Raw genomic sequence first — 57,379 nt, 5'->3', positions numbered from 1 at the left:
AAGGTAGCGGCGAACCGCAAGAATGCCGCTTTCACCAGAAGTCAGCATCAACGCGAGTGGCGAAACGCCACCGAATACGGGAGTCTGGTGAGGATCACGCAACCAGACCGCCTCAGCCTTCTCATCTGCGAAGAGAACTCCAAGACCTTGGTGCACTCCAAGAATCGCCGAAATTCTCAAAAGGGTGCGGACGCTGAGTGCAAAATCCTCGTAGTAACGAGCCCGTTTGCACCAGCTTCGGTATGCTGCCCTCGCTGGATTGCCGAGCAGTACCCGCCGTTGCTCGTCGGGTAGACCCCATCGATCAGCGATCGCCCCGAAAGTGCGAATGCCAGGCGCGCTCAGCCGGCGCCGGTTCGTCCGACTGTAGCGATCACGGTTGCGCTCCTTAGGAGAGGGATCTGGCAACGAGTTCAACAAGACCTCTGTCATCCTCCATTTCCCGTCAGGCTGACCTTCGATACCCTATATCAAGCACGCCCGGCCGCCAACGTAGAAGGTTGGATAGCGACGGGTTGGGCCTGTTCCGAATCATACTCCGCAACTCCAGAGCGAGCTAAGGCCCGCCGCGGGGAGGGAGGCTTGGGCTTCGGACGTCAATGGGCGCGCGCGGTGTGCAGAACTGATCGCCAGTGCGTTGCAGTTCGATTGGTGCGAGGAAATGATGCGCCGGGTGCGGATGTCGGCGCGGCTGGCGATTTCCCTTCGGACTGAGATACCCGGTGATCAGCGCAACAACGCGCAAACGCACGCGCGGGAGCCTGTTCTATGGACGCGTGGCCTTGCGGAAGTCGAAGAATGACGTCCACCCATTACCGCGCCAGAATATCGTGAAATGGCCGCAGTCGAGTTCTCCCTCACAGATTGCAAGCTGGTGGGTGAAAATGCCGGGGAGGGCGGTTGTCGCACCGAGACGTGCGAGAGGGTTCAGGCGGCCGACTGCCTCGATTGCGCCACGGAGGCTATCGGTGATCCAGGCCATGAGAGGAGGGTATGCGGCGAGTGATTTGAACGTTACCGTTGCTGGCACCACTTAACTTTTTAATATAATGGGGAAATTCCGTGCCACAGACAATCGTGGTGAAGCTTGAGCCTTTAGTGGCTCCAGCGCCCGAACTTACAACCAACCCGATATTATTAGCAGCGATAGTCACCTTCGCCGGCGTGTTGTTAACCGTCGTCGTCGGTACCATCGCCAATTTCATTCTGGCAAGGCAGCGCAATGCACTTGAGAAGAGTGTGGCTGAAAAGAAAATGGAGATCGACCTTCGTATTGCGAGAGATAAGCTGGCGCAGGAGCTCGACGCAAAGAACGAGGCGAGAGCTAGTAGTATGCGATTGCGCAGAATTGATTCCCAGAGATCAATTCTATTGGAGTTGCAAGATTCAGTCGCCTCTATGGTGAGGGCGATGAAAGACGAAGAGAATGGCCATGGCGATCCTCGCGATTACTGGGAGCAAAATGCCCGATTTACGATTATCATAACTCGGGTGCATGACAACGAGATCCGCAAGGCGGCGCTTTATGTTCGGCGTGAATTCGAAGAGGTATCGAAGGCAAGCGGCGATGAGGCGAAGCGTCTGAACGATATAGCGTCTCAATCCCTAGGTCGCTTTCTCGCCGACGTCGGCGATGAACTAAGGAAGTTGGAAGCCGCTGAGGACAAAGAGGTTGAGGCCTAAAGCAGCGCACCCATGTCATAGCGCTTCGCCTCCACTGGCGCGAACGCCATGATGAAGGCATCCGCGAGGTTCGGCGACAGCTGTGCGCCGCCCTCGCGGTTCGCCTTGGCGAGATCCTTCTTGCTCTCGACCTTCACCAGGCCCGCGTTTTCGAAGTCGCGCTTGGGCGTGCATAGCTCGTCGATGAGCTGGGACAGGTTTAGCATGTCGCTGTCGATGAACAGCAGGTCGGCCTGGTCGACGCTCATTCCCTTCTTCACCGCGTTGAACGTGTTCCGTGCCCGGTCGGCCACGTGCCATCATGGCTGCGCCTTGGCATTGGCGAACATGCCCCGGCGTCCCAGGTGGGTGCGAGCGGGAGTAGACCTCCTTCGGCCGGATCACGCCGTCGCCGGCATTGAAGCCGGTGTGCTTCACCGTCTCGCCGGGCTTGTTCAGCTCGTTGAGCTTGGCGCCGACGCCGGCACCCACACCGATCCTATCATAGACCAGATCGGCATTGTTCTCGACACAGGTGGCCCGGGTGCGGGTGGCCGACTTCAGAAGCTCGTCCTCGCCTGCCTTCCACTGATCCGAGGAGGCAGTCAGAGGGCCGCGCGCCGTGATGGTAGCGTTCTTGTCCTTGCCGCTGTCGGCCACGTCGAGGCCGAAGCGGTTACGGCCGGTGGGCGTGATGCCCAGTTCCTTGTGCGCGTCGACGCAGGCCATGCTCCAGGAGCGCTTTATGGCCGCGTTGTTGTCGTCGTCCTTCGGCACGGCGAGGGTAGATGTGGTTGAACTCTTCCTCGTCGCAAAGCCGGCAGCGTCCCGAGACTTCGACGAGGCGCGGCCGCCGTAAAGCACGCGGTTGCGGATCGGTTCGCCGTTGTCATTGTAGGGGCGGGGCCAGAAGTCGCGCAGGCAGTCGTTGAGCGTGGGGCTGTCGTTATGAAAAATGGCGGTTGCGATCTGGCTTGGCGCGCTCATTCCAAAGAACTCCCTTCTATAATTCGAAGAGATCAATACTAGGAGGCATTGTGTCCGTTCCAATCAGCAGCGAAGTGCAGGCTCTTACGAAAACCAAGGGTGGATATGATGTCACATTTGAGGTGAGGTCAGGCCACTTTTCTTTCACTACAATCTACAAGACGCGCAGTTCTGACCCCAATGAAGCTATTGAGGATGCTCGAGTGGGGCTTTACAACCTCGGGGTTGGGCTTGCTAATGCATTCCAGAGTTCAGGTAGTCTTTCGTAGATGAAGCACAAAAGCTCACTCGTAATTATTAACCAGATTTATTCAGGCTGCGTTGCAACGCCTTAGGTCAACGATAATTCATTGTTGTAGTGAGGGAATATCCTTGTTTGTCCTAAAAATCTTAGCTGGCATTGCAGCTATCGTTGCCCTGTACTGGCTGATTAAATTCATCCAGCGGACTGTAGCCGCTCGGTATGATGGGTACCTACCGTTCACGAAATCGACATTCGCTGCATTCTGTGCGGGCGCTTTGATGATTGCGTTCGGCTACCGTTGGTATGTTGAGGCAGCGCACAAGCACGGAGACATTTTAAATGGGATCATACTTGCTGCTCTAGGTGTTGCGTTGATGGGTTGGATTATATTGCGCAACATCCGTAACACTAGCTTTCCTGCAGGAATTGGGATCACCGTTGCTCAAATTCCGATATTCGTGATATTTGCTTATTTTGGGATATTTATTGTCGTTATTGTATTTGCGCTTTTAGTGGTTTTTCCCGCGATCCTGCGCTCAGCAAATCCAATGACGGTAAGGATCGTGGACTAGTGAATTAATATTTGAGGGGCGGCTTGAACTGCTCAGTTCGGTGCACCTGATGCTGAGGCGCTTCATCTCCACTAAGGCAGACGCCGGTGTGCCGCCCCTACGTTTCTCCCTTGGTGCGGGAGAGCGCGACTGCAACTCACGCCCGTGGCGAAAGTTGGCAGCTGATCCAAAGCGCTCCGAACGAACGGCGATCACAGCCGACTACGTGCTGCAGGGCATCCGGGAAGTGGCCGAGCGATGCATGCAGCGCGCCGCCGTGATGGTCGGGCGCGGCGGGCATGTCAAACAAGGCGGCGACCTTGCCTCGAAGTCCTCCACCAGTGCACCGGTGCCATAGATGTCGGGTTGCACTCCCGCCACGAAACCTTCGTCGGAATCCTTGGATTGCCATTCTGGCGCAACCAAACCGCAATCGCCTCGAACTGCTCGGCTGGATGGAGCGGGCCATGACCAGCGAGATGGCGGCAAGTGAGTTGCAGGCGCGTGCGTTCGGCGGCCAGAGCGTCGGCTTCATTCATAGTTGGCCCATTGCCTCCCACGAAGGCCCGCCGCAGGCTATCGCTGACGTCGGCCAAGTCGGGGTGTCCGGATTGGCTCGTCTCGCGATGCCTGGACGGCTGCCACTTGAGGCTGTCCGTGTGATCGTCCGGTTCTGTTGGCGAAGCTGCCGTTGACAGCCCTGCGGCTAAACGGCCGTAAAGTCCCACAACGCGGCGTTTGGCGCCCAGCAAAACCAACACATCTCAGACGTTCAGCCGGCGATTTCCATTCCCAGGAGCAGATCGTCAACTTCTCCATTTGGGATGCTTAGGATCCGGACCCAAGGGGCGAACCGCTGGCTCTACACCTGTGCTGGTCGGCCGCCAGCGCTAGCCGTTAACGGACAACACCGCCTGACTCAGCACAGCACCAATTTGTTTCCAGTTCTCTCTAGAATGAGGGCCGTTTCGGGCTTGCATACCGGGGTGGGCAGTCTTGAAAATTGATATCCCATGATCGGCCCATTTTTGCCCTGCCCTTTGAGCTTTAGCCCCGCACAGCACCGCCGCCCGTACATTTGGCAATAATTTAAGCAATTCATTCAAATGAGCGGCACCTCGCCGCTCTTCGGCGGCCGTTATTTTCATGGTTCCGTTCCAAGTTGGTACTATATTCCAGTGAACAAATAAATTACGCGCCAACCCATTATTATTCATGTGTTCCCATAAGTGCTTCGCAGTTGGGTCTCGATTATGCGGGGAAATTAACCTGCTGCCCGCCCCCGCCACGAAACTCGGCTTTTCGAGAAGTACCAACACTCTGGCGTCAGTTCCGCCACCGGCTGGATCGAAGTCAGGGACGTCATCCTCCGGATAGATATGACGTAAATGCTCGACGTACTCAGTGAGCTGCAACATATGAGGCTCACGTAAAAGAGACCGTCGAAATGCACTCTGTACGCTGTCGTTGGCATAGGGTTCGTCGACAATCATTTTGTTCTCCTTTGCGGAGTTCGCTCTCGGGGCCGCCCACGCACCCCAAATGACTCTGGCCTGACGGCATTCTAGATCATACCGATTGTATGGAGCCATTTCTCGGCCAAGTCGGTCCAATGCGTGATCGGTTCGGCGCTTTGGCGAAGGCCGAACGCGTGGCCGCCCGTCGCATAGATGTGCATGTCCGCCGGCACGTTTGCCGCTTTCAGCGCCAGGAAATAGGATATCGAATTTCGAACATCGTCCACAGGGTCGTTTTCCGCTTGGACGATGAAAGTCGGCGGTGCGTCGGCTCGGACGGGATCGAAGTCGAACAGCTTCACGGCGTCTTGGCCCGTTCCTCCCTGGCCGGACCAGAGATGGCCAGGATAGATCGGCATCGCGAAATCGGGGCGTACGCTCAAATCATCGGCAGCATCGACGCGAGGATAACTGCGCCCTGTCGTGTTACTAATGGCGGTGACCAGATGCCCACCGGCCGAAAATCCGACGACGCCGATCTTGTGCGGGTCGATTCCAAGGCTGGACGCCCGCTGACGGAGTACACCCATGGCACGCTCTGCATCCTGTAACGGAAGGAACGGTGTGGGCATTTTGTGGGAATACTGACCTTCGCGATCAACGGGATGCCAGTTCTGTGGCACGCGATATTTCAGCAAGACGCAGGTCATGCCGATGCGCGTTGCCCAGTCGCAAACCTCGCTACCCTCCAGGTCGATGGCCAGCGCCTCGTAACCTCCGCCAGGGAACACCATCAACGCTGCGCCCGAATTGTGTCCTTTCGGTCGGTAGATCGTCATGGTTGGCTGGGTGACGTCGATTACCGCTTGATAGGGCCTCCCGCCCACCAGCTTGTGCCCATACCATACGCTTTCCGGCTCTTTGGCATCGGGTTGCGTGAGGGGTGTACCTGCAGGCCATAGAGGTATCTGCTCTCCGTCAGCGCCAGGTTTCCAGGGCCCGGAATATACCCGGCTGCCCGGTTCCTGTCCGTTGGCGCTACCCGAAACGGCGACAGAGGCTGCGAATGCCAGCGCGGTGAGCGATAAGGTAATTCCTTTCATGGTAGCACTTCTCCAGTGGGCCGGTTTCAGCCAGCCATCCTTTGTTGCAACGTTCAGGCGGCGGCCGGGAGAGGCACAGTATCGTGTTGACGTAGGCCGGAAAATTCATTGCGAGAGAACCTGAACTCCCTCCATTTCCTGCCGCCCGCATCCATCTTGGGCTACGGCTATAGCAATCGCCAAAGCATCGTTTCTCGACAGAACCATGAATTTAATTAATGTCTTGGCGATGGACAGAGGGCAGCTTCCGCTGAATCAATTGCGCGCATTCGAGGCAGCGGCGCGCCACCTCAATTTCACTCGCGCAGGCCTTGAACTTTGCGTTAGCCAAGGTGCTGTCAGTCATCAGGTCGCTCTGCTCGAAGTGCGGTTAGGGGTCAGCTTGTTCCGACGGTTGCCACGGGGTCTAGCCTTCACCGACGAAGGGCAGGCACTCGTTCCGGTATTGGCGCAGTCTTTCGATGCGATCGGCGCAACACTCGATCGATATGCTGATGGCAGATTGCGCGAAGTGCTCACCCTTGGCGTGGTTGGCACATTTGCCGCAGGCTGGTTGTTGCCGCGGATTGGCCGTTTTGCCAGCGAACACCCAGATGTCGACCTTCGCATCATGACCAACAACAACCGCGTCGACCTCGCTGGCGAAGGGCTCGATCTTGCGATTCGCTTCGGTGATGGGGCATGGCACGGCACACATGCCGACCTCATCATGTCGGCACCGCTCACTCCCCTTTGTACCCCGGAGATCGCGGCGCGGTTATATGACCCGGCTGCACTTACCGGAGAGCCGCTGCTTAGATCCTATCGCGCTGACGAATGGCCGAACTGGTTCGCTGCTGCGGCGGTTACGCCACCTTCATTGCGCGGTCCGGTTTTCGATAGTTCAGTGCTGATGGTGCAAGCTGCCGAATTCGGACTTGGCATTGCGCTGGCGCCGCCAGCGATGTTTCAGACTTCCTTAGCCGCCGAGCGACTTGTTCAACCGTTCGTCGCCACCACAATAGATACCGGCAAATACTGGCTGACGCGGCTTCTATCGCGAACGGAAACCTCGGCCATGCGGACCTTTCGCAAATGGCTCGCGAACGAAGTAGCGGGCGAAATCGTCGCCTCGCGCTAATTCGAACCAAGTTCAGCATTCAACTCGGCAATCTGGATACTCGTAAGCGTCCGGCCACATAGTCTCGTGGCCGTTCCCTAGATGACAGGGCCGCCGTTGGTACTGCCTGAGCCAAAGCTCTCCCAATGGTTTTGATGGAATCGAAATATCTGGATGTCTGAGCGGCTACGGCTGGCGCTTTTCCAGCGTACATACGTCGTTACGAAAGCAATATCCCTGTTGAACCGAGGAGTATGCAAGGTGCGGATCTCACGACAGGAAGCATCGGCGTGAGCATCGTCCAAAACCCTGAAGCCTTGGCGTACTGCTTGGTCAGGCATTTCTAAAGAATTGGCATGGAGGGGTTTTGCTTTGCCCCATGCTAAGGCGGCTTGATCGTAGCGTGGATCACCTGCGTAGGAAAGTTTGCCATCCCCAAGCGACAGCGCGGATGGCCAGACCTCGCCTTTTTCCGTTTCCGGAACGATTTTTGCCGTCAAGCACGTGCCGTTAAGCGCGACAGTGTCGGAAAGGGCACGTTCGAGGACTGCTTTCTCGGCGGCCGTTGGACCAACGGGTGCATCCTGCAGCCCGCAGGCGCAGATTGGGTAGGCAAGCAGTAGGGCCGTGAACCGGTATTTCCTTTCTGGCATGGTGGAATGAATATCACGCTAAACCAGAGAGGCGATACTCAATTGCTCCCTGGATCAGTGCAGCGTTGATCCGCCATCTTCCAGTTCCAAGGTAGCAGTTCGTCGATCCGATTGATCGGATGCCCCTTGCCGATGCGATCAAGTACGTCGGCTAGCCATTCCTGCGGGTTGACGCCGTTAAGCTTGGCCGTCTCCAGCAACGAATACATGGCCGCGGCACGTTCACCACCACAGTCAGCACCTGCAAAAAGCCAATTTTTGCGGCCGAGGCAGATGCCCCGGAGGGCATTCTCCGCCGGATTATTGTCGATCTCCAGCCTGCCGTCGTCGGTGTAGGCGAGCAGTTGGGGCTTCAGCTTGACCGCATAACGCAGCGCCTCGGCCAGCGGTGATCGGGCCGATGCCTTGGACAGCACATCGTCGGCCCAGGCGAAGAAATCCAGCGCCTTGAGTTTCGAGAGCTTGCGAGCCTTGCGACGGAAATCCGCCGGTTCGCACACGATCTGCCGTTCGACGTCGTAAAGCTCGCCGATCATCTGCAGCCCCCGGAGCGCGACCGAGTTCGGGGCCGCCTTGTAGACATCGTTCAGCTTGCGCCGGGCATGGGCCCAGCAGGCAACGGGCGTGATCGGCGCAGGCTGGCGGTCACTTGCGTACAGGCGCTCGAAGCCAGCATAGGCATCGGCTTGCAGGAAGCCCGCAAAGGTCTTGAGATGCTCGCGCGGTCGCTCGCCCTTGCGATCGGGGCTGTAGCGGAACAGAGCTGCCGGCTTGTCCATATGGCTCCATCGTCGGTTGTCGCGCAGATACACCCATAGCCGCCCGGTTGCCGTCTTCCCGGTCCCCGGCGCCAGGACGGGAACGGGCGTATCGTCGGCGTGGAGCTTCACGCTGGCGATGACGTGATCGGCGATCCGATCGACCAGCGGTTGCAGCAGCCAGCTTGCCTGGCCCATCCAGTCGGCCATCGTCGAGCGGCTGATCTCCACGCCCTCGCGCGCGTAGATCTGCGACTGGCGATACAGGGGCAAGTGATCGGCGAACTTGGAGACGATGACGTGGGCCAGCAGGCCGGGCCCCGCACGGCCGCGCGGCACGGGCAGCGCCGGGGCGGGTGCCTGGCTGATCGCATCGCAGCGGTTGCAGGAAAGCTTGGGCCGGACGTGACGGACGACGCGAAAGCGGCCGGGGACATATTCCAGCACTCCGGTCACATCCTCCCCGAGCTTGCCCATCGCGCCCCCACAGGCGGAACAGCCGTCGGCATCCGGCGCTGCGTGCATAACCTCGTCGCGAGGGAGATGGTCGGGCAGCGGAGCACGGCGAGGCTTGCGAGGGGTAACCTTGGCCGGGGCATCATCGGGCACATGGCCTTCGATCACACACTCGGCATGGGCATGCTCGGCCTCGAGATCCTCCAGTGTCAGTTCGAGCTGATCGGCCTGAAGGGCAAGGCGCTCCGAAGACTGACCGAACTTCATGCGCCGCAGGCGGGCCAGTTGGACCTTGAACTTCTCGATCTGCAGCGCGGTCAGCTTAATCGAGTTCTGGGCAGCCTGAAGCTTCTCGCGGGTCTCGTCATGGGCCGCCCGTTCAGCTTCCAGCGCCCGCTCCGAAACCGCCAGACGTGCACGCATCGCCTCGGCAAAAGCGCGCAGTTCTGCGGGGTCGGTAGGGAGTTCGAGATCGTCGGAAGACACGCTTCCCGGTAGCAGAATCCGCCCTTCTACCCAAGCAGAAAGCCCGAAAATGCGGCGATTATCGCGTCAAATCTGCATCAGCAGGCGGGGCGGATCGGGGGCGACGGTACGCCGCCAATCCATCGCTTCGATCAGCAACGCGAACTGCGCCGGGGTCAGCACGACACCGCCCTCAATGAGCGGCGGCCAGACGAAACGGCTGCGTTCCAGGCGCTTGGCGAACAGACAAAGTCCGGTGCCATCCCAATGCAACGCCTTCAGGTAGTTGCCGCTCTTGCTGCGAAACAAGAAGACATGCCCGCCGTAGGGCTCGACCGCGAACAAGGGACGCACCAGCGCGGCAAGCCCGTCGAACCCAAGCCGCATGCTGACCGGTTTGCTCGCCAGATAGACCTTCGTTCCTGGCGCTAGCGAGATCACGAGATATCCCGGAATGCACGCAGCACGCGGGCCAGCGCCTTCTCGTTCACGTAGCTGTCCACCGACAGGCGAACGCCGCTGGGCAGGTCTATGTCTATTGCGCCGGGGCGGGCACCGGGATGCGGACGGATCAGTTCTTCCGGCACTGACGGCATCGGCGACGAAACACCTCGCGGCGCCTTCTGGGGCTCCGGCACCGCCGGCGCAGCTACAGGCTCCGCCGTTATGATCGCGCCGTAGGAGATGAACTCGAGCGCCTCACTGGCGATGGCCGCTGCCTGACGGCGCGCCGACCGCCAGTTGTAGATCAGGCTCTCGGCAATCTGATGACGCTCAGCGACCTGACGGACCGATACGCCATCTGCATCCGCCTCGGCGAGGATCGCCGCCTTCTCGGCATCCGAAAACTTTCTGCGCCGCTCGGTGCGCGCGATGATCTCCACCCGATCCTTCACTTGGCCTCCTTCTGGAGTCCAGAAAGAGACTCCTTAGCGGAGGTCCATCAGCGCCAAGCCGAAATGCCGCAACACGTCGGAGGCCGTACGCTTACGGATACTCCGCTCGCGATTTAGGCGGTACGTTGGCAAGTCCGCGGCGGATGGCAGTGAAGCGCTGCGACGGTTGTCGGTATGATTGAAATCCCATACGCTCAGGTCTTATGAACTCGATCTACCGCGACGCGACTGAAGCTGACTTGCCTGCTATCGTCGTCCTGCTTGCCGATGACGACCTCGGCATTTCGAGAGAAAATCCAACCTTGCCGCTCGTGCAATCGTACATGGATGCATTCCGGGCGATCTCGGCAACGCCGTATCAACGGCTACTCGTCGCTATCGACGACGGGCTCGTCGTTGGTACGATGCAATTCTTGCTGATCCCCGCCATCTCCCGCCAGGGAAGCTGGCGGGGGCAGATAGAAGCTGTCCGCATTGCCAAGCACTTGCGTGGGAAAGGTTATGGGGAAGCCTTCGTCCGCTGGGCAGTCGCCCAATGCCGCGCGAAAGGATGTGTGTCCGTGCAACTGACGTCCGATAATGCGCGAATGCACGCTCACCGATTCTGGCGAAGGGTCGGATTCCAGCCAACCCATGTGGGGTTTTAAATGAGCCTCTAGCGACAAGTAGTTGACCGATCGGTTCTGACCAGACTCGTCCGTTCAGGACCGGGCATCGAAAACCGCTCTGTCGGCTCCCGCCAATAGCCGTCGTTGACCGCCGCAACTAGAAACTACAGCTTCGTCCCAGAGCCGGCCCTTGCGTTGCACCAACCTGAGGCGTTGGGAACCGCAGGTCTAGGGCATGACCTCCCGTCATCGGAACTACTGACATAGGCGTGTAGCCGACCTACTGCCTCTGGCTGGCCGACACTGTTCATTCAGATTTCAACAGATAGCAACTGGAACACGAAGGTCGCTGAACGTGCTGGCCGTGGCGATGAACACGACCATGGCTCCGATGTGCTGGGCTTCGATCAATCTCTTGGTCTTCCCTATGTAGTCATGATTTTCTCGTAGAGTTCGTCGGCAGAGAAAGCCGTACAAAACGGTGCACCGGTTGCGCCTACGGCCGCCCAGGTCAGACTGAGCGCCCCGATGTTATTCCACCATGCCGAAGGCCCTTCAATCCAGACCTTGGCTGACACGGGCATGGAGGTCGGGGCCAACACGGCTGAAACCCAGCAACCGCGCCGCCGCGCGAATGAGTTCAGCATCCTCGCCGCCGGGGTTGTCTTCCCGAGCAATCCGGATGGCCGCCCGCACTTCCATCACAGATATGGCATCAGCTTTGAATGTGGCCCCACTCTCGGTAGAACGATCGCGCACGGGCGGCTCTGCTGCCTGCGCTGCGGTGAACCAGAAATCCTCACGATCGTTATCGATCCCTGCACTTTGGCGTTTCGCGGCCACCAAAGCCTGGCGCGTCGCGGCGACGATGCGCCGCCCCGAACTCTTCTTCCCAAAGGCAGCAGCGACGCGGCGTGAGATCTCGTCGACATGGACCGGGCCTTCAATGGCGATCACGTCGAGTATCATGGGCACCAGCAGTGATGGCGGCGCTTCATGCGGTTCGATGCTGCTAGCGGCCCAAGGTCGCGCACGTACGTAGGGTGGCATCACCCGGTCGACGACGGCAGGCAATTCAATGCGCTCGGGTTTCTCTGTCTGCGAGACTTGCGCGATCGGGACGTTCGCGCCCGACGTGACAAGCGGTCCGAGATCTTGCTCTTTGGCTGCCTCAAGCGCTGCGCGAAGGCGTTCGACCTGACGGCTCCGATCATAAAACCAGTCGGTGCTCCAGATGCGGTGGAATCTCCATCCCAGATGTTCCAGCACATCCTGACGAAGGCGATCGCGTTCGCGTGCCCAAAGCGCCGAATGGTAAGTGGCGCCGTCGCATTCGACTGCTAGCAGATAGCTGCCCGGTCGATCGGGGTGACGTACGCCGATATCGATGCGGAAACCCGCCGAACCCACTTGCGGATCGGCCAGGTATCCCAAGCTGCGGATCACATCCGCGACATCCTCTTCGAAGGGCGTGTCCGGCAGTTCGCCGGTTAGCGAGGGCTGTTCGATGGCACCCGATTTCGCGTACTCAAGAAAGCGCTTGAGAATGCGCGGCCCGGGCTGGCTGGCACGACTGACGTCGAGTTGGCTAGGATCGAAAGAAGCGAACACCTCGCACCGCAGGCGTGCCCGCGTAAACAGGACGTTCAAGCGGCGTTCGCCGCCTTCTCCGTTAATCGGGCCGAAGCTCGCGCCGGACATGACACCGCCGGGCACGGTCGGCCCATAACCGACGGTGACGAGAATTACGTCGCGTTCGTCGCCTTGGACGTTCTCGATATTTTTGACGAACAGATCTTCGGAGCGACCTTCGCGAAGGAAGGAATTGAGCGCGCTATCATCCCGGCGGGCCTGTTCCAGGAGTTCGGTGATAGTGTTCTTCTGCGCATGGCTGAACGTGACAATGCCGAGCGATAGATCGGGCGTCTTGTGCGCATGTTCCGCCACCCGCGCGACCAGGGCCTGGCCTTCGAGGCGGTTGTCGCGGCGCCCACCGCGATCATAGGCGCCGGCAACCTGGGTAAAGATTAAGCCGTAAGCGGGATCCCGCTCAAGAGGGGAGGGAGGCAAGACGAGGCCACCATCATAGAATTCAGCGTTCGACACGCGCATCAAAGAGGGGTCACGCGAGCGGTAGTGCCATTGCAACATACGTCCTGGCAGCCCGCGCGCCTCGCACAGGGTCAGGATGCTCTCCGACGAGCCCAGTGCCGCTGCGCCGCCGAGAAGGTCTTCGGTCGGCTCGGCTTCACCTTCATCATCCAAATCGTCAGCATCGCCGTCGCCATCGGCTAAAAGGCGGTCGAAGAACGAAGATGGCGGAAGCTGTTTCTTGTCCCCAACCACCACGATCTGGCGCGCGCGGGCGATGGCGCCGAGCGCATCTTCGGGACGCACCTGGCTCGCTTCGTCGATTACCAGTAGGTCAAACGACACCACGCCCGGAGTTAGGAATTGTGCCACTGAAATCGGGCTCATCAGCAGCACCGGCTTGATCCGCTGGATCGCGGCCGGGGCGGTGCGGAAGAGCTTGCGCAGCGCCATATGCTGCTGCTTTTTGCCGATCTCACCGCGCAACACCTTCATCTCGCCCTGAGCCCCCTGTGGGAGCTGGGCGAGATGATCCGCAAGGATGGAAACGACGCTGTCCTTGAGGCGCGCGCGTTCCAGTTGAATAAAGTCTTCGACCAACGCATGACGGTCGAGGGTCGCCACCTCTTTCAACGATGGATTGGTCGCCAAGGCGGCATTCCAAAGCTGTTCGGCGCGGGCGAATTTCAACTCGATCGTTGCCATGCTGGCGTCGAGTTCGCCTGTCGCCATGCGCTCCGCGAGGCTGGCCATGCCGCGTTCGTCGAGTGCTTGGCGAGCTTGGCAAAGCGCCGCCCACTCGCCGTACCGCGCCGTTGCATTGGCCATGGTGTCGAACACGCCGCCCACAACCGACAGGTCGGCGTCGGGGTGGGACACTCCAAATCGGCGCTCGTCGATTTTCAAACTGCGCACGATCGTTGCTGTACGATCGCCGGCGCCGGTGGATTGAGCATTGAGGTTCGCAAGGTACCGGGCGCGCGACGGCACATCAGCGGCCATCGCCACGATCCGATCGGGAGTCGGGGGTGATAGCGCCGTTGGCGACGCGCGAACACCATTCGACGACCCGTGCGGCATGGGCAAAGTCGGTTCTCTCGCCCCGCCAGTCTTCCCCGAGCGCGGAGGTGAGCCACGCTTCGTCTTGGGCCCATTGCCGGCGCAGCGTTTGGACTTCTGCCAATTGGTCGACAAGCGCGAGGCGTTCAACAGCATTGGAGGGCAGGGGGCCGCGCACGATTCCGGCCAGCGCCCGCGATGCGCCGCGATAGGCTCCGCCCCAGCGCGCAAAGAATGACGCGGCGCCCGCCGCGAGCGGGCCGCGAAGAGCCGAGATCTCGGCGTCGAACGCGGAATCGACGAACACGGAAGCAGCGTCATCGTGAGCCCGGCGCCACGTTTCGCCCAAGCCGACGCCTTCGCGCAACCGGCTGTGATCGGTGATCGTCAGGACGCGAGAAGCGAGCACTGCATCTGCCGCCTCGAAGCCCTCGAGCCGTGCCAGAAGATCGCATACGGGTTTCACGGCGCCAAGACTGCGCGGTGTTTCGAGGCCGGCTGCAGACATCGGCTCATCAAGCACGGCACGCAGGGCGTTCGCTGTATCCGCCGCAGCCGCAAGGTCCTGGGCGAGGCGGCTTACTGCGACCGGTTGCAGGTCGATTGCGCCGACCCCGTCGAAGGGATGGAGCGCCTGCGGTCCTGCAGTCGCCAGCAGCGCGCCGTACCGAGCGATGAGTTCGCATACAGCCGTTTCGTCTTCGCGAGACATGGCCACAACGGCACCGGCATCGAGCGTCGGCATCGCCGCGCCCATTCCCAGGTAGCGAGCCTGTCGACCAAGCACACTGAACGGTGTTTCGCCGCTGCTACCGATGAGAGCATGAAGAGCGTCAGCCAGGTCATTCAGGCGGTCACGTGCGCCGCGCAGGGCTTCGGGTGCAGAAGGAATGGCGGGCACTGCCTGGCCGGCGGCTAGCGTGCGGCCGAGTTCGGCGTGTACGGCCCGCTTGTTGGCGGTTTTGGAATGGAGTTCAAGGATGAGGTCACGCAGACCGACCTTCACCAATCGGTCATGCACCACCGATAGCGCCGCCATCTTTTCAGCGACAAACAGGACAGTTTTGCCCTCTTTGGCTGCGGCCGCGATGATGTTGGTGATGGTCTGGCTTTTGCCGGTACCGGGCGGGCCCTGGACGACAAGGTTTCGGCCAACCCGCACCTCCTCGATGACTTTGGCTTGGCTGGCATCGGCATCGACGACGTGGAACAGTTTGTCGGGCGGAAGCACGGCGTCAAGCCGATCCTCGGGCCCGAACAACGGGGTTTCTTGCGCGAAACCTTCGTGCAGCAGCCCTTGGGTCAGTTCATGCGATTCAAGCGCATTTTCGGGCCAAGCCTCAAGTGCCAGATCACGATACATGAGTAGTTTGGAAAACGAGAAGAAGCCGAGTTGGATCGCGTCGCGGTCCACTTTCCAACCCGTTCGCTCAGCAATAATTGTCTCGACCTGGGCGTGGTAATCGCTTGGCTGCCAGCCACCCTCGTCAGCTTCGAGTTCCGGCAGGCGGATGCCGAAATCATCGAGCCAGCGTTGCTGGAGCGGAAGGTTGGTCATCATGTCCTCGGGCCGGAGCCTGAGGTCGTAGGTCGATCGACGCTGATCGCGGACGAGTTCGACCGGCAAAAGCACGAGGGGAGCTTCGCGTGTGACTCCGGAGTCTTTATCTTCGAACCAGGTCGCAAATCCGAGCGCGAGATAGAGGATGTTGATCCCCTGCTCCTCTTCAGCGGTCTTGGCTTCGCGCGCGATCTTGAGAAGCTTTTTGGCGAGCCCATCGGGACCGAGCCGCGTTTCCAGCTGATTGTCGGTGTAGCGCCCCTCGCCGATGCTTTCGCCCGCCTCGTCTCCGAGATCAATCTCCCCCTCTGAAAGCTTATCGTGACCGAGAGCGCGGAAACGCATGGCGCGGCCGCCCGACAGGATCTCATGCACATCGTCAGATCGCTCATTGACAATGTTCAGGACATTGCCGCGCGAGTTCGAGCGATTGACGTGAACCAGACGATTGCGTGTACCTGTCTCGACCAGGCGCTTGCGCGTGTCATCGAAGAGGCGCTGGATCGAACGGCTGCGGATAGAGTTGGCGTTGGCTTGAAGATCAGCGGTCAGATCGGTCATCGGTTACCAGGTTAGGGAAAGCTGAGAGAGCCAAATATTGGCCCGGGATTGTTAATTTGAGATTATCCTTAAAGGCTCGGCACCTTGGGCGAAACTCGTCAATGACTCAATCCGTTTCGCTGCGTTTGCGATGAACATTTGGCTAACGCGCCTCTGATCGACGCTCTTGATAGCGGTAGCGTGCTCGCGACATGAGTTGCGGGCATCGCAAGGGGCACTACCTGACCCGCTCCAACACCGGGATCGCCAATATGGCTGCCATCGCCGGGAAGGCGGGCATCGAGGCGCTCGAACCGATCTACGTGACGCGCTGTTATCTCACCCGTCATGGGCGCGGCCCCATGCCGGACGAACGGGATATTGCTCCCTACTTCAAGGTCGATGATGCCACTAACCGTAACCATCCGATGAAGGCCGCCGCACAGCACTGACTAGATGATAATGGATCGCTGGTTGGGCTGCCACTTCCAGGGCAGCAACTCGTCGAGTCGGCGGGCCGGATGCTCGGCAATGCGAGCGAGCACATCGGCGAGCCAGGCCTGCGGATCGACATCGTTCAGCCGGGCGGTCTGGGTCAGGGTGTAGAGGATTGCTGCGCGCTGGCCGCCGCGATCGGATCCGCAGAACAGCCAGGCCTTCCGTCCGAGCGGCACGCAGCGCAGGGCACGTTCGGCGGCATTGTTGGTCAGGCAGACCTGGCCGTCCTCAAGGAAGCGAGTGAAGGCATTCCAGCGCCGGAGCATGTAGTTGATGGCCTTGGCGAGGTCATGGTTGCGCGAGAGCTTGGTGAGTTGGGTAGTCAGCCAGGCATGCAGCTCAGCCATCAGAGCTGCGCTCAGCTCGCGGCGCACGGCGAGGCGCTCGTCGGCATCCTTGCCATTGATGCCGCGCTCGATATCGAACAGAGCATCGATCCGCTGCACGGCCTCGATCGCGATCGGGTAGATCATGCCGGCATGCTTGCCGCGGCTCTTCTTGCGGGCCGCACTGGCAACGTCGGCCAGTTCGAAGAACTTGCGCCGCGCGTGGGCAAAGCAGCCGGCCTCCAGCACGGGCGCAGGCATGCGTCCGGGAGCATAGAGCTCGCCGTAACCACCATAGGCATCGGCCTGCAGGATCCCTGACCACGACGATAGATGCGCTCTTGGATGATCTCCGCGCCGATCGCGCGAGTAGTGGAACAGCGCTGCGGGCGGATCGGCGCCGGCGAACGGTCGGTCATCGCGCACGTAGACCCAGAATCTGGCCGTATCGGTCTTCACCTTGGCCATGACGGGCACGGTCGTATCGTCGCCATGCAATCGCTCGGCGGCGAGGACGTGCGCCTCGATGAGGCGATAGAGCGGCATCAGCGCAAAGGCGGCGGCACCGACCTGGTCGGCAAGCGTCGAGGTGCTCAGCGGCACGCCTTCGCGGGCGAAGCGCTCGGCCTGGCGGTTGAGGGGCTGGTGCTGGACGTACTTCTCGAACAGCAGCATGGCGAGGAAGCTGTGGCCAGCCCAGCCACGCGGCACGACGTGGAAGGGCGCCGGCGGCTGTGTGATCGTCTCGCAGTCCCGGCAGGAGAACTTCTCGCGCACGGTCTGGACGACCTTCCAGGCGCGCGGGATTACCTCGAGCGTCTCGGTGACGTCCTCGCCCAGCTTGGACAGCCTGCTGCCGCCACAGGCCGGGCAAGAGCACGGCGCCGGCACGATGACCCGCTCGCGCGGCAGGTGTTCGGGAAACGGCTTCCTGGCCGGCCGCTTGCGTTCGAAGGCGGTGACGGTAGCGGTCTTCTCGGCCGCAACCTCGGCAGCAAGATCGTCCTCGGCGGCGTCGGCTTCGAGATCTTCGAGCTGCAGTTCCATCTGGTCGAGCAGGCGGCGGGTGCGCTCGGCGCTGGCACCGTACTGCTCGCGTCTGAGCTTGGCGATCTGCAGCTTGAGGTGCGCGATCACCGCCTCGGTGGCGCTCTCCCGGGCATGGGCATTGGCGAGCTTGGCTTCGGCCTCATCGGCCCGCTGGGTCGCACTCGCCAGCAGCGCCTTGAGCGCTTCAATATCGTCAGGAAGGGGCGAAACGACGGCTTCCATGACCGCGATGGAATCACAGAAACCCGGCCAAATGAAGCGCAAAATGCTCCGCTGGAGAAGAAAACGACGCCCCTATCCAGCGCTCTGCGGACGCCAGGAATACTGCGGGTTCCGCCAGTCGATCCCGTCGAGCAGGCAGGCGAGTTGCGAAGCTGTCAGCGACACCATCCCGTCCTTCGCCGATGGCCAGACAAAGCGTCCCTTCTCGAGCCGCTTGGCGTAGAGCGACATACCGATCCCGTCGTGCCAGATCAGCTTCACCAGAGATCCGGCCCGCCCGCGGAACACGAACAGATCGCCGCCATGGGGATCGCGCTTGAGGCCCTGTTGGACCAGCAAAGCGAGTCCCTGCATCCCCTTGCGCATATCCGTGTGCCCCATCGCGATCCACACACGGGCGCCTGAGGGGATCATCGCAATGCCTTCAACGCCGAGGCCACCAGCGCCGGCGAAGCCGAGGCAAAAATGCTGATCCGCTTGCCGCGCGCCAGGTCGATGACGATCGCGGGCTGCAGGCCGGAAGGAGCGACGTCGATATCTTCGATCATCACGGCCGCGGCGAAACCGGGAGCCGCCAAATCGTCCGGTTCGGGCTCGGAGTGAGCATCGCGCAGCTTACGCCGCCACGTGTAGACCAGCGCGGTCGGCACATCACGTCGCCGTGCGACCTCGGCGACGCAGGCCCCGGGCGCGAAGGCCTCGCTCAGGATCTTCAGCCGTTCCTCGTCGCTCCAACGGCGACGCCGCTCAGGCCCGGAAAACACTGTCATCTGACCCATCGACCGCTCCTAAGTAAGCGATGTTCTCAGCCCACGGCGGTCCATGGCATGAGTTCGCTCACGGCGTTTGCAGGATGACCTTCAGCGAGCTTCGTGAGCGTCTCGGCCAGCCAAGTATGCGGGTTGATGCCGGAGATCTTGCAGTTTTCGATCAGCGTGGCGATGACCGCCCAGTTGTCGCCGCCCTCGTCAGAGCCTGCGAAGAGCGCGTTCTTGCGATTGAGGGCCAGCGGACGGATCGATCGCTCGACGGTGTTGGAATCCATCTCGACGCGGCCGTCGTCGAGGAACAGTGACAGCCCGGGCCAGCGGGTGAGTGCGTAGCGGATGGCGTCGGCGAGCTTGCTTTTGGCGCTGATCTGCCGAAGTCGTGCCTCGAGATAGATGTGCAGATCATCCACGATGATCCGGGCCTGTTCGGCGCGCACTGCGCGGCGGTGCTCTGCCGGGGTGCTGCGAACCTCGTCCTCGATCGCGTAGAGCATGGCGATCCGGCGCAGCGCCTCGGTCGCGACCGGTGAGTTGTCGGCCAACTCGTAGAATTTACGCCTCACGTGTGCCCAGCAGAAAGCCAGACTCACCTGCTGCCGGCGCTTGGCGAGGGCGGCATAGCCGCCAAAGCCATCGACCTGCAGGATGCCGGCGAAGTTGCCTAGATGCGCCTCCGCCCGCTCACCCTTGCGGTCGGCTGCATAGACGTAGGCGACCATGGGCGGAGTATCACCGCCCCATGGTCGATCGTCGCGGGCATAGGCCCAGAGCTGGCCGGTCTTGGTCCGGCCTCGCCCGGGATCAAGCACCGGTGCGGTCGTTTCGTCAGCAAACAGCCGCTCGGATCGTCGTAATCGCTCCAGGATATGATCGCGCAAGGGGCGCAAATACCAAGCCGCCCGGCCCACCCAGTCCGCCAAGGTCGAGCGGTCGAGCTGGATGCCCTGACGGGCGTAGATCTGCGCCTGACGGTAAAGCGGCAGGTGATCGGCGTACTTGGCGACCAGCACCTGCGCGATCAGCGCTTCGGTGGGGATGCCACCCTCGACGATGCGCCCCGGCGCCGGCGCCTGGACGACCGCACTCTCGCATGAGCGGCAGCCGTAGCGCGGCCGGCGGGTGACCAGTACGCGGAAGGTGGTCGGCACGACGTCGAGACGCTCGGCTACGTCCTCACCGATCTGATGGAGCGCGCCACGGCAGCACGGGCACGCCTTATCCTCGATGTCGACGACCTGTTCGATCCGCTCCAGGTGGGCAGGTAGCGAGCCCCGGTTGGCCTTGCGCGGCCGATCTGCGGAAGCCCTATTTGCCTTGTCTATGGCATGCTCGGCCTCGGCCAGAGCTGTCTCAACCTCCTCAAGGGCAAGCTCGAACTGATCGGGATCGAGTTGCTCGGAACGGCGGCCGAACCGGTGCCGCTGCAGGGCCTCGATGATCGCCTTCAGGCGCTCGACCTCGGCTTGGAAAAGCTTGAGCGCATCAAGCTCGCGGGCTTGTTCAAGGACGAGCGCGCGGAGCGCTTCGACGTCACTGGGAAGGTCCGCTTCCATGAGCATGGAGGCAGTGAATCAGGAGCAGAACCCCGCGTCAACCGGCAATCTGCGGTGCAATCGGGCGGCGTCCACCGTGCACCCGGCGCCAGTCCAGACCCTCAAGCAAGGCACCCAGTTGGGCTGCAGTCAGGCGCATCACGCCATCCTGGATCGCTGGCCACTTGAACCCGCCGGACTCCAGCCTCTTGGCCATCAGGCACAGTCCCGTGCCGTCCCACCATACCAGCTTGATCCGGTCACTGCGCTTGGCCCGGAACACGTAGATTACGCCCGAATACGGGTCACCTCCATACTCGGCGCCGACCAGCGCAGCCAGCGCGTCCGGGCCTTTACGGAAATCCACCGGACGCGTTGCTACCATCACCCTGGTGCCCGGGCCGATCCCGAGCATCACGCGGCAGTCTCTTGCAGAGCTTGAATGATGGCCACGACCAGGTCGGTCCGGGCTGCCCGTCCGACCCGGATCACAGCTCCACCAACTTCGACCTCAATGCCATCGTGCGAGCTCGGCTGCGACGTCCCACCCACGACCGGCACAAACATGGGCTCGTCGCGTGGAGGAAGCTTGGCGGCCTCCATGGCGTAACGCAGCTCCCTGCGCCATGTGTACAGTAGCGCCGTGCTGACCTCCCGCTCTCGAGCAAAGGCCGCGACGTTATCGCAGCGCTTCATCTCCGAGACCAACGCGAGCTTCTGTTCCAGCGTCCAGACGCGGCGGCGACCTGCCATGCCCGCGAGAACCTCAATCCGCCGGACAGGCTTCAGAGGCACTCCAATGTCGGTGTCCAATGCGGTCGTAAGGCGGGGCTCGTCCATCCCCCCAGTTCAACTACAGCGCCCGCAACAGGCAAGGTGGAGCCGGGACACCGCTTACGCTCCTAAGCGCACTCTTAAGAGCGCACTTAAGACCGGTCCCTTACCTCATCGACAAGGCGCGAGCCACCGGATGGGTACGATATGCCGATGGCAAGCGCGCCAGCAGCCTTTCCGAGGGCGACTTTCGGGCGGCCGAATCCGGATTTGTCTTCTCGTTCTATCGCTACCAAGTGCCCGCCGGGATCCAGCACAACGACAGTGAGCGGGTTGAGCCCCATTTCGCGCCCCTTTGCGCGGGCTCCGGCGATCACTTGGCGGGCTTGTGCTAGTTCAATCATCACTTTCTTTTTGAATGTCCGAGCACGAAGTCGCCGCGAGCTCAACCGACGAGATGCGAAGAGATCAGTGTTGCAGTTGTGATCGCCTGGACGGAGTGCCGCAACATCGATGAGCGGCTTCCAGCATACGTGTGTTGTTTATCGCCGTGCCTCAATCAACTGCGCGGTGTCACTTCTCAATTCGAGCGTGGCTTGGAGGACAAAGGGAAGCTTTAGCCGACCTCTGAACTGGTGTTTTGCGACAGTCCTGTCAGCGGAAATCTAGTGCTACGCATGACGGGAGGCTGGCAGTAGGTTCGCAGCAGTAAAGTCGCTTTCCGATTGGCGGCTGGATGGCCGGTTCCGACCTAATTGTCGCCATTCCGTTCTGTCTGCTTGAATGTCGGATTCGATCGAAACCGGCCGGTTGAGGGGATGCAAGCAGAAATGTGCATCTCGCGAAGTATAGCGCCACCAAGGCAAGAAGGATAAGCTGGTCAAAGCGAACCATATCCTCCTCAACCATTCTATAATGGCATGATCTGATTGTCCGCGATCAGCGTCTTACCGAATTTGCGTTGGTGAGGCCCTCGGCGCATTTTGGATCCAAACCATGTTAGTGAATTCCTCTACTCGAACGGCGGTTAGCGCATTGGTGTCGGCAACGTCTGTCGTCGCCGTTTCGGACGGAATTACCAGCAAGTCGGCTGCCGTGACATCCGGTCCGGTCGAGGGAGCAAAATCCAGCGGTTTCGGCAGCCTTCTCGCGCCCACAACCGCAGGAAATCTTCTCAACTTAATTACTGAAATGCCTTCGAGCGATAACAGCGCGAAGTCACTCACACCCCGACAATGGCTCGCTCACTCCATGACGCTTGCAGCCAACAGTCCGGAAGAACTTCCGCAGGCTCGCCAGCCCAACTATTACTCCCAGGCAGATTTGGACACGATTAAGGCGGTGACAGGGTATAACCTTGTTGTCATGAATGGGGCGACCGCAGTGGTGGATGATCAAGGGAATCTACCTTCACCAGACATCGCGAAGAAGGTCTCGCTTTTGGCTGCCACGATCGAAGGCAATCGTGCGGCAGGCGCTTTCACCGGTGAGGTGACGCTTGCTTACCTAGATGATGTGTTCGCCCAGTTCACAGCAGCGAAGGAACCGTTGCCATCCGAGTGGCTCGACAATGCCCTCCACTATCTGCAAGGGACGAATGGCCCATCAAACGCTGCGTGACGCCGGAACCGCAAGACCGGCTCCAGCTCCTGTTGCAGCTTCATTGAGTACACCAGAGCCACCGACCGCCTCCGACCCAACGTCGGACGCTGTCCAATGGGTATTTCGATGTCTGCTCGTGGTTAGAGCAGACGACCGCGCTGTCCTTGGGGTTAGTTTTGGGAACTGTTTCACGAAGCAGTGAACTCAATCATCACCCGCCGCCCTGAAAACATGGGCCATGAAGATAGCCAAGCGTCGAGGCCTTCAAAAGGCCCACCTCGCGGTTGCGCGCCACCTCGCGGTAATCATGCACGCCATGTTGCGTGACGGCACTTTTTTCCCGGTACGAGTGAGTTAGACGGCGAAGCATAAAAGCGATCTGAGGGCGGTGCCCCGCGAAGGAACGCAGGGACGAACGATCTGCGAAAGTGCTCGGATGGGTCAACAAGCCCGCATCGATTCAATGCAACGCTCGCCTCTATGAGACCCGTACAGCACAGCCAGACTTCGCTTGGAAAGTGGGGGCAGATCCCCGAAACCCTCAAGGGATCACACCGCCTCGCTCTGCAATTACGGATCCTGGGCCCAGCCTCGAGCGGGGCTACCATCACCTCCGATAGAGCGATGCCATTCGGGTCACGATCCGGGGTGCCTGTCTGAATTCTATAATAACGTGATCGACATCACGCCAATGCGCCGGGCAGCCGCTTAGGGCAGCGGCATTCTTGAATGAACCCATCTGCTTACGGGCGCATTCTTCAGGGGGAAATAGTGACCATAACGTCCAATACCTACCGCTTCCAACGCGGCAGTCAGGCGCTGTGCAGCCGCGCCGCACTTTCAGTTGCACTTTGCACTGCTGGAATTCTGCTGGTTAGCGCCGAAGCTGCGGCCCAGGTCGTTCCGGACGCCGGCAGCATCCAGCGCGAGCTGAGGCAGGGCCTGCCGGGTGGTGTCTCTCAGCCCGTCGCATCGCCGATTGCGACCTCCCGCTCAACGGACAGCGTCCCTGGGGAAGCCGTGCACGTCGTCAGCTTCAAAATCGAAGGGGCCACGCTGCTCCCGCCCGGCGAGCTCACGGCCGCAACGCAGGCTTATGCTGGACGTGACCTGACGATGCAGGACCTCAAGTCGGCCGCCCAGGCGGTTGCCGACGCGTACCGGCGTCGTGGCTTCTTTGCGCGCACGGTGCTGCCCCCGCAGGACGTCACGTCCGGTACGGTCATCATTCGCGTCCTCGAAGGGCGTTTCGGGCAGATACTGCTCAACGACCGGGCGAACCGGGCCAACGGTTCGTTCGTTGAACAGATCGTCGGCAGTCGCCTAACCGGCGGAGCGCCCTATTCGGCGCAATCGCTCGAACGAGGGCTGCTGATTGCCAACGATCTCCCCGGGGTTCGCGCCGACGGCATACTCAAGGCGGGAAGTGCCTCCGGCACCAGCGACCTCGCGCTGACGGTTACCGATACGGCGCTCATCTCCGCCACCGCCACCGCCGACAATGGCGGCGTCGATTCCACGGGCATCTACCGCGGCATCGCGTCGATCACCGTCAACAACGTTACCGGCAGGGGTGACCAGATCACGCTGGTCGGGCTCGGTTCGAAGCACCTGGGTTATGGCCAGCTCGGCTGGAGCATGCCCATCGGCAGCGGTGGCTGGCGGACCGGCATTTACGCAAGCTACATGCGCTACACGCTTGGCGGCGACTTTGCCGATCTCGACGGCCGCGGCAACGCCGATACACAGGGCGTCGAGGTCACCTATCCGATCATCCGCAGCAGCGCAGGCAACCTGCAGTTCCGCGCCGCTTACGAGCATGGGCACTATCACGACGATCTGCTGGGCGAGGCCGCGCACCGCAAGCAGCTGAACCGCGTTTCGCTGTCGCTGCGCGGCGACAGCATCGACAATCTTGTCGGGGGTGGGCGCACCCGCATGGGCCTGACGATGACCATGGGGTCGCTCGACCTTGGCGGGCTGGACAGCGACAAGGAGCTCGACAGCCTAACCACGCGCGCCAATGGCGGATATGGTAAGCTCGAGGCGGACTTGACCCGCGACCAGCGGATCACCGGGCCGATGTTCCTGCGCCTTCGCGCGACTGGCCAGTGGGCGATGAACAATCTCGATTCCTCCGAGCAGATTGCCCTTGGTGGCCCTTATGCGATCCGCGCCTTCCCGGTGAATGAGGCCATGGGTGATCGCGGCGCGATCGCCAATGTCGAACTGCATTGGCCGGTCGGAGGCGCGCTCAAGGGACTCGACCTCTATGGCTTCGTCGACGGCGGCGTGATCCAGCTTCACGCGCGAACCTGGGCCGGCTGGAACGACCCCGGCGCCGACAACGTCTACACCCTTGCCGGCGCGGGCGCGGGCGTTTCCTACGCCCTGCCTTATGGGTTGTCGGTTTCCGCTATCGTCGCGGCGCCGATCACCGACAACCCCGGCGGGGCCGACGGGCACCACAATCAGGACGGCAGTAGGCGCAACGCGCGCGGCTGGCTCAACCTTTCCAAGACCTTTTGATCGGATCGACCTCGATGACCAAGATCAACCGCCGCATCGCCGTGAAGACCGGCGCCTCGCTCCTCAGCCTTGCTCTTGCTACCCCCGCGCTTGCCAGTCCGGCCGCGACGACGCTGCCTACCGGCGGCGCTGTCGTCTCTGGACAGATTGCGATTGCAACGAACGGCAGCGCCATGACCGTAACTCAGGCCAGTGAGCGCGGCATCATCAACTGGCAGAGCTTCGACATCGGCAAGAACGCCTCGGCCGCCTTCGTCCAGCCCGATGCCAGCGCCGTCACGCTAAACCGTGTGTTGTCCTCCGCCGGGTCGACGATTGCCGGCCGTCTCACCTCGAACGGCAAGGTTTACGTCGTCAATCCTAATGGCGTGCTGTTCACCTCGACCGCGCAGGTCGACGTTGGCGGCATTGTCGCCGCGGCCGGTACGATCTCGGATGCCGACTTCCTGGCCGGCACCGACCGGTTTACGCTCGCCACGGGCGGCTCGGTGATCAATAAGGGCCTGATCACGACGCATGACGGCGGCCAGGTCGTGCTGGTCGGCGGGACGGTCTCGAACCTCGGTTCGATCAGTGCGCCCAAGGGCGACGTCGTGCTGGCTTCGGGGGCAAGTGTGCTTCTCGACGGCGGTGCCGACGGCCACCTGCAGGTGGAGGTCGACGGTGCGACGACCCGGGCGTTGGTCGAGAACGGTGGGCTGATCGCCGCCAACGGCGGAAAGGTGCTGCTCACCGCACAAGGGGCGAGTGCGGCGGTCTCCTCGGTCGTCTCGAACACCGGGACCATCGAAGCGCAGACTCTTGCCAATCGTTCAGGCCAGATCCTGCTGCTTGCGGGCATGGATGGGGGCATCGTCAACGCCGGGGGAACGCTCGACGCCTCGGCGCCCGATGGCGGCGATGGCGGTTTCATCGAAACGTCCGCCGCCGGCGTCGCGGTGGCCGACGACCTGAAGGTCTCGACGTTTGCTGCATCGGGCCTCACAGGTACCTGGCTGATTGACCCCACCGACTACGAGATCTCGTCGACACAGAATACCGCGAGCAACTTCAACAACGCGACCCTGTCCGCCAACCTCGAAACCACCAATGTCACGGTCTCCACTCCGCTCAGCGGCATGTTGACCGTGAAGGACGCGATCAGCTGGTCGGCCAATACCACGCTGAGCCTCGTCTCGAGCGGTGGGCTGTCGATCAAGGCGCCGATCACCGCGACGGGGACTTCGGCCGGGCTTTCGCTCACAAGCAGTTCGGGCGCGATCAGCATTGCGCGTAACATCACGCTTTCGGGCGCCAACGCCGCGCTGACGCTCACGGCGTCGGGCGCCGGCTATGCGCTTCTGGACGGCGCCCGCCTGTCGCTTCCCGGCGCTTCGGCATCGCTCACCGTAGATGGGCAGGCCTATTCGCTGATCCATGACCTCGCCCAATTGCAGTCCGTTGCCGGATCGGGCTTCTACGCGATCGCGAACGACGTCGACGCATCGGATGTCCTCTTCACTCCCATTTCCAGCCTGAGCGGGACGCTTGCCGGACTTGGGCACGACATCGACGGATTGACCATCAGCAGACCGGGTTTTTCCTTCGTCGGTATGATTGGCACGCTGACCGGCACCGTTCGCGACCTGACCTTGTCAAACGTATCGGTCCAGGGCGGCGGCCTTGTTGGAGCGCTGGTCGGCTATGCGGTCGGCGCCAGCATTTCGAATGTGCACGCTACCGGTACGGTAATAGGCACCGGCTCGATCGTTGGCGGATTGGCCGGCGCGACGATCAACGGCTCGGTCCGCAATTCCTCTTCGGCCGCCACGGTTACGGGCGCTGCCTATGTTGGCGGCCTGATCGGCGAGAACGACTATGGGGCGATTTCCGATTCCTACGCCACGGGTAACGTAACGGCCTCGCAATCAGGGGGCGGGCTCATCGGATGGCTTAGCACCGGCAGCTTGACCAATGTCTACGCGAGCGGCGCGGTCGTCTCTACGACCGAAGGCGGCGGGCTTGTCGGTCACCTGCTCGGATCGACCACGGCTTCCGGCGCGTATTGGGATATCGGGAGCACGGGGCAGGCCACTAGCGCGGCCGGAACCGGCATCGCGAATGCCGGTGCCTACACCGCGTCGACCTACAGTGGCTTCGATTTCACCGATACCTGGGTCATGCTCGACGGAACACGGCCGATGCTGCGCAGTGAGGCTTCGAGCGTCATCTACACACCGCATGCCCTCCAGCTCATGGCGCTCAACCTTTCGGGCAGCTATGTCCTAGGTGCCGATATCGACTTGAGCACGCTTTCTACGAACAACACCTACGGTTATCGCAGCGATGTCTGGGGAAGTGAAGGCTTCGACCCGGTCGGCGACGACACGGCCGCCTTTACGGGGACGTTCGAGGGTCAGAACCATAGGGTTACAGGTCTGACCATCGCGAGGGGCAGCGATTACGGCATCGGCCTGTTCGGCTACACATCGGACGCGACGATCGGCAATGTGGCACTGGATGGCGGGAGCATCGCAGGCAGCGTGAGCGTCGGTTCGCTGGTCGGCAATGCAACCGGCGGCAGCATCACCAACGTAACCTCCTCGGCGTCCGTCACGGGGGACTTGACTTACGGCGCCAATGTCGGCGGCTTGATCGGCATTGCTGATGGCACCGCCATCTCCCGTGTGTCGGCCTCGGGCGACGTGATCAGCACCGGTGTGGCTATTGGCGGCTTGATCGGCAGCCTCTCGTCGGGAACGATCACAGAATCCTACGCCACCGGCGACGTCCTCGGCAGCCTGACGCAGAGCCTGTCTGCAGGCATCGGCGGCTTTATCGGGATCAACTACGGCACGATCACGCAGTCCTACGCCACCGGAAACGTGACCTCGAGCAATTCTAATCTCGGCGGCTTCGTGGGCTCGAACGTGGGGGCGATTTCCAACGCCTACGCGACCGGAGACGTCAACGGCATTAACCAGTCGAACACCGTTGGAGGCTTTGTTGGCTACAATAGCTATAGTGGCACCGTCGCCAACGCGTTCTCGTCGGGGTTTGTGAGCGGCGCTACGTTCGTGGGCGGGTTCCTCGGATGGAACCCAGCAAATGGCGCGATCACCGGATCGTTTTTCAACACTGAGACCAGCGGACAGCTTTCGGGCGCAGGTGGCGGATATGGGGGCGCCGTCGGTCTCACCTCTGCCGAGATGATGTCCCTGTCGAGCTATTCGAGTGCGGCCTGGAGTATCGACGACGAAGGCGGAACAGGCGCCGTCTGGCGTATCTACGATGGCAGCACGACCCCGTTGCTGCGAACGTTCCTGACCCAGTTGACCGTCACCCGCGCATCGGACACGAAAACGTACGACGGTCTGGCCTATGCGGGAGGCAACAGCGTAACCTACGCTGGCTTCATCGACGGAGACACCGCGGCGAACCTCAGTGGTTCCCTTACGTACGGCAGTACAACTGGCTTCACCAATGCCGGGACCTACACGCTCACCACCGACGGTCTCTATTCGGCCAAGTACGATATTGTCAGCGTTGATGGCACGCTTACCGTGAACAAGGCGGCGCTGACCGTCACCGCCAACGATGCCACCAAGACCTACGATGGTCTGGTTTATAACGGCAGTGCCGGGTTGACCTACAACGGCTTCGTGAACAACGAAACGGCGTCGATCTTGGGCGGTTCGCTTAGCTATGCCAGTGGGACGGATGCCGGCAGCTATGCGATCACGGCCTCGGGCCTCACCTCGGGCAACTACGCGATCTCCTACGATGCGGGCTTATTGACGGTGAACAAGGCAGCGCTGACGGTCGTCGCCAACGATGCCAGCAAGACCTACGACGGCCTTGCCTACGCTGGCGGCGGCGGTGTCACTTACACCGGCCTTGTCAATGGCGAGGACGCCAGCGTGCTTGGCGGAACCCTTGTCTATGGCGGCTCGTCGCAGGGCGCGACCAATGCCGGCAGCTATGCGATCACGGCCTCGGGCCTCACCTCGGGCAACTACGCGATCTCTTACGATGCGGGCGCGCTGACAGTGAACAAGGCAGCGCTGACGGTCGCCGCCAACGATGCCAGCAAGACCTACGACGGCCTTGGCTACGCTGGCGGCGCCGGGGTTACCTACACCGGCCTCGTCAATGGCGAGGACGCCAGCGTGCTTGGCGGAACCCTTGTCTATGGCGGCTCGTCGCAGGGCGCGACCAATGCGGGCAGCTATGCGATCACGGCCTCGGGCCTCACCTCGGGCAACTACGCGATCTCTTACGATGCGGGCGCGCTGACAGTGGACAAGGCAGCGCTGACGGTCGCGGCCAACGATGCCAGCAAGACCTACGACGGCCTTGGCTACGCTGGCGGCGCCGGTGTCACCTACACCGGCCTCGTCAATGGCGAGGACGCCAGCGTGCTGGGCGGAACCCTTGCCTATGGCGGCTCGTCGCAGGGCGCGACCAATGCCGGCAGCTATGCGATCACGACCTCGGGCCTCACTTCGGGCAATTACACGATCTCCTATGGCGCGGGCTCGCTGACGGTGAACAAGGCAACGCTGGCGGTCACCGCCAACGATGCCAGCAAGACCTACGACGGCCTTGGCTACGCTGGCGGCGCCGGGGTTACCTACACCGGCCTTGTCAATGGCGAGGACGCCAGCGTGCTTGGCGGAACCCTTGTCTATGGCGGCTCGTCGCAGGGCGCGACCAATGCCGGAAGCTATGCGATCACGGCCTCGGGTCTGACCTCGGGCAACTACGCGATCTCCTACGATGCGGGCGCATTGACGGTGAACAAGGCAGCGCTGACGGTCGCGGCCAACGATGCCAGCAAGACCTACGACGGCCTTGGCTACGCTGGCGGCGCCGGTGTCACCTACACCGGCTTCGTCAATGGCGAGGACGCCAGCGTGCTGGGCGGAGCCCTTGTCTATGGCGGGTCGTCGCAGGGCGCGACCAATGCCGGCAGCTATGCGATCACGGCCTCGGGCCTCACCTCGGGCAACTACGCGATCTCCTACGATGCGGGCGCATTGACGGTGAACAAGGCAGCGCTGACGGTCGCGGCCAACGATGCCAGCAAGACCTACGACGGCCTTGGCTACGCTGGCGGCGCCGGTGTCACCTACACCGGCCTCGTCAATGGCGAGGACGCCAGCGTGCTGGGCGGAGCCCTTGTCTATGGCGGGTCGTCGCAGGGCGCGACCAATGCCGGCAGCTATGCGATCACGGCCGCGGGCCTCACCTCGGGCAACTACGCGATCTCCTACGATGCGGGCGCATTGACGGTGAACAAGGCAGCGCTGACGGTCGCGGCCAACGATGCCAGCAAGACCTACGACGGCCTTGGCTACGCTGGCGGCGCCGGTGTCACCTACACCGGCCTCGTCAATGGCGAGGACGCCAGCGTGCTGGGCGGAACCCTTGCCTATGGCGGCTCGTCGCAGGGCGCGACCAATGCCGGCAGCTATGCGATCACGGCCTCGGGTCTGACCTCGGGCAACTACGCGATCTCCTACGATGCGGGCGCGCTTGAGATCGACCCCGCCAAGCTGTCGATCGCCGCGGACTCCAAGACGATCAGCATGTCGGGCTCTTACCTGCCGCTGACCTACACCGTGTCGGGCCTGGTTGCTGGCGATAGCGCTGGAAGCGTTGTTTCAGGTGGACTTTCGACCAATGCCGACATCAGCACGGCAGGCACCTACAAAATCGACCAGGGTTCGCTCTCCGTCCTCAATTCGAATTACGAGTTCGAGACCTTCACCGCAGGCCAACTGACGGTGGAGGCGGTAGTCCAGAACGACCCGACCCCGACCGCCCCGACCGGCGGTGCGCTGCATCAAAGCATTCCAGCCTCATCACACTCTTCGGGTAACAGCGCTGCTGCAGAGCCATTTGTGGCTGCCGACTTCAAACTTCAGGTCGGCGATCTCGCCAGCGGACACATCGGTTTCGAGCCCGATTTCATCCGTTGATTGATCAGGGCCTGCAATTCGGAATTGCAGGCCCTTTCATTCTCATAGGGCTTCTAAGCAAAGTATTGAAAGGCGGTTCACACAGAACGCTTGTAACGAATGCTGAGGTGTCGGTTGCTGCCGTCCATCACGCCATTCTTAGATGTCGCGGTGAGCGAATGCTTCTATCCGAAGCGGACGGACCCGCGTGCTACATCACAGACGGCCAGTGGAGCAGGAGCGGCGTCTCGCAATCGAGTTCAACGACCTAGCTCTGCGAAAAGAGACCGCGCCGATCGACGCCTCGCTCGAGAATCCCAAATTGTCTCTATTCTGATCCGTTGCCGGATTGCCTCGACCGCATTGGAAAAATTCGTTCGCGGCAGTCCGCGACATCTCAATGTCCGGTGATTCCCGCAACTAGGTCGATTACCATCAGCCCATGCACGGCGGTGCGCAGTTGTTTGCTTCAGACGGGTCCTAATGCGCGGCGAGATGGTCCATCAACGGTTGGAGCGCCTTTGCCATGCCGGTCCTCAGTCCCTTTCGCCACTCGCGCGCCTAGCATATAGATTGTATATACTATCTAGTGAGAAGTAAGGCGGGTTTGCCAGGCGCGAACGAACGCCGAAGGGAGCGGTGAACGAACGTGACGAAGCCCAAATTCGAAGAGGCCAAGGCCCGCACCGGCTCAAGCTATCCCCCGCCGTTCGACCAGCACGTGGCGGGCCGGAAGACTTGGCCTTTGACGTCCGAGCTGGGTCTGGCGCAATTTGGCGTGAACCGCGTGGAACTTCCGCCGGGGACCTGGTCCACCCAGCGTCACTGGCACAGCATCAATGACGAGGTCGTTGTCGTCGTTTCGGGGGAGCTGGTGGCAGTCACCGACGAGGGAGAGGAGATACTCCGCCCCGGTGATATCGTGGGCTTTCCTGCCGGCGTCGCCAATCCTCACCACCTTCAGAACCGCGGCACTGAGATCGCGGTCTATTACGACATCGGCGGCCGCGATGCCTACGACGTCTCGACCTTTCCTGACATGGAACTTGAGGCGCGGATCAAGATGCAACTCGATTTCAGGCCGATCAGGGGCGGTAAATGACGATCCGGCTCTACTATTTTCCCACCCCGAACGGGCGGAAGGTCAGCATCGCGCTGGAAGAGATGGGGCTTCCTTACGAACTCGTCGTGGTGAACATCTTTGACGGCGAGGTCCTTTCCGACAATTACCTCAGGATCTGTCCGAACGGGCGCATACCCGCGCTGACCGACGATCTGCCAGGTGGTGAGTGTGTGGAACTGTTCGAATCCGGCGCCATTCTCCAGTATCTGGGCCGGAAGACGGGCATGTTCTACCCGCAGGACGAGGCGCGCCGCACGCAAGTGGACGCATGGTTGATGTGGCAGATGGCGGGGCTTGGTCCGATGAGCGGGCAAGTGACATGGTTTCGCCGGGCTGCGTCAACGCCGGGGAGGGACCCGGCAGAAACCTCGCTGGCGATCCACCGCTACATCAGGGAAGTGAAGCGCCTCTACACCGTGCTGGATCGGCAGCTTGAAGGGCGGGACTTCATCTGCGGGGAGTATTCGATAGCCGACATGGCGAGCTGGCCATGGGTCGTGCAACACGGCGACTATGCCGATCTCGAAGGCTACCCGAACGTCATTCGCTGGCGCGATGCCATGGCTGCGCGTCCGGGGGTTCGGCGGGGTGTGGCGGTGGGAACCGAATGGCTGGCGGAAAACGCGAATAAGCTACCCGTTCCCTGAGGAGCCGCGGGCGGATAGCATAGGCGATGCACAACGACGCCGCGTGGCGACAACGATGACGGGACCCAACCGGGCTCTTGGCTGATGTAGCCGCAAGGTGTATACTTCGACTCGATCTCCTCAGCCGTAGTCTAAGAAGATCAGAAGCTTGCGTGTGCTCCTATGCTGGGTTCGAATCCTGCCGCCCCAGCCAGCAGACTTCCGCCGTTTTTGGCTAGTCAACTCTGCCATTTTCTGCAGTTTTCCGCACCTCTGTCCGCATTTTGTGTGCCGGCAGCCGCGGCACGGTCTAGACCGGAACGCTCCGGCACTCCGATTTCTCATTCATCGAGATGCTCGACGGCAGCGGGGCCCACGCGCTCGCATTGTCGTCGGATTCAATAGTGGGCCTTGAGCGGCCTCAGGCCCGTTCCTCAATGCGTGCGGGCATGGCGCGCTTCATCATCGTCCGGCATGGTGCACCATACGCCATGGACGCAATGTAGGCACAGCCGCCGGATTCAGAAGCTTCTCTGGAAGACGGCCGCCTTTGCTTTCAGGCGATAGAGCTCAGACGGCCGTGTGGCCCCTTCATCGCGGCGCTTCTCGCCCGTCGCTTCCAGGAAATCGCGATCGACGACTTTTCTTCGGAAGGCATCGATGTTGATGCTCTCGTCCAGCACGACCTGGTAGGTTCGATGCAACTCGGCGAGCGTAAATGTCTCGCTCAGGAACCGGGCAGGGAGGTCGGAATAGGCCCCCTTGCCGCGTAGCCGGTTGATGGCGGCGCTCAGAATCAGGTCGTGATCGAAGGGAAGTCCTGTCGTTTGGAGGGCGTCTTCGAGAACGAGGCCTTCGTGGCCGAGCGCCGGCTCCAAAGCATCGAGGGGCGTCACCGAAAAATAGGCGACACTGGCAGACCAACCTCGTGGGTCCCGTCCTGGGCCCGAGAATGTCGAGAGTTGCTCGATGTAGAGACTGCTCAGACCGGCCTTGGTCGCCAGCACTCTGCGCGCGGTTTCGCCTAGCGATGCGTCCTTATCGACGTGCACGTACCCTCCGATCAGCGCCGCCTGACCAGCGAAGGGCTGATTGGCACGCCTGGAAAGGAGTACGTGCAGCCTTGCGTCCTTTATCGTGAGCGGGACGATATCGACCGTCAGGATCGGCTGAGGGTGGTGGTCTGGCATAGTGACCGTCACATGCCATGGCATTGTTAAAATGCAAACTGCATTTTGCATCTTGTTTAGAGAGCGAAGAGGGCGCATCAAGAGCTCGTCATCGATTCGCGAAAGGAGCAGATCATGGGACACGGCAACTGGAACAACGCCGACTGGCAGCGCTACGCGGCCAATTCGGTCCATGGCCGCAGCCGGGACGAACTCTTCGGCGCGCGCCGCATGGACGCGCGCTACGATCCGGCTCGGATCACCGTGCGAGAGTCGAGGGACTCCGAGGAGAACCCGCTCGCAACGCCCATCATCGTCGGTGTGGACGTCACCGGATCGATGGGTTTTCTGGCCGAAGAGCTGGTCGTGAACGGCCTCAACGCCACGTTCACCCAGTTGCTCGATCGCAAGCCTGTCAGCGATCCGCACCTGATGGCAATGGCCATCGGCGATGGATACACCGACGCCGCGCCATTGCAGGCGACCCAGTTCGAAGCCGACTTGAGGATCGTCGAACAATTGCGAGGTCTGTGGCTGGAAGGCGGCGGCGGCGGGAATGGCGGCGAGAGCTACTGCCTTGCGCATGCCTTCGCTGGCCTCAAGACGGTCCACGATGCCTTCGAGAAGCGCCGTCAGCGCGGCTTCCTCTTCACCGTGGGCGATGAACCCGTTCATGACGGCGTGACGGCGGACCAACTGGGCCGGGTGCTCGGCGTCGATGCCCGGCGGGGGCTGTCGGGGCGCGAGACGGTCCAACTGGCGAGCCAGTATTACGAGGTGTTCCACATCATCGTCGATGGCAGCTATGCCGCGCGCCGCCTCCGCGAAGTGAAGTCCTCTTGGAACCGTATCCTGCCAGAGCGGGTGATCCACCTGAAGGACCCCACCAAGCTGGCGGAGACGATCGTTGCGACCATCGAGCAGGTGAGCCGGGGTACTCAGGTCGCGTCCGGCATGAAGGCGCGGGCCAAGGCCCTGCTGGGATGGGACGCCTTTGTCGGAAGCCAAGGCAGGTAGCGCGAAAGGTCCTGTAAGCGGGAAAGGTGTCCGGTGAACCGCCCAGATATTGGCGGAGCGGTTGACCGGGCGCACCTATCAGAAGGCGTGATCGTATCATGACCAAAGTTGCAAGAGCCGTGATAGGCGCCGCCTATGGCGACGAAGGCAAGGGGCGCACGATCGAATGGCTGGCAGCGCAATCGCCCGGCGGAGCGGTCGTCGTCCGCAGTAATGGTGGGGCGCAGGCCGGGCACACGGTGGTGCGGCCTGACGGCATCCGCCATGTCTTCCACCACCTGGGTTCGGGCGCGCTCGTAGGCGCAGCGACGCATCTGTCTCGCTTCATGGTCTCGCATCCGATGAAACTGCCAGAAGAGGTCCAGCGCATTGCCGGGCTGGGCGGCTGCATTGAGGTAACGGCCGATCCGCGCGGTCTAGTGACGACGCCTTGGGACATGATGGTCAATCAGGCGATCGAGATGGCTCGAGGCGATGGACGCCATGGTTCCTGCGGCCTGGGCTTTGGCGAGACCGTCGCGCGGGCCGAAGACTTCGATAGCCGGCTGACGGTGGGGGATCTTGCCGCCCCTGATCTGGCCGAAAAGCTGCGGGCGATCCGCGACGAATGGCTGCCGGCGCGCATGGCGCAGGCGGGTTTCGATCCGAAACTCTCCGGTCCTCTCGATCACGCTGGTGCACCGGGACTGTTCGCGCACTTTCTCGAAGACTGCCGGCGCTTCCTCTCGCTGGTGACAATCCGCGACGATGCGGCGCTGGGGCAGGAGCACAGCGTGATCTTCGAAGGTGCCCAAGGCCTTCGGCTCGATCGGAATTATCCCGAGTTTCCCTACCTGACCCGCTCCAACACCGGGATTGCCAATATGGCTGCCATCGCCAGGGAGGCGGGTATCGAGGCGCTCGAACCGATCTATGTGACGCGCTGTTATCTCACCCGTCATGGGCGCGGCCCCATGCCGGACGAACGGGATATTGCGGCCTACTTCAAGGTCGATGATGCCACCAACCAGCCCAATCCGTGGCAGGAGACGCTGCGGTTTGGTCTGCTGGATCCGCAGGCGCTGGCCCATGACATCCGGACGGATCTGGCGAAGGCGCCCGCAAGCATTTCGGTTCGCCCGAGCCTTGCGGTTACTTGTCTGGATCAGGCGGCCGACGGTCAATTATCCTGGCGCGTCGGCGCTGCGGTCAAGAAAGGAGGCAGGGATCAATTCCTGGCAGCCCTTGCCGATGCCACGGGCCTGGCAGCCGAGCTTGTCTTCGAGGTGCCCGTCAATGTGCAGCATGCCGCCGAGACTTGTGCTTAGACGTTCAATGAGTTTTGCCGAAGCTGTGATGCAGCGCAAACTGCCGCCAAACCGTAGACACTATCGGTCGCGTCGGGCAGTCCCGTTTTCTAAACGTTCTTCAAATGAACCTGCAGGGCAACTTCCATTGAGCATCCGGATTGAAGCCGCGCTTCTTGTTACGGTCACGTTCGGGACGGGACGGGACGGAATTTCAAGTGATGCGCGACTTTCGTGGATCTGCTTCGATGACCACGAGGGCCTTTGCGCAATGCACATCGACCTCTCAATCTGTCCCAGGCGATCTGGAATTATTCAAACTACTGATGGCTCGGTGCGCCGGACTTATATCGCCGGATGCTCTTCATCGAAGCCGCGTTTTGCGGTCACCTGGATCTCAACTGTCACGCTGTCGGCGAGATTGATCCTACCGGCCTTTCTGACGGCTGCTTTGACAGGCAAAAGATAGCCGGCTCCCTTCGGGAAAAGGGATGTCGTAAACGGGATTTCGTTCACGATTGCCTGCACGGGCACAACGCCCCAGCCATAGCTTGCTATCCGAGCGGCATAACGCACCTGATCCACGTGATCGTCAGGCACGGCGACGAAGAAGAAGGGCGCCGGACCCCGCCATTCGAAGATTTCGCCTACAAAGTTGAAGTGCGCGATGGGAAGAATATCGGCGGGCATGGCAATTAGTCTATCGCAACTATGGACCGCGCGATAGCTTCGCCACGTGTATGCCAGTGCCTGGCATGCACGAGTGACTTCGCCGATGGCGGCGGAGCAGGGCAGGGCGTTATCGGCAGGTCGCGGCCAGACCTGTCTGCATCCTTCCCCTGTATCGCCGCGGGCGCTATCGAATTCGTCAACCAAGCAACTCCGATAGCGATTACCCATGAACATACTGTCCGATGAATTTGCAGACATTCCTACTGATGATGGGACGATGCGGATGCATCTGTTCCGACCGGTCGGTTCCGGACGCTTTCCGGCGCTGATGTTCTTTTCGGAGATATACCAGGTAACAGGGCCGATCCGGCGGATCGCAGCCACTTTGGCCGGCTATGGGTTTCTCGTTGGAGTGCCGGAAGTCTACCATGAGTTCGAACCGGCGGGTACCTGCCTTGCCTATGACGCCGAAAGTACGGAACGGGGCAATGCGCTCAAAATCACCAAAAGCATCGCAGCGTTCGACCGCGATGCTCAAGTCGGCCTGGACTACTTGTCAGCCCATCCCGCGAGCACGGGCAAGCTCGGAACCATCGGCAAATGCTTGGGCGGGCACCTCGCTCTCCGGGCAGCATTCGACGAGCGGGTGAAGGCCGCGGCCTGTTTCTATCCTACGGACATTCACAGCGGTACGCTCGGACAAGGCAGGAACGACGATACCCTTTACCGCCTGGAAGAGCTGAAAGCCGAAGCGCTGTTTGTGTGGGGCAGGCAGGACCCCCATATCCCTTTTACGGGACGGCAGCAGATCCGGGAGCGGCTAGAAGCTGTCGGCGCCAGCTACGAATGGCTTGAGGTCAACGCGGCTCATGCCTTCATGCGAGATGAGGGGCATCGCTATGACCCTGTCTTGGCGGCGCGGGCTTTAAACGCGGCGGTTGACCTGTTCCATCGCACGCTTCGGTGACGCTGATCTGTCCTTGACGTGATGTGCTTGGCATAGAATTCGACTGTAGGGCGTGTTTCCTCGCCCAATACACCGTAAGGCCTAACCATCCGAGAGCACAATGAACGGCCTGGATGACGCAGGCGGTGCAGAGCGGGATTATCTCTCGCGGGAACTCGAGCGCATCGCTACAGGTGGCGCATGGAGAAGCCCCGGTGACCACCAAGGACCCTTGTATATCGGTGTGTCAGTTCGACGGTAAGTCGGGCTGGTGCCGAGGATGTGCGCGCACCCTTGAAGAGGTACGCAAGTGGCGCAAGATGCAACCACATGGGCGCAAGTCCATCGAGCGTGAGTTGCCTCGTCGGCTGCAACGCCTGGCCGCGCGCGATGCTACCTGATCAGGCTGGGCTAAGGGCGCAGAGATCGTCTCCTTCAGCTCCAATAGCCGCAGTTCGAGAGCAGATCCTGAACGTCGGCTAAGTCCCAAGACACGTCGGACGATGGACTAGCCGTTTTCATTCGATCAATTTGGAAGCGGCAACAACTTCTGGCTGAAGGTCTAAAGACCGTCTGGCCAGCCGGGTTCTAATGCGAGGCGAGATAGTCCATCAGCGGATTGGAGCGCCTTTGCCATACCCATCCTCCTTGCCTTTCGGCACTCGCGAGGACTGCTTTGAGATGGCATATACTATCTAGCAGGAAGTAAGGCGGGTTTGCTAAGCGGGAAGAACTAGAAGGGAGTGGTTGAGCGAACGTGACGAAGCCCAAGTTCGAAGAGGCCAAGGCCCGCACCGGCTCAAGCTATCCGCCGCCGTTCGACCAGCAAGTGGCTGGCCGGAAGACCTGGCCTTTGACGCGCGAGCTGAGGTTGGCGCAGTTCGGCGTGAACCGCGTAGAGCTTCCGCCGGGGGCCTGGTCCACCCAGCGTCACTGGCACAGCATCAACGACGAGGTCGTTGTCGTCGTCTCTGGGGAGCTGGTTGCGGTTACCGACGAAGGCGAGGAGATACTCCGCCCCGGGGATGTCGTGGGTTTTCCTGCCGGCGTCGCCAATCCCCACCATCTCCAGAACCGCAGCACCGAGGTCGCGGTCTACTACGATATCGGCGGCCGTGATGCCTATGACGTCTCGACCTTTCCCGACATGGAACTTGAGGCGCGGATCAAGATGCAGCTTGATTTCAGGCCGATCAGGGGCGGCAAGTGACGATCCGGCTCTACTATTTTCCCACCCCTAACGGGAGGAAGGTCAGCATCGCACTTGAAGAGATGGCGCTTCCTTACGAACTCGTCGTGGTGAACATCTTCGACGGTGAGGCGCTTTCCGACAATTACCTCAGGATCTGTCCGAACGGGCGCATACCTGCGTTGACCGACGATCTGCCCGGTGGCGAGCGTGTGACGGTGTTCGAATCCGGCGCCATTCTCCAGTATCTGGGCCGGAAGACGGGCATGTTCTACCCGCAGGACGAGGCGCGCCGCACGCAAGTGGACGCATGGTTGATGTGGCAAATGGCGGGGCTTGGTCCGATGAGCGGGCAAGTGACATGGTTCCGCCGGGCTGCGTCAAAGCCGGGGAGGGATCCGGCAGAAACCTCGCTGGCGATCCACCGCTACGTCAAGGAAGTGAAGCGTCTCTACACCGTGCTGGACCGGCAGCTTGAAGGGCGGGACTTCATCTGCGGGGAGTACTCAATAGCCGACATGGCTAGCTGGCCATGGGTCGTGCAGCACGGCGACTATGCCGATGTCGAAGGCTATCCGAACGTTACTCGCTGGCGCGATGCCATGGCTGTGCGTCCGGCGGTTCGCCGGGGTGTGGCGGTGGGAACCGAATGGCTGGCGGAAAACGCGAGTAAGCTGCCCGTTCCCTGAGAAGCTGCCCGCTTGCGCTCAGGCGGATAGCATAGGCGATGCACAACGACGCCGAGTGGCCACAACGATGATGAGACCCAACCGGGTCCTTGGCTGATGTAGCCGCTAGGTGTATACTTAAAAACGATCTTTTCAGCCGTAGTCTAGGAAGATCAGAGGCTTGCGTGTGCTCCTATGCTGGGTTCGAATACTGTCACCCCAGCAAAGGAGTTCTCCGGCTCTTCGCAGCCTATCCTAAAAATTCGCAGGCATCGTCCGCAGCGGGTTCCGCATCATTGGCTTTGGTCGATGCGGATGGGCGGCGGCCGGGACTGCCGCTGCAGGTTATCTCCATCCGGATTGCAAAGATCGGCCCAGCTCCGTTATTACTACGCTTGTCATTGAGGATCGGCGGATGAGCGATAACGTCCCTGAAGCCGCTGTTGAGGCGCAACCTCTCATCGCGGTTCGCAATGTGAAGGCAAGCAGCCGTTGGTATTCGCAACTGTTGAATGCCGAGTCCCTGCCGGATCATCCTCACCGCGAAATTTACGACCGCATTTACTGTGGTGGTCGGCTGCTTTTGCAGTTGCATGCGTGGGACGCGGAAAATCACCCGAACCTCGTCAATGCGCAAGAGGCGCGGCCGGGGCACGGCGTTATCCTATGGTTTCAACTCGCCGATTTTGACCTTGCTCTTGCGCGTGTAAGTGCGTTGGGGACCGAGGTGATCGAGGGCCCCTTGGTGAACTGCGCGCCGATGCACAGGGAAATCTGGCTTCGCGATCCAGACGGATATGTCCTGGTCATCGCCAGCCGGGACGGTGAAGCGGCATGAAACCCGGTGTGGGTTGAGGCTATTGCGGAAAGCGGCCTTTCCTGCGGATCCCAAGCAGCGACATCGCCAGCTACTGCACAAACCCGTCGCCACGGTTCATTCCATAGGCCGTCGAGTTCGAAGAGCCGCGAGTGGGGTATATGGCCTCCTGCTCTGGCATCAGTTCAAGCTCACGGCGACGTGGTTCAGGTCGGTGGAGTGATGCTGGTGCCGGCGAAGTATATGCGTGGTCCAGCAGCACAGAGCGATCAACGCCGGCGCAATCAGGGCCAGGCCGGCATTCTCAGAGCTGATGGTCACAGTCGTGTCGGCGGATACAGCGGAGATGGCGGTAGCCCAACCCAGACCGAAGCCGCAAACGAACCAGCTCAATGCGAACAGGGCTACGATTTCCCAGCTGCTGCATCGTTCCATCAGGCCGAGAATGACAAAGGCCAGAGCAAGGCCGAGGATGGTCAGATCGTAATCGTATCCATAGGGGCTCACGAACAGGGTCGCGACGCAGGTAAGCGCGCAGAGCGCCTGATTGTCGACATTCCGCAAACAGGCTCGGGTCAGGATGCCCAGAGCGGTGATCGCGCCGATCAACTGCAATGCCATCGCGCCCAGTGGACCGATCCCAAATGTATAGGCTGAGGCGTAGATCGAGCTCATACGGAACAGCCGATAGTAGCCGTTTGCCAGAAAGCCGCTCGCCTCGTTCACGGCGTTGCGAAAGTCTGCCCAGATGCCGATCCCGTAGCTCCAGGTCGCCAAGCCAAGCAGGGCGATTATGACGGTTCCGGCTATGAATGCGATCTGCCAGGATCGCTTCAACAGGGTGACAAGGCCCACGCCGACACCCAGATGCGGCTTGATGATGATCAGGCCGAGCGGCAGTCCGGCTATCGGCCGCCTGTCGCGAAAGGTCAGGAGGAAAGCGCCGATCAATCCGGCCACCAGGAAGCCGTTTTGCCCGGTGCGCAAATTCAGGATGATTGCGGGCGCGACGGCTATCATCGCCAGGACAAACCACTGGCCCGCGATACGTCGCAGGATCCAGGTGTAGAACGCCAGGCTGGCAAGGGTGAACGTGGCGAAGGCGATGCCGATCGGCAAGTGCGCCAGCCCCTGCATCATCAGGGTGAACGGTGGCGGATAGGTCCAGGGCATGAAGCCTTGGGTGCCTGATGCCTTGCGCTGCGCGTCCAGCATGGCGCGCATGTGGTAGGCGTCGCCCGCCCGGCCTTCCGCCGCCATTCGGCCAGCGATGTGGAAGGCGTCGAAATCGGTGAGAACTTTGTGCTGCCCAAGCAACTCCGGCGCCTGGAAACGAGTGGCGGATATCAGCACCAGCGCAATGCTGGCGATGATCAGGGCAATGCGCAGGGGACGGCTTTCCGCAATCCGCGCGGCGACGGGAAAGCGGCATTCCATTATAGCTGGGTTCCCTTGAACACGCGTTCCGGCAATGCCCGGATCACGCCCATGACCAGGCGCCAGATCGGCTTCACATAGATTATGTCGCGCTTTTGGGAGGCCGCCTTGAAGATGGTGTCGGCAACGCGCTCGGGCGTGGTCGTGAGGCGGGGGGGGAGGTCCATGCCTTCGGTCATGCGGGTCTTGACGAAGCCGGGAAGGACGGTGAGGACATGCACGTTCTTCTTGGCCAGCCGATTGCGCAGGCCGGAAAGGAACGCTGTGTATCCGGCCTTCGCCGAACCGTAGACGTAATTGCTGGCCCGGCCCCGGTCCCCCGCGACCGAACTGATGCCGACCAGCGTGCCGCTTCCCCGGGCAACGAAGCGATCGGCCAGCAGGCCGGTGATGAGCGCCGGCCCCTCAAAATTGCTGCGCATCACCAGACTGGCAGCGCTAAGATCCTGCTCTGAAACGGCCTGATCACCCAGAAGGCCGACCGCGCAGATCGCCACCTGCGGGAGCGCGGGCAGGCTTTCGATAAACCCTTCAAACGAATCCGGAGCCAGGACATCAAGCTCGTGGGTTGTCGCTTGCACATTATGGCGGATCGCGATGTCGGCGGCATCGGCATTCAGTTGCGCCGCATTACGGGCGGCGAGCTGAACGTCATACCCGGCGGCCGCAAAGCGATGCGCCACCGCCAGACCCATGTCCGAGCGGGCACCGACAACAAGTACAGACATAGTCACAGATTCAACCTTTCCGCGAGGCTGGAGCGAAACGAAGTGAGCGCGTGCCTTTGACGCAGCGCCGTGAAATCCTGGGTTCTGGGATCGGAGGCGCGCAACGTGGCAGCGCTCATGCGTGCGTCCTTGGCCAGATAGAAGCGGCCACCATGGTCGATGGTGATGGCATCCAGCCGGTTCATCAGGGCCAGCGAACTGGATGTGATCGGGAAGTCGAGCGCCAGCGTATAACCTTCCATCGGGAAGGATATGCGGCCATTTTCCCCGCCCATCCGCTTGAGTACCGCCAGGAACGATCCCTGGCCGCTATCGCTGATCGCGCGCAGCATTTCCGTCAGGCCACGGGACGCGCTTTCGAGTGGCAGCACGCATTGAAACTGCGCGAAGCCACGTCGGCCATAAATGCGGTTCCATTCGAGAAGCGCATCGAGGGGATAGAAGAATTCGTCCCAACCGACCAGCGAATGGCCCTGCGCGGCAACGGCGCGGCGATAGTAGAGTGCATTGAACGCGCGTACCGTCAAAGGGTTCAGGAGGGCCTGCGGGGCATCGACGGGTACCTTGCGAAGCCGTCGGCGAGGCGTCGAAAAGGGGGAGGCCTGCCGCTCGCCGATTTCATCGGCTTGCGCATGCTCGCCCAGTACCACAGATGAACGGCCCAGCCCGTCACCGCGATGGAGGCAGTCGATCCAGGCGACCGAGTATGTCGCGTCGGCATGCGCTTCGAACAGTGCCATCGCGGTTTCGAGATTCGGCGCGGGGAGGGTTTGTTGGCGAATCCACCCACTCTCCACGCGGCGAAGCTGCATGCATAAGCGCAGGACGATCCCGGTCAGGCCCATCCCGCCGATTGTCGATTCGAACAGGTCGACATTGTCGTGCGCGCTGCAACGCCGGACTTCGCCGTCGGCGCCCAGCAGATCGATCCACTCCACGTAGCGCCCGACGCTGCCGTCCTTGTGGTGGTTCTTGCCGTGAACGTCGGCCGCCACCATGCCGCCCAGCGTCACGAACTTGGTGCCGGGCGTTACCCACGGGAACCAGCCGCGCGGCAGAAAGGTATCGATCACGTCCGCAAGAATGACGCCCGCTTCCGCGACCAGCGAGCCGGTTTGCCCATCGAAAGACAGAATGCGGTTGAACCGGGTCATGTCGATGGTGCCGTGCGGGCTCATCGCGCAATCGCCGTATCCGCGTCCATTCCCCCTTGCGATCACTGGGCCTTGCGCGACGGCCGCCCGAAGGTCGGCTTCGCTGCGCGGGGTGCTAACGGCGCAGTCAAGGCGGGGATATCTTCCCCAGCCGGCCAATGTCACCACATTGCGCGTCACCACGTTGCATTCCGGGCCTTGCCGCCGTCTCGTCCAAAGACAAACCGGCGATCAAGCCGATACTTGACGATGTAGCCGACCGAGAGACCGATCGTGGCGCCAATTTCGCGTCCAATCTGCGAATGCGAAAGGAACCAGAACATCGTTTCCGTGCCCCAGAAGATCGCCGTCGTCGCAACGCCCATAAGTACGTAGAGGGAGAACTGCTTGCTGTAGGCATCGACGCCGCTGGCGCGGTCGTAGAAGATCCATCGCTTATCAAGGATGTACTTGATGATCAGGCCGATCAGGGTTCCGGCCAGGAGTGCCACGCAATAGGACAAGGCCGGAGGAAGCACGGACGCGGCACCCGTGGCCGCGAATATCATTCGCTGTACGGCGAGGTTGGCAACCGTTGCCACGACCGCGAACGCGACATAGCGTATGGCCAGGACGCGCGGGGTCACAGCATCGTCCCGGCAATGGCGAGAGCCAGGATGGCAAGGCCGCAAATCTGGCTGATACGATCGCGAGCCGCAAAGACGAGCGGGTCGTCATGCATTTCGCCGCGATTGGTCAGAATGGCTATGCGGCTGTTCCAGAACAACAGAACCAGACAGACGCCCCACAGCATTTCCGGCCGGCTGTACAGGTGCATGACGGGTTGCGAATTGGAATAGAGCGCAAGAACCATCACCGAAACCATGCCGGACGCGACCACGATGTTGCTGACGATGGCCAGATCGTTGACGTGGTAGCCGCGGCCATGGGCCGTAACCAGGCCGGAGGCGATGCCATCGACCAGCTCCGCCTGACGCTTTACGCCCGCCAATGAGAAGAAGAAGAAGATCGAGAAGGCGAGGAGCCACACCGAACTGGGAATGCCCGTCGCCACGCTGCCGGCCAGAATGCGCATCGTATAGAGGACGGCCAGCATGCAGATGTCGATGACGACCAGCCGTTTCAGCTTCAGCGAATAGGCCGTGGTCAGGACGAAATAGAGCGCTAGCATCCCCAAAAGCTTGGGGCCTGCCATTGCCGCAACCAGGCAACCTGACATGGCAAGCGCAGGCACCATCAAGGTGCCATGTGCCAGGCTGACCGCACCCGATGCCAGCGGACGCCGGCACTTGCGGGGGTGCGCGCGATCGGCGTTGAGATCGAGCAGGTCGTTCAGCACGTAAGTGCTGGATGCGATCAGGCTGAAGGCGATGAAGGCAAGAAGCGTCGGCCAGAGCCGGGCCATCGTGATCTCATGTGCGGCGATCACGGGCACGAAGATCAGCAGGTTCTTCAGCCACTGATGGGGGCGAACCAGCCGAAGGGCCGGCGGCATGCCGGATTTTGCATCCGCCGACGGGAGCGATGGCTGCAACGATTCCAGTGGCAGGTCCGCCGGCAACGCTGCCGAAGGTTGAAAGGTCGAGTAGCCGCCAGGGCCGAAGAGGTCCGTCAACTTCTCTTCGCGCAAGTCAGGCGCTGTCGGCAAAGTATGCACTTCGTCGAAGATGCCAAGATGGTCCGCGATGGCGGACAGCGCCTTGCTTTCGGAAGCTGCCACAAGCACGGCCTGCCCGCCTTGCCGGCGCCAATCGCGCACCGTCGCGAGGACATCTTCGCGGTAGGCAAGTCTTGCCGGCACGGACATCGAGGCTGCGGCGAACCTGTCGCGCAGCGGCAAATTCGAATCCTGCCGGACGAGGGCGAAGATCGACGACGACCAGCGTGCGGAAGCACCGACCCAAAACGCTTCGAGGGCGCTTTCGGGCTGCCTGATTACTTCCCCCAAATCCACTACCAGAACGATGCTGGACGGATTCCAACCGTTCACACTCATGCTCGCCACCCCACAAGCGCGCCGACCGGCGCTCTCTTGGCGAACATTCCTGCAAACATAAGGTTAATTATGCGATAATGCGTGGGTTTCATTGAGCATCGATGTGTTCGATTTCCGGGCGTACATCGCCGGCCGTGCAGCGGATCCCAGTGGAGATGTGGACGGCGCGGGCGATGCGGACGGCGATGCGTCAAGCCTTACACGCAATATCGCAGGCAGGATGATCCCCGGCCAGTTGCTCGGAGGGATCCGTCTCGCGGACAATGGCCATGACCGATCGCGGCGGATGTTACCTGCCGTACCGGCGAGCGAGACGGTTCGCCGGTACGGCCTTTGCACCGTTCACCTCACCGGCGAAGAATTCGGCACTTGGTCGATGTACGCCGTTGTGGTCTGGCCGCCCTTGAAACGGGCGCTATCGCCCGCATTCAGCAGCCCGAGCAGGCCGAAGCCCACAATGGCCAGGGCAACGCCGGCGCCGTTGCCGGCCCCTCGCTGGTTCATTTCGCCTCGAAGGGGAAGCTTGCGCCCATCCGGTAGTTCGACCTCGACAAACCGCGCTGCAAGGCGGCCGCCTTTGCCCAGTGCCGCATTCCCTTCCAGGCTGACGATTTCACCCCACGCCCGGCTCCCCACGGGAATAACGGGAATGCCGTTGATCCAGACGGGTTCGTCCACACGCAGAGCAAAGCGGTCTCCGGCCTTGGCCGTTCGGCTCGAAATCTCGCGAAGGATCATGAGGCGCACCGGCGTTCCGACGGGAACGGCCTGATCGCTCGGCGCAGCGGCCGCTTCGGCGGCAGGCGGGGTCGATTGCTGCGACAATGCCTCCGTCGATATCGGTGCGACTGGCGCGGCAGCAAGAGCCGCGCCAGTCAAAGCCGGTAACAACACGAAGTTACTGGCCGGGCTTGTCAGTGAAACGGATGGCGACGCCGGTAGCCGAAACCGATCCCCAGCTCATCGCGGTAACATGCGCATCGCCGTATTCAGCTTTGATCACGGCATCTGCGCCAAGCTTTTGCGCGCGCTCCCACAGTTCGCGGTAGATTTTGCCCTGGTCGGGCGCCTTGCTGAAGATCGTGGCCTTGCGCACCCCTGCCTTCACTTCGCCAACGACCTGATATGGCCGATCGGTGATGTCATAGGGAAATACCGGAACGCCAAATTCCTCGTTCACGGGAGCGGCTCCCGAAACGGCCTTGTCCGCCGCAAGGGCGGGAACGGCAGACGCAAAAAGACCGGCCGCAAGTACAGCCTGAACGGCAGTTCTCAATTTCATAATACCCCCTGTTTTGCCCGCGGCGAAAGTATGCCGTTTGCAGGATTCGTCAATGCCGAATTTCTCACGGAAAGTGGTCCGGCGAATGATTTATGTGCAGAGTTAAGGGATAATGCTTAAGTTCGTCGATCGGTTGTTTGCGGGAAAAGTGCTACGCCAATCGATATCATCTGCATGAATGGCTGAGTATTTGCGAAGGGCTTTCGAATTCTTCTGCGAGATTAAAATTTGGCAAGGTAATGCCAAATCATCTGGTGGCCTCGAAGTCGGGGGGGCGTCGACTTCCCGCTTAGATCGATGTGATGAGCTGAGTCCGGAAGTTGTGCTTGCCGGTATGCGTCCAGCGTCGGTTGCCGCCCAATGATGAGCAGTCAAGGGATAGCCCGTCTTAAATTGAGAATTATGCATAGAATGCATTGACGGAAGATGGAGTGTAGGAACGGAAATTTTTATTTTTTTAACTGTTATAAGTGGAGCGGTGGTAGCGTGAATTGCAGATCTGAAGCGTGAAGGAATCGCTCGACAAGTTGATCGTTTCTTTGCAATGTTCGGTGGATTGTGCCGGGGCCATGAACAATTGTCAGGAACGATATGGATGACGATCCGTCAGCGCTCGAACTTGCCGAAGCGGTTGCAATCTATCTGACCGAGGAACTGGACCGAAATTCCGACGTATTCATCCCGGTGCACCGCGATGTGGCGGTCTGCGCACTCGGCATCATCAGCGCCGCGATCGACGAACTGGCCAATGAGGCGAGAAAGCCACATTGATCGCGGCCAGGGGGAGGGATGACGTGGCGCGAGTGAGCCGCCGCCTGATCCGGTAAAGCATCCAGCCGCCGCGAGACGTCGCTCGCGAAGGCGATGCGACGTCCTGCTGGGCGGACCGGTTCTGTAGGCCCGGCTATGTGGGGCAATCAGGCCAAGATCATCAGGCCCGAATAATCACGGAACTGCGCGAAGCGTGGATCAGTCTGCCTGCTCGACCTGATCGAGGTAGTCGGCATAGCCTTGTGCTTCCATCTCCTCGCGCGGGACGAAGCGGAGGGAGGCGGAATTGATGCAGTAACGCAGGCCCCCACGATCGAGCGGGCCATCCTCGAAGACGTGGCCGAGGTGGCTGTCACCATGGGCGGAGCGCACTTCCGTGCGGCTCATCCCGTGGCTGTGGTCCACCAGGTTGTTCACGTTGGCGGGCTCGATCGGTTTGGTAAAGCTGGGCCAGCCGCAACCGGACTCGTACTTGTCGGACGAGGCGAAGAGCGGTTCTCCCGAAACGATGTCGACGTAGATCCCGGGCTTCTTGTTGTAGAGATATTCCCCGGTGCCGGGGCGTTCGGTGCCACTGCGCTGCGTGACGTGGAACTGCTCGGGCGTCAGGCGGGCAATGGCCTCTTCAGTCTTTTCGTAAGTGGGCATGCGTCGTTCTCCTTGGGCGCGAACATGGTGACGGAGCGGGGCGCTGGAAAGGGGTGCCCCGCCCATCGTTCGCAAGTTTGCGCCCGCGAAGACTGCAGCCCCGCCTTCGAGCAGCCAGCCATCGGGAAATGGGTCGGTGCCGCCGAAAATGCCCTTGCGGGCATTTTCAAACAGGCGCTCAGCCCGCCTTGATGCCGAGCTTGCGGCGCACCTTGCCGGGCGCCTTGGCTTCCTCCGTGGGTGCCTGCGCGTCGATGGCTGGGGCGGTCTCCGCGCGGGTGCGATCGCTTTTGCGGCCGCCGGATTTCCCCAGGCCGGCATTGACCGCCATCGTCTTTCGCTTTTCGGAGTAGTCGGCTGCGGTCAGCGGGTAGCTGCTGCCGAGGTTCCAGCGCGCCCGATAGTCGTCCGGCGTCAGGTCGTGTTCGGTCATGAGGTGGCGCTTCAGTGTCTTCAGCCTTGCGCCGCATTCAAGGCAGGCGATGGCATCGGGCCTGACCGAGCTGCGCAGGGACACGGCCGGCTGGCGTACCTCTTCGATCGGGGTTTCCGGCTGGCCCAGCGTTGAGAGCGAGGTGAAAACGTTCTGGATGAGCCTGGGCAGGTCTTCGGCGGAAACGGCATTGTTGCTCACATGGGCGGTAATAATGCCCGACGTGAGTTCGAGGAGGGCTTCTTGAACCATTTTAACTATCACCCGCGTTAATTGACGAATCGCACCGGCGCCCAAGCACCATTCGCAGTGGGTTTGTGCAAGGCGGTCGCGCGGGATAGTGGCCGCTTTTCTACAGAAACCAGCAGCTTAAATCGTTTTTATGAAGCGGTTCGATCGCGGAGGGCGGGCGTCTCTCGCTTCCTTGCCAAACGATTACCATGAATTGGTCATGTTTGCAGCGACAGCAGGTCAGTCAGACGTGTTGTGTGTGTTGGCTAACTTTCGAGCTTTGCCGATCGCAGGCGGTTGACTTCTGTGCCCGCTTTGGGCCCGCCTCACATGGTTCCGGCGTTCCGCAATCTTGATGCGGGTGCTTGTCGACAAGTTGGGGAAAGCCAGTGGACAGTGCCTCGTTCGAGGCTGGAACCTTGCCCTGAAAATCGCTAAAAACCGGTTGCCTTCGGGGCAGTTACCGGATCATCGACCCGGCCTGGCCTGTTTCCAGAGTTATCCACGGAGTTCCTCATGACCGGGGCCGAACTGGCCGCAGCCCGCAAGAACCGCGGACTGTCCGAAACAGAGCTTGGCAAGGCCATCGGGTACCGGGATCCCGCCCGCGCGGTACGGCGTCTGGAAGCGTCGGGCAAGGTCAATGCCCGGGCGCTCAACATGATCAAGGTGATCTTCGGGACGGTGGACCAGGACAACATCCGCGAACGCGGAACGAGGCGGCGTCCGCCGCATCCAGACCAGCTCTCGTTCGCGTTCTGACGGCAGTTTCCGGCGGTCATCGGGGGCGCGTCGCTCCGTCTTCTACGCAGCGCTGAACCCGCCGGTCGCGGGACGATGCGGGCGCATTCCCGGCCAATTGCGGGTTTGTCCGGATATGCCGGTCCGGGCATACGGGTAAGCCGCAGTCATGCGCGCGAAAACGCCTTCCGATGCCCCCTTCGGTCGGGCAGGGCGCTGGCCGGTCGGGCCGGGGAGAGCGGTCGTTATTGCGCTCATGGCCGGCTGGATCTCGGCAAGCGTGCCGGCGCAGGCAGCGGAACCGACCGACCAGATGGACGAAGTGGACGAGCAGGCCCAGGCCATCGCCACGATGGCGGGGAAGGACAGCGGCAGGGATGTGCTGGCGATCCCCTTGCCGATCACCAATCCTTCGTTGGGGACCGGTATCGTCGCGGCCGCAGTGGCATTCTACAATCCGAACGGGGCGCCGTCGCCGTGGATCAGCGGCGGGGCGGCCATGAAGACCAGCAACGGGAACTGGCTGATCGGCGGCTTTCACAGCATGTCGCTGGATGCAGACCGATACCGGATCACGGCGGCGGCGGGCGCGGGCAAGCTGGTGATCGATTACTACGGCATCGGCCCGGATGCGGGGGACCGCAATGTCGCGACGAAACTGGATAACAAGATCGTCGCCGTGCGCCTGCAGGGTCAGCGGCGCGTGGCGCAGGCGCTCTATGTCGGGATCCGTGCGCTTTATGTGAAGGTCGACGCGTCGAACGCCGATTCCGCGCCGCCCTATCCCGATCTGGTCATCCCTGCGGACGAGGCGAAATCCAGCCTTGTCCAACTCGGCCCGGTGGTGACCTATGACACGCGCGACGATACGCTCAATCCGCGCAAGGGCATCTATGCCCACGCCGAATGGTTGTGGAGCGTCAAGCTGCTGGGCGGCGATTTCGGTTCGCGCAAGTTGACCGCCGGTGCCAGCTGGTATCTGCCCCGGTCGCGTAATACCGTGCTGGCCTTGCACGCCGGGATTTGCGGCGCGAGCGGCGGTTCGCCGTTCTATGATCTGTGTCTCTACGGTCAGAAGAACGACCTGCGCGGATACAAGAGCGGCCGTTATCGGGACCGCGCAAGCTGGGCGGTGCAGGCGGAAGTGCGGCAGCACCTTTTCGGGCGGTTCGGCGCAGTGGCCTTCGGGGGCCTTGGTGGAACCGCGCCGAAGCTTGGGCGGATCGGCGACAGCAAGCTGCTGCCGGCGGGCGGTGCGGGGCTTCGCTATCAGCCTTCGCGCAAGACGAACATCAATTTGCGGCTGGACCTGGCGTTCGGCAAGGATTCGCGCGCAATCTACCTTGGCATTGCCGAAGCGTTCTGACCGCGCGTGCGGTGTCTCCGAACATTGCGCAACTGTGAACGCTTCGCCCCGGCGTTATGTGAAATGACCGGAGGGGGGAGGGCATCGGCGATGCTCGACTCTTTAAATAGTGAGCACTATTTCTTGTAGTGCGACTGTCTGGCCAGACCAGATCACACCATCACTGTCCCGCTGCGTGCCTTGTTTTGCGCGTCCAGCAGTTGTGGGTTCGACGGAATTCTCCAATTTTGCCGAAATTGTCGGACAATTATTTCGAGGTAATTCTTATCCAGTTTTCATAACCAGCAAAAATAAATGATCGGGAGAGGGAATGATGACGAAATCCATTTGCCGCGCCATGCTTTTGGCGGGGACTGCCCTGGGATTCGCCGCGCCGGCACTGGCGCAGGAAAACGCCGATGAAATCGTCGTTACCGCCCGCCGCGTAGAGGAACGCCTGCAGGACGTTCCGATCTCGATCACGGTCTACAATCAGGATCAGCTCAGCAACCGCAACGTGGTGTCCGGCGCCGATCTAGCCACTTATACGCCCTCGCTCTCTTCCAACGCGCGTTACGGTGGGGAGACGGCGACGTTCGCGATCCGTGGCTTTACGCAGGAAAGCTATACCTCGCCATCGGTGGGCGTCTATTTCGCGGATGTCGTCGGCCCGCGCGCGCAGGGCGGAACGCCGGGGGGTAACGGCGCCGGCGTCGGCATGTTCTTCGACCTTCAGAACGTGCAGGTGCTGAAAGGCCCGCAGGGCACGCTGTTCGGCCGCAACACCACGGGCGGCGCGGTGTTGCTGGTGCCACAGCGGCCCAAGGACGACTTTGGCGGCTATGTCGAAGGATCGATCGGCAATTTCGACATGCGGCGTTTTCAGGCGGTCGTGAACGTGCCGCTGGCGGAGACTTTCAAGGTTCGCCTCGGCCTCGACCGGCAGGTTCGCGATGGTTACCTGCACAACCGCTCCGGCATCGGGCCGGACGATTTCGGCGATGTGAATTACTGGGCGTTTCGTGGATCGGTACTGGCGGAGATCACGCCGGACCTCGAAAACTATACCATCGCCAGCTACACCCGATCGCGCACCAATGGCACGACCGGCAAGATCGTCGTCGCCAACGCGCCGGGCTGCCGGGATGACGTGCCCGCGCGATTTGCGGCGCCGACGCCGGGCTCGACAGCCTCATATCTCGCTCCGATGGTCTGTGCGGGCACTCTGGCCCGTGCGAAGGCGCAGGATTACGGATATTGGGACGTCGAAAGCGGGCACCCGAACCCGTTCCTGAAGATCGACAGCCTGTCGCTGATCAACACGACCACCTGGCAGGCGAGCGACACGATCACGCTGAAGAATATCGCGAGCTATCAGGAGTTCACCCAGTCGCAGGCGTTCAATGTCGGCGCGGACAACCTGACCTATCAGGGCCTGCCGGTCACCTGGGTGGGCGTCACGCCTGCCAGAAGCCTGCACAATATCGACCAGTGGACTTTCACCGATGAGTTCCAGTTGCAAGGCCGTACGCCGGATAACAAGCTGACCTATCAGGGGGGCGTCTATTACGAGCGTTCCGGTCCGCTCTCGAACTGGCAAGGGACGGTTTCGCAGATCACCACGGTGCTTTCACCGGCGCAGACCGGGCTGCCGATTCCGGTGTTCACCACCTCGTCCTGCTCGGACATCGCGAACTACGTCTGCACCAATCTGAACAGCCTTGGCGCCAAGGCGATCCCGTCGATCCTGCAGAACTCGCTGACGCGTTACTGGTATCGCAATATCGGCCTCTATGCGCAGGCGACGTACAAGATCGTCGAGGCACTCTCGCTGACGGGCGGCATCCGCTACACGATCGACAAGGTGCGCGGCGAGGGCGGCACCCGCACGGTGCGCGTCTCCAACGATACGCCTTCCTTCTTCTGCGCCGCCTATCCCACCCGGCCGGCGCCGACCGGGGACGACTGCGTTACCTCGCTCACCCAGAAGTCCGAAAAGCCGACCTGGCTGATCAGCCTCGATTACAAGGTCATGCCGGACGCGATGGTCTATGCGAAGTACGCGCGCGGCTATCGCCAGGGCAACGTCAACGTATCGAACACAGTGCCGGTGGGCTGGGGCCCTGAAAAGGTCGATGCCTATGAAATCGGCGCGAAGGCCAGCTTCCACGGAAAAGTCTCGGGCTATCTGAACCTCGCCGGGTTCTACAACGATTTCAGCGACCAGCAGCTTTCCGCCAACCTCATTCCGGACGGCACCGTGGCAGGAGCATCGCCGTCGCAGGTGATCGTCAACGCCGGCAAGTCGCGCATTCAGGGCATCGAGGCGGAAGGCGCGGTGAACTGGATGGGCTTCAACCTGACCGGCGGCTACACATGGCTCGATACCAAGCTGAAGTCCTACTCGCCGCCGTCGATCCCCGGCTATCTGCCGCCGTCGACCGGCGCGGCGGTGGGCGGGGTGCTGCCGCTTTCGCCCAAGCACAGGATCACGCTGACGGGCACCTACACGCTGCCGCTGGATGACAGCATCGGCAAGATCTCGCTCTCGGCGACGTATACCTACACCGCCAAGCAACTTGCCGCGAACGACAGTCCGATCGGCTGGCTGCCTTCGACGAATCTCTGGAACCTCAACGCGAACTGGAATTCGATCGCGGGTAGCCCGGTCGATCTTTCCGGGTTCGTCAGCAACCTGACCAACGAGAAGTATCCGGTCTTCGTGGGCAATGCCTGGAATTCAACGGGTTACGATTCGCTGATCCTGGGTCAGCCGCGCATGTACGGCGTGCGGCTGCGCGTTCGTTTCGGCGGCGACGCTTTGTAAGAACAGGGGAGGGGGACGGGGCGCAACAGCCCCGTCCCTTTTCAGTCCTTGTTGGCGTTGATGCCGTCCAGCACGAATTCCAGCACGGCGTCGTCGATCTCTTCGTCGGACGCCAAGCCCGGCGGGAACAGCACGTCCTTGAACATCACGTTGGCCAGAACCGCCGCGAAGGAAACGCGCACCATCAGCTTCGGATCGATCCGGGGCGCGTTGCCCAGTCGCTTGGCCTGAACCGCGGCGCCACGCTCGAAGTATTCGCTGAGGCTGCTGATCGCCCGCGCACTGGCATCGCTGTCCGTGCCGTGCAGGCTGGCGGTCAGCACCGTGAGCAGAAGCTGCGAATGCTCCTGCAGGAACCGCTGAAGTTCCGCGATGTAGAGCCGGGCGTTCTCGCGCCGGTTGCCGGTGGCCGGATCGTCGATCGCGTGGCTGTCGTTGAACTGCTCAAGATGCGTGTCGAGCGGGCGGAACACCGCCTCCTGAAACAGCGCGGCCTTGGACGAGAACATGCGGAAAAGCTGCGCCTCGGTGCTTTCGGCACGGCGCGCGATTCCGGCGGTGGTCGCGCCGGAATAGCCGCAGCGCTTGAACTCCTCTTCCGCCGCTTCCAGCAGGCGGCTGGCCACTTCCTCCGAAGTCCGCCGCTTCCTGCGCGTCGTCTTGTTCTCTTCGCTCACCACCGCTCCATCGTTTGCCGGGGGCACGCCTAGCAAATGTGGATGCGCCAGCGCCATAGCCGTTCAACTGCGCGGCACGGAATCGAAGAAATCGAGCCCCGCCTGCTCAGGGAACAGGTATTCCAGATAGTGCCCCAGTTCCGGCACATCGACGAAGCAGGCCTGCAGCAACGGATTGCGGCTGCGATAGGGCACGGCCCAGCCGTTCTGCTCGGCCTGCTGGAACACACCTTCCCACTGCTGCTCGTCATGGATCAGGAAGCCGAGGTGGTGATGGCGGATATGGAATCCTTCACCTTGCGGCAGCCGGCCGCTGTAGATTTCGGAACCGGGGCCGGTGGCTTCGATCAGTTCGTACATCACGGTGCCGACCCAGGCGAAGTCCGCCTTGATATAGCCGCCCTGGGGCAAGGCGCCTTCCAGCCGGCGGAATTCGCGGATGCCCAGTCGGCCCGAAAACAGCGCCCGTGCCGCCTCGATATCGTTGGTCGTATAGGCCATCTGGAAGTGCTCGCTGAGCAGCAGGCCCGAACCCGTTTCGAAACGATCCACGGAACGGTCAAGCAAAAGCGGCATCACGATCTCCCTTCAGAACGCAAAGGATAGTATATGCTATCTATCTTGCGCAAGCCCCGGCCTTCGCCCTAGTATCCCGGACTCGAAGGGGCTGCGCGACAGCGACGCGGCTGCACGGAGAGGATTAAGGATATGGCAAGCGATCTGGATGGCCTTGGCTATCGCGGCAAGACGGTGGTGGTGACGGGCGGCGCATCGGGGATGGGCGAGGCTGCGGCGCGGATTCTGGGCGATCTGGGCGCGCATGTGCACATCATCGACATCCAGGAGCCCAAGGTACCCCACGCAGGCTTTTATCGCTGCGACCTGTCGGACTTCGATCAGGTGCGCGCCACGGCGGAAGCCCTGAAGGCCATCGCGCCGATCCACTTCCTGTTCCCTTGCGCGGGTCTGCCGCCGCATATCAAGGGCGCGCTCTACTGCATGCGGGTCAACTATATCGGCACGCGGTTGCTGGTGGAAAGCCTTGTGCCGTCGCTGGCGGATGGAGCAGGGATCGCGCTGATCTCCTCCGATGCGGCGATGGGCTGGCAGAAGAACATCGCGCAAAGCCTTGAAATGCTGGCGATCGGCGATCCCGACGAAGCGCTCGCCTGGGTGGAGGCCGATCCTGAAAAGCGGCTGCGCGATGGCTACACCACGTCCAAGGAAATGCTGGTGGTCTGGGTGGCGAAGGCAGCGGTCGCGCTGGGGAACGAGCGGCGCATTCGCTTCAACGCGATCGGCCCGTGCCCGACCAAGACCGCGTTCATGGACCAGTCCGCCGATGTGATCAGCCAGGAATTCCTGGACGCATGGCCCTATCCTTCGCTGGGGCGCATCGCGACGGCTGAGGATCAGGCCTGGCCGCTGGTGCTGCTGAACAGCCCGCTCAACGGCGCGGTTACCGGGGCTTTCCTCTACACCGATCAGGGCTTCGCAACCGGCGTGATGACCGGGGCGATCGACGCCTCGTTCATGATGGGCAGCCAGAGGGAGAAGGCCTGACGGCATGAAATCGCCGGGGCGGTGAAAGCCCCGGTGCACTTCGCCGGAAAAGGCTTGTCGGGCCGGTCGGGATAGGATTTAGATAGTGCGTGCTATCAATAGGGTTGGAGAGGCCCCCGCGATGGAAATCGAACCGAGCATTCTTGCCTATCTGACCGACCTCGAAAGTGCGGTCGCCAACCTGCAGGACACCTGGCATCCGGACGATCCGACCTATCGGGCCGACGTCTATCGCCAGACGATGACCAGCCTGTCCTATGCCTATTTCGCCTATTTCCACGCCACGCCCGAACATCCGGATTGGGCGCCGCTGTGGAACCCGGTCTTCACGCTCCAACCCAATCCGGACGATATCTACGTCCAGTCGCCGATCCGGGGCGATCTGACGTATCGGATTTCGGGCAACCGTGGGACGTGCCGGATCCTGTCCTTCACCAGCCAGAAAGTGCAGTCCGGTTCGGTGGATGAGATGCCCCGGCCGAACGGGCATAACGAAGTGGACGATACCGACCTTGGCCTTGAACTGGGTGAGGATTTCTCGGTGATCTTCAGCGCCGAACGGCCGGAGGGCTATGACGGCAAGTGGGCGAAGATCGAT

General features: G+C 61.5%; 54 protein-coding genes and 1 pseudogene (2 of these 55 running past the window's edge). 25 read left to right on the top strand and 30 right to left on the bottom strand.

Annotated features, from left to right (window positions below):
- Positions 1–432 carry the 5' portion of an antitoxin Xre/MbcA/ParS toxin-binding domain-containing protein gene (locus tag WBP07_RS09010; protein ID WP_395395632.1) on the bottom strand. The gene continues 90 nt to the left of window position 1, outside the view, so the window shows 432 of its 522 coding nt (coding positions 1–432); the start codon lies at positions 430–432; its stop codon lies off the left edge, out of view.
- Positions 433–1,077: 645 nt separating this feature from the next.
- Between WBP07_RS09010 and WBP07_RS09005 the strand changes: the two genes are divergently transcribed.
- A complete protein-coding gene (locus WBP07_RS09005; protein WP_395395630.1) occupies positions 1,078–1,683 on the top strand; it encodes a hypothetical protein in 606 nt (201 codons plus the stop codon).
- On the opposite strand, the gene WBP07_RS09000 is transcribed toward WBP07_RS09005, so the two are convergent.
- Positions 1,680–1,976: a hypothetical protein gene (locus WBP07_RS09000; RefSeq protein ID WP_395395628.1), complete on the bottom strand. Its 297-nt coding sequence runs from the start codon at positions 1,974–1,976 to the stop codon at positions 1,680–1,682. The two genes, WBP07_RS09005 and WBP07_RS09000, sit on opposite strands and share 4 nt — an antisense overlap.
- Before the next feature lie 1,045 nt (positions 1,977–3,021).
- Here WBP07_RS09000 and WBP07_RS08995 point away from each other — a divergent pair.
- A complete protein-coding gene (locus WBP07_RS08995; protein WP_395395626.1) occupies positions 3,022–3,465 on the top strand; it encodes a hypothetical protein in 444 nt (147 codons plus the stop codon).
- A 154-nt stretch (positions 3,466–3,619) separates the two neighbouring features.
- Positions 3,620–3,802 (top strand): hypothetical protein, encoded by a 183-nt coding sequence (locus WBP07_RS08990; RefSeq protein WP_395395624.1) that lies wholly within the window; start codon positions 3,620–3,622, stop codon positions 3,800–3,802.
- Positions 3,803–4,334: 532 nt separating this feature from the next.
- On the opposite strand, the gene WBP07_RS08985 is transcribed toward WBP07_RS08990, so the two are convergent.
- Positions 4,335–4,937 carry a uracil-DNA glycosylase gene (locus tag WBP07_RS08985; RefSeq protein ID WP_395395622.1) on the bottom strand — a complete coding sequence of 201 codons (603 nt, stop codon included), beginning with the start codon at positions 4,935–4,937 and terminating at the stop codon, positions 4,335–4,337.
- 71 nt (positions 4,938–5,008) lie between these two features.
- Positions 5,009–6,004 (bottom strand): alpha/beta hydrolase, encoded by a 996-nt coding sequence (locus tag WBP07_RS08980; protein WP_395395620.1) that lies wholly within the window; start codon positions 6,002–6,004, stop codon positions 5,009–5,011.
- A 229-nt stretch (positions 6,005–6,233) separates the two neighbouring features.
- On the opposite strand from WBP07_RS08980, the gene WBP07_RS08975 reads away from it, so the two are divergent.
- Positions 6,234–7,124: a LysR family transcriptional regulator gene (locus WBP07_RS08975; protein WP_395395762.1), complete on the top strand. Its 891-nt coding sequence runs from the start codon at positions 6,234–6,236 to the stop codon at positions 7,122–7,124.
- A gap of 77 nt (positions 7,125–7,201) precedes the next feature.
- On the opposite strand, the gene WBP07_RS08970 is transcribed toward WBP07_RS08975, so the two are convergent.
- The 4 genes from WBP07_RS08970 to tnpA (WBP07_RS08955) form a co-directional block, all read right to left on the bottom strand.
- Positions 7,202–7,603: a hypothetical protein gene (locus WBP07_RS08970; RefSeq protein WP_395395618.1), complete on the bottom strand. Its 402-nt coding sequence runs from the start codon at positions 7,601–7,603 to the stop codon at positions 7,202–7,204.
- Positions 7,604–7,794: 191 nt separating this feature from the next.
- The gene (gene tnpC / locus WBP07_RS08965; protein ID WP_395395616.1) at positions 7,795–9,456 is read right to left on the bottom strand and encodes an IS66 family transposase; all 1,662 of its coding nucleotides are present in this window, start codon (positions 9,454–9,456) and stop codon (positions 7,795–7,797) included.
- Positions 9,457–9,522: 66 nt separating this feature from the next.
- A complete protein-coding gene (gene tnpB, locus WBP07_RS08960) occupies positions 9,523–9,876 on the bottom strand; it encodes an IS66 family insertion sequence element accessory protein TnpB (RefSeq protein WP_395395614.1) in 354 nt (117 codons plus the stop codon).
- A complete protein-coding gene (gene tnpA, locus WBP07_RS08955) occupies positions 9,873–10,331 on the bottom strand; it encodes an IS66-like element accessory protein TnpA (RefSeq protein WP_395395612.1) in 459 nt (152 codons plus the stop codon). Before tnpA (WBP07_RS08955) ends, tnpB (WBP07_RS08960) begins: the two co-directional genes overlap by 4 nt.
- A 203-nt stretch (positions 10,332–10,534) precedes the next feature.
- On the opposite strand from tnpA (WBP07_RS08955), the gene WBP07_RS08950 reads away from it, so the two are divergent.
- Positions 10,535–10,978, top strand: coding sequence for a GNAT family N-acetyltransferase (locus WBP07_RS08950; protein WP_395395611.1), 444 nt, complete (start codon positions 10,535–10,537; stop codon positions 10,976–10,978).
- A gap of 516 nt (positions 10,979–11,494) precedes the next feature.
- Here WBP07_RS08950 and WBP07_RS08945 read toward each other — a convergent pair.
- A complete protein-coding gene (locus tag WBP07_RS08945) occupies positions 11,495–14,032 on the bottom strand; it encodes a DUF3320 domain-containing protein (RefSeq protein ID WP_395395610.1) in 2,538 nt (845 codons plus the stop codon).
- Entirely contained in the window at positions 14,022–16,211 is a 2,190-nt protein-coding gene (locus WBP07_RS08940) for a DUF4011 domain-containing protein (protein ID WP_395395608.1), read from the bottom strand. The genes WBP07_RS08945 and WBP07_RS08940 overlap by 11 nt, the downstream gene beginning before the upstream one ends.
- A 191-nt stretch (positions 16,212–16,402) precedes the next feature.
- On the opposite strand from WBP07_RS08940, the gene WBP07_RS08935 reads away from it, so the two are divergent.
- Positions 16,403–16,642 (top strand): hypothetical protein, encoded by a 240-nt coding sequence (locus tag WBP07_RS08935; RefSeq protein ID WP_395395606.1) that lies wholly within the window; start codon positions 16,403–16,405, stop codon positions 16,640–16,642.
- Here WBP07_RS08935 and tnpC (WBP07_RS08930) read toward each other — a convergent pair whose 3' ends face one another.
- The 7 genes from tnpC (WBP07_RS08930) to WBP07_RS08900 form a co-directional block, all read right to left on the bottom strand.
- Positions 16,643–18,286: an IS66 family transposase gene (gene tnpC / locus WBP07_RS08930; RefSeq protein ID WP_395392691.1), complete on the bottom strand. Its 1,644-nt coding sequence runs from the start codon at positions 18,284–18,286 to the stop codon at positions 16,643–16,645. It abuts the gene before it with no gap.
- A gap of 72 nt (positions 18,287–18,358) precedes the next feature.
- Positions 18,359–18,700, bottom strand: coding sequence for an IS66 family insertion sequence element accessory protein TnpB (gene tnpB / locus WBP07_RS08925; RefSeq protein ID WP_036524680.1), 342 nt, complete (start codon positions 18,698–18,700; stop codon positions 18,359–18,361).
- Positions 18,697–19,065 (bottom strand): IS66-like element accessory protein TnpA, encoded by a 369-nt coding sequence (gene tnpA, locus WBP07_RS08920; protein ID WP_395392689.1) that lies wholly within the window; start codon positions 19,063–19,065, stop codon positions 18,697–18,699. The genes tnpB (WBP07_RS08925) and tnpA (WBP07_RS08920) overlap by 4 nt, the downstream gene beginning before the upstream one ends.
- A 26-nt stretch (positions 19,066–19,091) precedes the next feature.
- Positions 19,092–20,615 (bottom strand): IS66 family transposase, encoded by a 1,524-nt coding sequence (gene tnpC / locus WBP07_RS08915; protein ID WP_395392692.1) that lies wholly within the window; start codon positions 20,613–20,615, stop codon positions 19,092–19,094.
- 31 nt (positions 20,616–20,646) lie between these two features.
- The gene (gene tnpB / locus WBP07_RS08910) at positions 20,647–20,973 is read right to left on the bottom strand and encodes an IS66 family insertion sequence element accessory protein TnpB (protein WP_395392694.1); all 327 of its coding nucleotides are present in this window, start codon (positions 20,971–20,973) and stop codon (positions 20,647–20,649) included.
- 29 nt (positions 20,974–21,002) lie between these two features.
- Complete coding sequence (locus tag WBP07_RS08905; RefSeq protein WP_395392696.1) at positions 21,003–21,401, bottom strand: transposase; 399 nt, start codon at positions 21,399–21,401, stop codon at positions 21,003–21,005.
- A 113-nt stretch (positions 21,402–21,514) separates the two neighbouring features.
- Positions 21,515–21,766, bottom strand: a complete 252-nt coding sequence (locus tag WBP07_RS08900) for a heme-binding protein (protein WP_395395604.1) — start codon at positions 21,764–21,766, stop codon at positions 21,515–21,517.
- A 592-nt stretch (positions 21,767–22,358) separates the two neighbouring features.
- Between WBP07_RS08900 and WBP07_RS08895 the strand changes: the two genes are divergently transcribed.
- The 6 genes and pseudogenes from WBP07_RS08895 to WBP07_RS08870 all read left to right on the top strand — a co-directional run bounded on the left by WBP07_RS08895 (position 22,359) and on the right by WBP07_RS08870 (position 33,205).
- Entirely contained in the window at positions 22,359–22,982 is a 624-nt protein-coding gene (locus WBP07_RS08895) for a hypothetical protein (RefSeq protein ID WP_395395602.1), read from the top strand.
- Between the two features lie 196 nt (positions 22,983–23,178).
- A pseudogene (locus WBP07_RS08890) lies at positions 23,179–23,322 on the top strand (IS110 family transposase); the annotation flags it as partial.
- 413 nt (positions 23,323–23,735) lie between these two features.
- Positions 23,736–25,493, top strand: coding sequence for a ShlB/FhaC/HecB family hemolysin secretion/activation protein (locus WBP07_RS08885; protein WP_395395600.1), 1,758 nt, complete (start codon positions 23,736–23,738; stop codon positions 25,491–25,493).
- A gap of 14 nt (positions 25,494–25,507) precedes the next feature.
- On the top strand, positions 25,508–31,456 hold the full coding sequence (locus WBP07_RS08880) for an MBG domain-containing protein (RefSeq protein ID WP_395395598.1): 5,949 nt from the start codon (positions 25,508–25,510) through the stop codon (positions 31,454–31,456).
- A 628-nt stretch (positions 31,457–32,084) separates the two neighbouring features.
- Positions 32,085–32,537, top strand: a complete 453-nt coding sequence (locus WBP07_RS08875; RefSeq protein ID WP_395395596.1) for a cupin domain-containing protein — start codon at positions 32,085–32,087, stop codon at positions 32,535–32,537.
- Positions 32,534–33,205 (top strand): glutathione S-transferase family protein, encoded by a 672-nt coding sequence (locus WBP07_RS08870; protein ID WP_395395594.1) that lies wholly within the window; start codon positions 32,534–32,536, stop codon positions 33,203–33,205. The genes WBP07_RS08875 and WBP07_RS08870 overlap by 4 nt, the downstream gene beginning before the upstream one ends.
- A 500-nt stretch (positions 33,206–33,705) precedes the next feature.
- On the opposite strand, the gene WBP07_RS08865 is transcribed toward WBP07_RS08870, so the two are convergent.
- Positions 33,706–34,374 (bottom strand): NUDIX hydrolase, encoded by a 669-nt coding sequence (locus WBP07_RS08865; RefSeq protein ID WP_395395592.1) that lies wholly within the window; start codon positions 34,372–34,374, stop codon positions 33,706–33,708.
- Positions 34,375–34,488: 114 nt separating this feature from the next.
- On the opposite strand from WBP07_RS08865, the gene WBP07_RS08860 reads away from it, so the two are divergent.
- A complete protein-coding gene (locus WBP07_RS08860) occupies positions 34,489–35,370 on the top strand; it encodes a hypothetical protein (protein ID WP_395395591.1) in 882 nt (293 codons plus the stop codon).
- 98 nt (positions 35,371–35,468) lie between these two features.
- A complete protein-coding gene (locus WBP07_RS08855) occupies positions 35,469–36,677 on the top strand; it encodes an adenylosuccinate synthetase (protein WP_395395589.1) in 1,209 nt (402 codons plus the stop codon).
- Positions 36,678–37,001: 324 nt separating this feature from the next.
- On the opposite strand, the gene WBP07_RS08850 is transcribed toward WBP07_RS08855, so the two are convergent.
- Complete coding sequence (locus WBP07_RS08850; RefSeq protein ID WP_395395588.1) at positions 37,002–37,346, bottom strand: DUF1905 domain-containing protein; 345 nt, start codon at positions 37,344–37,346, stop codon at positions 37,002–37,004.
- Positions 37,347–37,554: 208 nt separating this feature from the next.
- Here WBP07_RS08850 and WBP07_RS08845 point away from each other — a divergent pair, with 208 nt between their 5' ends.
- From WBP07_RS08845 to WBP07_RS08825, 5 genes are all read left to right on the top strand, one after another.
- Positions 37,555–38,295: a dienelactone hydrolase family protein gene (locus tag WBP07_RS08845; RefSeq protein WP_395395586.1), complete on the top strand. Its 741-nt coding sequence runs from the start codon at positions 37,555–37,557 to the stop codon at positions 38,293–38,295.
- Positions 38,296–38,489: 194 nt separating this feature from the next.
- Positions 38,490–38,675 (top strand): DUF1289 domain-containing protein, encoded by a 186-nt coding sequence (locus WBP07_RS08840; protein WP_395395585.1) that lies wholly within the window; start codon positions 38,490–38,492, stop codon positions 38,673–38,675.
- Positions 38,676–39,031: 356 nt separating this feature from the next.
- Positions 39,032–39,484 (top strand): cupin domain-containing protein, encoded by a 453-nt coding sequence (locus tag WBP07_RS08835; protein ID WP_395395583.1) that lies wholly within the window; start codon positions 39,032–39,034, stop codon positions 39,482–39,484.
- Complete coding sequence (locus WBP07_RS08830) at positions 39,481–40,152, top strand: glutathione S-transferase family protein (RefSeq protein WP_395395582.1); 672 nt, start codon at positions 39,481–39,483, stop codon at positions 40,150–40,152. Before WBP07_RS08835 ends, WBP07_RS08830 begins: the two co-directional genes overlap by 4 nt.
- Before the next feature lie 394 nt (positions 40,153–40,546).
- The gene (locus WBP07_RS08825; protein WP_395395581.1) at positions 40,547–40,969 is read left to right on the top strand and encodes a VOC family protein; all 423 of its coding nucleotides are present in this window, start codon (positions 40,547–40,549) and stop codon (positions 40,967–40,969) included.
- A 159-nt stretch (positions 40,970–41,128) separates the two neighbouring features.
- Here WBP07_RS08825 and WBP07_RS08820 read toward each other — a convergent pair whose 3' ends face one another.
- The 7 genes from WBP07_RS08820 to WBP07_RS08790 form a co-directional block, all read right to left on the bottom strand.
- On the bottom strand, positions 41,129–42,385 hold the full coding sequence (locus tag WBP07_RS08820; RefSeq protein WP_395395580.1) for a glycosyltransferase family 87 protein: 1,257 nt from the start codon (positions 42,383–42,385) through the stop codon (positions 41,129–41,131).
- Positions 42,385–43,113 (bottom strand): SDR family oxidoreductase, encoded by a 729-nt coding sequence (locus tag WBP07_RS08815; RefSeq protein WP_395395579.1) that lies wholly within the window; start codon positions 43,111–43,113, stop codon positions 42,385–42,387. Before WBP07_RS08815 ends, WBP07_RS08820 begins: the two co-directional genes overlap by 1 nt.
- Before the next feature lie 2 nt (positions 43,114–43,115).
- Positions 43,116–44,432, bottom strand: coding sequence for an FAD-dependent oxidoreductase (locus WBP07_RS08810; RefSeq protein ID WP_395395761.1), 1,317 nt, complete (start codon positions 44,430–44,432; stop codon positions 43,116–43,118).
- An 11-nt stretch (positions 44,433–44,443) separates the two neighbouring features.
- Positions 44,444–44,893, bottom strand: a complete 450-nt coding sequence (locus WBP07_RS08805; protein WP_395395578.1) for a GtrA family protein — start codon at positions 44,891–44,893, stop codon at positions 44,444–44,446.
- Positions 44,890–46,263, bottom strand: a complete 1,374-nt coding sequence (locus WBP07_RS08800; protein WP_395395577.1) for a UbiA family prenyltransferase — start codon at positions 46,261–46,263, stop codon at positions 44,890–44,892. Before WBP07_RS08800 ends, WBP07_RS08805 begins: the two co-directional genes overlap by 4 nt.
- 342 nt (positions 46,264–46,605) lie before the next feature.
- Positions 46,606–47,001, bottom strand: coding sequence for a hypothetical protein (locus tag WBP07_RS08795; protein WP_395395576.1), 396 nt, complete (start codon positions 46,999–47,001; stop codon positions 46,606–46,608).
- Between the two features lie 160 nt (positions 47,002–47,161).
- Entirely contained in the window at positions 47,162–47,443 is a 282-nt protein-coding gene (locus WBP07_RS08790; protein WP_395395575.1) for a hypothetical protein, read from the bottom strand.
- 693 nt (positions 47,444–48,136) lie between these two features.
- On the opposite strand from WBP07_RS08790, the gene WBP07_RS08785 reads away from it, so the two are divergent.
- Positions 48,137–48,316: a hypothetical protein gene (locus tag WBP07_RS08785; protein WP_395395574.1), complete on the top strand. Its 180-nt coding sequence runs from the start codon at positions 48,137–48,139 to the stop codon at positions 48,314–48,316.
- A gap of 198 nt (positions 48,317–48,514) precedes the next feature.
- Here WBP07_RS08785 and msrB read toward each other — a convergent pair whose 3' ends face one another.
- Together msrB and WBP07_RS08775 are read right to left on the bottom strand one after the other, a co-directional pair.
- Positions 48,515–48,964 carry a peptide-methionine (R)-S-oxide reductase MsrB gene (gene msrB / locus WBP07_RS08780; RefSeq protein WP_395395573.1) on the bottom strand — a complete coding sequence of 150 codons (450 nt, stop codon included), beginning with the start codon at positions 48,962–48,964 and terminating at the stop codon, positions 48,515–48,517.
- A 178-nt stretch (positions 48,965–49,142) separates the two neighbouring features.
- On the bottom strand, positions 49,143–49,694 hold the full coding sequence (locus tag WBP07_RS08775; RefSeq protein WP_395395572.1) for a MucR family transcriptional regulator: 552 nt from the start codon (positions 49,692–49,694) through the stop codon (positions 49,143–49,145).
- 450 nt (positions 49,695–50,144) lie between these two features.
- Here WBP07_RS08775 and WBP07_RS08770 point away from each other — a divergent pair, with 450 nt between their 5' ends.
- The 3 genes from WBP07_RS08770 (at position 50,145) to WBP07_RS08760 (ending at position 54,541) form a co-directional block, all read left to right on the top strand.
- Positions 50,145–50,390: a hypothetical protein gene (locus WBP07_RS08770; RefSeq protein ID WP_395395571.1), complete on the top strand. Its 246-nt coding sequence runs from the start codon at positions 50,145–50,147 to the stop codon at positions 50,388–50,390.
- Between the two features lie 235 nt (positions 50,391–50,625).
- Positions 50,626–51,735 (top strand): BamA/TamA family outer membrane protein, encoded by a 1,110-nt coding sequence (locus WBP07_RS08765; RefSeq protein ID WP_395395569.1) that lies wholly within the window; start codon positions 50,626–50,628, stop codon positions 51,733–51,735.
- Positions 51,736–52,045: 310 nt separating this feature from the next.
- Positions 52,046–54,541 (top strand): TonB-dependent receptor, encoded by a 2,496-nt coding sequence (locus WBP07_RS08760; RefSeq protein WP_395395567.1) that lies wholly within the window; start codon positions 52,046–52,048, stop codon positions 54,539–54,541.
- 41 nt (positions 54,542–54,582) lie between these two features.
- Here WBP07_RS08760 and WBP07_RS08755 read toward each other — a convergent pair whose 3' ends face one another.
- Positions 54,583–55,218, bottom strand: coding sequence for a TetR/AcrR family transcriptional regulator (locus tag WBP07_RS08755; RefSeq protein ID WP_395395565.1), 636 nt, complete (start codon positions 55,216–55,218; stop codon positions 54,583–54,585).
- Positions 55,219–55,281: 63 nt separating this feature from the next.
- Entirely contained in the window at positions 55,282–55,794 is a 513-nt protein-coding gene (locus WBP07_RS08750; protein ID WP_395395563.1) for a hypothetical protein, read from the bottom strand.
- Between the two features lie 132 nt (positions 55,795–55,926).
- Between WBP07_RS08750 and WBP07_RS08745 the strand changes: the two genes are divergently transcribed.
- Both WBP07_RS08745 and WBP07_RS08740 read left to right on the top strand, forming a co-directional pair.
- Positions 55,927–56,781, top strand: a complete 855-nt coding sequence (locus WBP07_RS08745) for an SDR family oxidoreductase (protein WP_395395561.1) — start codon at positions 55,927–55,929, stop codon at positions 56,779–56,781.
- A 121-nt stretch (positions 56,782–56,902) separates the two neighbouring features.
- On the top strand, positions 56,903–57,379 hold the 5' portion of the coding sequence (locus WBP07_RS08740) for a hypothetical protein (protein ID WP_395395560.1). It continues 696 nt past the right edge of the window; the window shows 477 of its 1,173 coding nt (coding positions 1–477); it begins with the start codon at positions 56,903–56,905; its stop codon lies off the right edge, out of view.

It is taken from the genome of Novosphingobium oxfordense, from assembly GCF_044029435.1.
Lineage (GTDB): Bacteria > Pseudomonadota > Alphaproteobacteria > Sphingomonadales > Sphingomonadaceae > Novosphingobium.
Note: the sequence above shows the minus strand (reverse complement) of the source record. Positions and strands in the feature narration are given on the sequence as shown.

What these genes read in the sequence shown, in the direction of transcription:
- WBP07_RS08985 (WP_395395622.1), bottom strand. Translation starts at nt 4,937, where the DNA reads ATGATTGTCGACGAACCCTATGCCAACGACAGCGTACAGAGTGCATTT.
- WBP07_RS08980 (WP_395395620.1), bottom strand. Translation starts at nt 6,004, where the DNA reads ATGAAAGGAATTACCTTATCGCTCACCGCGCTGGCATTCGCAGCCTCT.
- WBP07_RS08975 (WP_395395762.1), top strand. Translation starts at nt 6,234, where the DNA reads ATGGACAGAGGGCAGCTTCCGCTGAATCAATTGCGCGCATTCGAGGCA.
- WBP07_RS08950 (WP_395395611.1), top strand. Translation starts at nt 10,535, where the DNA reads ATGAACTCGATCTACCGCGACGCGACTGAAGCTGACTTGCCTGCTATC.
- WBP07_RS08945 (WP_395395610.1), bottom strand. Translation starts at nt 14,032, where the DNA reads ATGGCCGCTGATGTGCCGTCGCGCGCCCGGTACCTTGCGAACCTCAAT.
- WBP07_RS08940 (WP_395395608.1), bottom strand. Translation starts at nt 16,211, where the DNA reads ATGACCGATCTGACCGCTGATCTTCAAGCCAACGCCAACTCTATCCGC.
- WBP07_RS08935 (WP_395395606.1), top strand. Translation starts at nt 16,403, where the DNA reads ATGAGTTGCGGGCATCGCAAGGGGCACTACCTGACCCGCTCCAACACC.
- tnpC (WP_395392691.1), bottom strand. Translation starts at nt 18,286, where the DNA reads ATGGAAGCCGTCGTTTCGCCCCTTCCTGACGATATTGAAGCGCTCAAG.
- tnpB (WP_036524680.1), bottom strand. Translation starts at nt 18,700, where the DNA reads ATGATCCCCTCAGGCGCCCGTGTGTGGATCGCGATGGGGCACACGGAT.
- tnpA (WP_395392689.1), bottom strand. Translation starts at nt 19,065, where the DNA reads ATGGGTCAGATGACAGTGTTTTCCGGGCCTGAGCGGCGTCGCCGTTGG.
- tnpC (WP_395392692.1), bottom strand. Translation starts at nt 20,615, where the DNA reads ATGCTCATGGAAGCGGACCTTCCCAGTGACGTCGAAGCGCTCCGCGCG.
- tnpB (WP_395392694.1), bottom strand. Translation starts at nt 20,973, where the DNA reads ATGGTAGCAACGCGTCCGGTGGATTTCCGTAAAGGCCCGGACGCGCTG.
- WBP07_RS08900 (WP_395395604.1), bottom strand. Translation starts at nt 21,766, where the DNA reads ATGATTGAACTAGCACAAGCCCGCCAAGTGATCGCCGGAGCCCGCGCA.
- WBP07_RS08895 (WP_395395602.1), top strand. Translation starts at nt 22,359, where the DNA reads ATGTTAGTGAATTCCTCTACTCGAACGGCGGTTAGCGCATTGGTGTCG.
- WBP07_RS08880 (WP_395395598.1), top strand. Translation starts at nt 25,508, where the DNA reads ATGACCAAGATCAACCGCCGCATCGCCGTGAAGACCGGCGCCTCGCTC.
- WBP07_RS08870 (WP_395395594.1), top strand. Translation starts at nt 32,534, where the DNA reads ATGACGATCCGGCTCTACTATTTTCCCACCCCGAACGGGCGGAAGGTC.
- WBP07_RS08865 (WP_395395592.1), bottom strand. Translation starts at nt 34,374, where the DNA reads ATGCCAGACCACCACCCTCAGCCGATCCTGACGGTCGATATCGTCCCG.
- WBP07_RS08860 (WP_395395591.1), top strand. Translation starts at nt 34,489, where the DNA reads ATGGGACACGGCAACTGGAACAACGCCGACTGGCAGCGCTACGCGGCC.
- WBP07_RS08855 (WP_395395589.1), top strand. Translation starts at nt 35,469, where the DNA reads ATGACCAAAGTTGCAAGAGCCGTGATAGGCGCCGCCTATGGCGACGAA.
- WBP07_RS08850 (WP_395395588.1), bottom strand. Translation starts at nt 37,346, where the DNA reads ATGCCCGCCGATATTCTTCCCATCGCGCACTTCAACTTTGTAGGCGAA.
- WBP07_RS08845 (WP_395395586.1), top strand. Translation starts at nt 37,555, where the DNA reads ATGAACATACTGTCCGATGAATTTGCAGACATTCCTACTGATGATGGG.
- WBP07_RS08825 (WP_395395581.1), top strand. Translation starts at nt 40,547, where the DNA reads ATGAGCGATAACGTCCCTGAAGCCGCTGTTGAGGCGCAACCTCTCATC.
- WBP07_RS08820 (WP_395395580.1), bottom strand. Translation starts at nt 42,385, where the DNA reads ATGGAATGCCGCTTTCCCGTCGCCGCGCGGATTGCGGAAAGCCGTCCC.
- WBP07_RS08815 (WP_395395579.1), bottom strand. Translation starts at nt 43,113, where the DNA reads ATGTCTGTACTTGTTGTCGGTGCCCGCTCGGACATGGGTCTGGCGGTG.
- WBP07_RS08800 (WP_395395577.1), bottom strand. Translation starts at nt 46,263, where the DNA reads ATGAGTGTGAACGGTTGGAATCCGTCCAGCATCGTTCTGGTAGTGGAT.
- WBP07_RS08795 (WP_395395576.1), bottom strand. Translation starts at nt 47,001, where the DNA reads ATGATCCTTCGCGAGATTTCGAGCCGAACGGCCAAGGCCGGAGACCGC.
- WBP07_RS08785 (WP_395395574.1), top strand. Translation starts at nt 48,137, where the DNA reads ATGGATGACGATCCGTCAGCGCTCGAACTTGCCGAAGCGGTTGCAATC.
- msrB (WP_395395573.1), bottom strand. Translation starts at nt 48,964, where the DNA reads ATGCCCACTTACGAAAAGACTGAAGAGGCCATTGCCCGCCTGACGCCC.
- WBP07_RS08770 (WP_395395571.1), top strand. Translation starts at nt 50,145, where the DNA reads ATGACCGGGGCCGAACTGGCCGCAGCCCGCAAGAACCGCGGACTGTCC.
- WBP07_RS08765 (WP_395395569.1), top strand. Translation starts at nt 50,626, where the DNA reads ATGGCCGGCTGGATCTCGGCAAGCGTGCCGGCGCAGGCAGCGGAACCG.
- WBP07_RS08760 (WP_395395567.1), top strand. Translation starts at nt 52,046, where the DNA reads ATGATGACGAAATCCATTTGCCGCGCCATGCTTTTGGCGGGGACTGCC.
- WBP07_RS08750 (WP_395395563.1), bottom strand. Translation starts at nt 55,794, where the DNA reads ATGCCGCTTTTGCTTGACCGTTCCGTGGATCGTTTCGAAACGGGTTCG.
- WBP07_RS08745 (WP_395395561.1), top strand. Translation starts at nt 55,927, where the DNA reads ATGGCAAGCGATCTGGATGGCCTTGGCTATCGCGGCAAGACGGTGGTG.